The following is a 57,671-nucleotide window of genomic DNA, read 5'->3' as shown; positions in this document are numbered from 1 at the left end:
CAGTTGGCAAGAATGCCAGCTCACTACCAGTTGAACAATTGCTTACACCATTATGAACATATCCTAACGGTTCGCTCGAGTGAGACCCTTGTGCACTTCAAGTGTTAACTGCTGATCATTACACCTAACAGACTATATCTGTATGTGATTCAGGGAGAATCCATATACAAGAGACACCAACTAATGAACAAAGGACCTTTACGGCCAGATGCTTCTACTCTTAAATGGAATAAAAAGAATAATCCAAAAACAAGTATTAACCTAAGTCGTAAACCAAGGCAGTTAACGTAATGATAATCTTTCACTAAGAACATGAAAGCATTATCACCGTAAAGGAGACCGTCTTTTCTAATCACACTCTTGCAAATAGAAATTGCAAGTTTTATCTCCACTCCCTACCGGCAGACAGTGCTGGTCGCCTCCGTCAATCATAAGGAGGAGAATCTTTGATGCAAGCGCTCGCAAACCCGCCTATTTTAAGCTACACCCTTTTAAAGTACAGTTTACAAGCACAATTGACCAAAGTCACCTCTTTATGAAAAAACTATTTACTCCCTTCATGATTATTCTGGCGATTTGTTTACCCATTCACTTCGGCTGGGCCCAAGGGGCAACCACGGCCTCCATGACTGGTGTGATCAATGATGCCAGTGGCGTGGGATTAGCCGGCGCTACCATAGTGGCGGTACACACGCCTTCCAATACACAGTATGCCGCCAGTGCCGACGAAAACGGCCGTTTTAACCTGCTGAACATGCGGGTGGGCGGCCCTTATACCATTACAGCAAGCTATATAGGTTACCAGGACCAGCGTAGAGAGAATGTGTTCCTGTCCCTCGGCCAGACACTTCGGCTAGATGTAACGCTCTCAGCCAGTGCAGTGGGCTTGAGCGAGGTACAGGTAGTATCTGAACGGGGCGCAATCATTAACGCAGACAGAACCGGGGCAGCCACCAACGTGTCGCGGGAGCAGATTGAGCGCCTCCCCACTCTGAGCCGCTCTCTGCAGGATTTCACCCGTCTTACGCCGCAGGCATCCGGCAACTCTCTTGGCGGAGCCAACAACCGATATAATAACATCACCATAGATGGAGCCGTGAACAACGATGTGTTTGGTTTGGCAGGCACAGGTACTCCCGGAGGGCAGGCAGGCACCCAACCCATCTCTCTGGACGCCATTGACCAAATTCAGGTGGTATTGGCCCCGTATGACGTTAAATTCGGGAACTTCACCGGAGGGGGCATCAACGCGGTTACCCGCTCAGGTACCAACAACTGGGAAGGTTCTGTGTACGCCTTCGGCCGTAACCAGAATACGGTAGGCAAAGACCCCATTACTGAACAGGAAACCGCTGAGTTCAAAGATTACCAAACCGGCTTTAGGGTGGGTGGTCCCATCATCAGAGATAAACTATTCTTCTTTTTGAACGGGGAGATCACCCGCCGTACCGAGCCTCTTCTGTTTAACCTGGGTGATCCCAGCTCCATTGTACCGGCACAAGACGTGCGCAACCTGGCCGATACCCTTCGCATCAAATATGGGTATGACCCAGGTACGTTTGGGGCCATCAACCGCCGAACCGAGAGTAACAAAATCTTCGGTAGGTTAGACTGGAACATCACAGACCGGCACCAATTAACCCTTCGCCATAACTTTGTTGATGCCTTTGACGATAATATCACCCGCACCAACACCACGTTCCGGTTTGGGGGCAACGCCTACGAATTCAACAGCACCACCAACAGTACCGTAACTGAGTTACGGAGCCGTTTCTCTGAGAACATATCCAACAACCTGATTGTGGGTTATTCAAGAATCCGCGATCGGCGTGATACACCAGGGGCTTTGTTCCCGCAGATTACCATCCGGTTCTTAGGAAGCGGTAGCAACACCATTTCAGCAGGGACAGAACGGAGCTCCGCCTTTAATGAGTTGGACCAGGATATCTTTGAGTTCACCGATAACCTGACCATTTTCAGGGGGCGCCATACGTTCACCGTTGGTACGCACAATGAGTTCTTCAATTTCCGGAACCTGTTCATCAATAACTACAACGGCTATTACCAGTTCAACAGCATTGAAGACTTCTACGCCGGTAGACCCTTCCAGATTGAACAAACCTATTCCGCAGACCCCAATAACCCTACGCCCGCCGCTGATTTCAACGCGGCCCAATTAGGTTTCTATGTGCAGGACGAAATGGACGTAACGGAAAACCTGCGGTTAACCTTGGGGTTACGGGTAGATGTGCCGCTCATCCCGGATGAACCAGCCCGTAACGCGGCCGTTGAAACCGCTTTCGCCAACACCGAATACGCAGGTTTGAGAACAGACGTAACCCCGGGCGGCCAACTATTATGGGCTCCCAGGTTAGGCTTCAACTGGGATGTGAGAGGAGACAAGACGTTTCAGGTGCGCGGAGGTACCGGTATTTTCACGGGTAGGGTTCCGTTTGTGTGGCTGTCTAACCAGTTTACCAACAATGGGATAACCTTCAGTTCCTTACTCCTGCGCAACCAAACCGCCGCAAACAGATTTGTAACCAATATAAACGATATCAGAAATCTGGGTCCGGCAGCTTCTACCGCAGAAATTAACCTGATCTCTGAAGACTTTAAGATACCCCAGACCTTCCGCACAAACGTGGCAGTAGACTACACGCTTCCTTTCGGGATCATTGCTACTCTGGAAGGGATCTACTCCAAAACCATGAACGACATTGTGTACCGGGACATAAACCTGCTTGGTCCAACCAGTAACCTGACAGGGCCAGACAAACGTCCACTGTATTCTTCTGGCCGCGTTTCTTCTGCCTTCACAAACGTGATTTTGCTGGACAACACCAATAGAGGCTACACCTATACATTAACCGGTCAGTTGCAGAAGAACTTCAACAACGGCCTCAACACCATGGTAGCCTATACCTATGGCAAGTCTGAAGACGTGAACAGCGGCACCAGCAGCACAGCCCGTTCTAACTGGCAGTTCAACCAGATTTACTGGAACCCAAATGATCCGGAGCTTTCCTATTCCCGTTTCGATATCCGCCACCGGGTTATTGCCTCGGGAGGCTACACTTTCAAGTGGTTGAACAACTTCTCTACCTCTATCTCCCTGTTCTATGAAGGTCAGTCTGGCCTGCCGTTTACGTATCTGTACGCCGGCGATGTAAACAACGACGGCAGTAACGCCAACGACCTGATCTATGTGCCTCGCACCATTGAGGAAAGCGGACTGATTGACGCTACCAACAATGCCGGAGTCGTGACCCGCACCGTGGCTCAACAGTGGGCAGACCTGAACGCATTTATTGAGAACGATGATTACCTGAGAAGTCGCCGAGGCCAATTTGCTGAACGCCACGGAGCCCGTACCCCCTGGACCCACCGCGTAGATTTGCGCCTGGCTCAGGACATCTTCGCCAACCTGGGAGGCAAGAATCATACGTTACAGATAACGTTTGACATCTTCAACGTGGGCAACCTGATAAACCGCGACTGGGGCCACAACTACTCAGTAAATAACTCAGCAGTGGAACTAATCCGCTTCCAGAGACGCAATGACGAGAACCGGCCGCAATTTACCTTTACCAACCCCTCTACCAGCGTCTGGACCACCACCTTCTCCTCCAGATGGCAAGGACAGGTGGGTCTGCGTTATATTTTCGAATAAACAGTTTTAGAGCCGATTTCTGGAAAAGGAGACGAAAACAGATTTCGTCTCCTTTTCTGATTTTAACCCGAAAATTCAAACCTGCTTCTTGCTTCACTTAGACAAAAGAGAATCAACTACTTATATTTTATTCTTCGCAAGTTTGTATTTCACCTGTTGTGTTAGGTCAAACAAAAAAGCAGAAATGAGCAGAAAATATTTTGCAGTTATCAAAATGGCTGTTACTTTTGCATCATCAAAACGGGGGATTAGCTCAGCTGGCTAGAGCGCTTGCATGGCATGCAAGAGGTCATCGGTTCGACTCCGATATTCTCCACTACAGGGCTCATAATAGTGAGCCCTTTTTGTTTTATACACCTTTCTAGCGCTCACCAATTCAGAAAACATAGCCTGTTCTGGATCTATTTCCTCCAAAGTAGCCCTAAAACAAAAAGCCTCTGTTGTAAAACAACAGAGGCTTTTTGTTTTTTTTAATCAGTCCGGTTACACGAACAGTCCTTCTACAGACAGGTAACGCTCACCAGTGTCATAGCAGAACGTAAGAATTCTGGCACCTGGCTCTACCTCAGCAAGTTTCTGGGCTACGGCTGCCAGAGAACCTCCGGAGGAAACCCCCACGAAGATACCTTCTTCTTTTGCAGCACGGCGGGCGTACTCAAAAGCATCCTGAGGGGTTACCTGAATAACGCCATCCAGCACAGACATATCCATGATCTTAGGGATAAAGCCTGCGCCTACGCCTTGGATTGGGTGCGGACCTGGGGCACCACCGCTCAATACCGGAGACAAGGTAGGCTCCACGGCAAATACCTTCAGGTTAGGGAATTTCTTTTTCAGGACCTGGCCAACGCCGGTGATGTGACCGCCGGTTCCAACACCGGTGATCAGGTAATCCACGCCATCTGGGAAATCTCTCAAGACTTCTTCGGCGGTGGTTTCTATGTGGATGCGGGTATTGGCCTCGTTATCGAACTGCATGGGAATCCAGGCGTTCTCGTTGCCGTCGGCCAGTTCATGGGCGCGCTCAATGGCACCCTTCATGCCTTTCTCGCGCGGAGTCAGCTCTAGCTTTGCTCCGTAGGCAGCCATGAGTCTTCTACGCTCAATAGACATAGACTCTGGCATTACCAATGTGATCTCGTAGCCTTTAACAGCAGCCACCATGGCCAAACCTACCCCGGTGTTGCCGGAAGTTGGTTCAATGATATGGCTGTGTGGTTTCAGCAAGCCGCGGCGCTCTGCGTCCTCAATCATGGACAAGGCAATGCGGTCTTTGATGCTCCCGCCTGGGTTAGCACGCTCCAGCTTCATCCACACCTGCGCATCGGCGCCATATAATCGGTTAATGCGTACCACGGGGGTATTCCCGATGGTCTGTAAAATGTTGTCTGCTTTCATATCGTAAAGGTTACGTTAGAACAAATACCTGCCGCAGGCAAGGCTTCCTCCCGGCGGCTTGGTACAAATGTATAATTAATTTACCAACCCTATAAAGGCGATAGGTTAAATAGAAAAATCAAGGATGTTCTCCGGGGCCTCAGACCGGCTTACCTTGATTTGGGCCCGGTGGTACAGCCGTGAGTACGGAGGTACGCTCTCGGTGAGCCATACGTTACCGCCAATGATACTGTTTGACCCAATTACGGTGTTCCCGCCCAGAATGGTGGCCCCGGCATAGATAATCACGCGGTCTTCCAAGGTGGGGTGGCGCTTGATGTCCATCATGTGTTTGGAAACACTCAAGGCCCCCAAGGTCACGCCCTGGTACAACTTCACGTATTTTCCGATGTGGGTGGTCTCCCCTATCACAATGCCGGTACCGTGGTCAATGCAGAACGGATAATCAATGCGCGCGCCAGGATGGATATCAATGCCGGTGCGGCTATGGGCGTACTCCGTAAGAATGCGCGGCAGCAACGGCACTCCGGCCTGGTACAGCACGTGCGCAATGCGGTACACGGCAATGCCATAAAACCCCGGATAGGAACGCATTACTTCTTCAATGTGCCGGGCCGCCGGATCTTCCTCCAGAATAAACTCGGCATCGGCAATGAGCTGCTCGTGCAGTTGGGGCAGTTGCCGCATGAACAACGCCACGGTTTCGGCCGCCGAGAAATCACTGATGTGCTGCACGCCTTCCAACAGAGACTCCAGCTCTTGCTCCAGAAAGGTAACCTCCTGGGCCAATTCCTGCGAGTTTTTGAAGGGCTGATCTGTGAGCGGCGGAAAAAGCACCTGCAATAATCTATTTAAAAACTGGCACAAAAGGCCAGTGGGAATCCGGAACTGGTTCTGCTGGTGCAAACTCCAGAGCCTATGTAAAAACGATTCTTCCATAATAATCTCCTACGAAAATATAGCGGTGAGGAACCAAAAACCGTCTCCCTTTCACGCGCTGACAAAGGTAACCTGACTATAACCCAGTTGCTACTGCCTGAGGTTTCCTAAAGTATAGTAAATAGATAGATTTAGGGCAGATTTCCTGAAAACAGGTCTAAAACAGACTACTCCTGCCGCCTTGAGAAACGTTTCTCCCCCAGTAACGGGTTTTTGACTCATTTTCGGTGAACTCCGTTTAAACCAGATATGCGTAAGAAAAACGCTTTCTAGTAACTTCAACGCCTATGGCATTCTGGGATAATCTTTTCGGGCGAAAGCCACCACAACAAGGCAAGCCGCAACTCACGGTGCAGGAGCGGGTGAGCGCGCTCAAGCATTTACCGCCGTTCCTCAAAATGGTATGGCAAACCAATCCGCGCATGGCCTTGGTCAACGTGGTGCTGCGTTTGCTACGGGCAGCAGTACCGCTGGCGGTGCTGTACGTGGGGCAGCTGATCATTGACGAAGTAGTGCGGCTCACCCAGGCCGAGGCCAAACTGCTAAGCCATTTGTTCACGCTCATAGGCATTGAGTTTGGCCTTGCCGTGCTCTCAGATTTCCTGAACCGGGGTATTGCCCTGACGGATGGTCTTTTGGGCGATCTGTTCGCGAACCAGTCTTCTATCAAGCTCATGGAGCACGCCGCCGAGCTGGACCTGGACCAGTTTGAGGACTCCGCCTTCTACGACAAACTGGAACGCGCCCGCCGCCAGACCCTCAGCCGCACGGTGCTCATGAGCCAGGTGCTGGGCCAGATGCAGGACATCCTGACCATGATCTTCCTGGCCGCCGGGCTCATCGCCTTTTACCCGTGGCTATTGCTTTTGCTCCTGATAGCCGTTTTACCGGCTTTTCTGGGAGAATCGCACTTTAACGAACGAAGCTATTCTCTGGTCCACGGCTGGACCCCCGAGCGCCGCGAGCTGGATTACCTGCGCCAAACCGGCGCCAGCGACGAGACCGCCAAGGAAGTCAAGATCTTCGGCTTATCCGGTTTCCTGATCGACCGTTTCCGCACCCTGTCAGACAAGTTCTACCATGACAATAAAAAGCTCTCCACCCGCCGGGCGTTCTGGGGCAGCGTGTTTGCCGCTTTAGGTAGCGCGGGCTATTACGGAGCTTACGTGTACCTCATTTCCCAAACGGTGCAGGGACAGGTTTCTTTGGGTCAATTGACGTTTCTCTCCGGTTCGTTCATGCGCCTGCGCGGCTTGCTGGAAGCGGTATTAAACCGGTTCACCAGCGTGGCCGAGGGTGCCTTGTACCTGCAGGATTTCTTTGATTTTTTTGAACTCCAACCGCTCATCCGACGCATCAAAGGTGCTCCTGTTTTCCCGCGTCCCATCCGGCACGGCTTTACGTTTGAGAACGTGGGTTTTCGGTACCGAAACTCTGAGAAATGGGCTATCCGCAACCTGAGTTTCACGCTCCACGCTGGCGAGAAACTAGCTTTGGTGGGCGAAAACGGAGCCGGGAAAACCACCCTGGTGAAGCTCCTCTCCCGCCTCTACGACCCCACCGAGGGCCGCATTCTGCTGGACGGCATTGACCTGCGCGAATACGACCCCGCCGACCTGCGTCGCGAAATTGGCGTGATTTTCCAGGACTTCGTGCGGTTTCAGATGAGCGCGGGCACCAACATCGCGATCGGCCGGATTGAGGAAAAAGAGAACCATCCCCGCATTGAATCCTCGGCTCAGCAAAGCCTGGCAGACACGGTCATCGCTAAACTCCCTGAGGGTTATGATCAGATCATCGGCCGCCGCTTCAACAAAGGCGTGGATTTATCTGGCGGCGAGTGGCAGAAGATAGCCTTGGGAAGAGCCTACATGCGCGATGCCCAACTCCTGATCCTGGACGAGCCTACCGCCGCCCTGGACGCCCGCGCCGAACACGAGGTGTTCCAACGCTTCTCGGAGCTCACCCACGGAAAAACCGCCGTCCTCATCTCGCACCGCTTCTCCACCGTGCGCATGGCAGACCGGATTTTGGTCATTGAAAACGGCCAGTTTGTGGAAATGGGATCACATGAGGAGTTAATGGCGAAAGGAGGCAGGTATGCAGAATTGTTCCGGCTTCAGGCGAAGGGATATTTGTAGAAGAAATTATGAGTTCTGAGTCTTGAGTCTTGAGTGGTGGAGCAAGACAGACTTTTTCTATTCTTACTTCTGCTGGCGCGAGTGTTTTCTGGCGCGAGTCTCCTGACTCGTGCCTACGGATAATGGATAGTCTCTGACTATCCTCGCTGCCCCGCAGCGAAACAGGCGGTCATGAGTTAACTATGGCGCGGAAGTCACTTCCGTGCCTTGCTGGAAACTAGCTCAGAAGTCACAGTATGTAACTTCCGCACCACATGTGAATGTGGTGCCCGGCGAGTCTGGAGCGTTCGCATCATCCGTAGGCACGAGTCTGGAGACTCGCGCCAGCTCAGTTATACTGTCAGGAATCTTCTATTTTACTCCTCTTTTCTCAAAAAATAGCCTAAAACGCTACGCCTCTACCCGCTTCGGGAATTTGCCTACCACCACGTACAGGAACGCCAGCAGGCACAGCGCGGCGGCTCCCCAGAAAACGAAAGGGATGAAAGGAATACGGTTGCCGTAGATCCAACCGGCAGCGAAGGCACCGATTCCGATACCGGCTTCCAAAGCAATGTACACGGTGGCCATGGCTCTTCCGCGACGTTCGGGGTGGCTCAGGTCAATGGCCCAGGCGTAGAGCGTAGGCGAGTTCATACCGGTGCCGATGCCGTACAGCACGGCAGCTCCAAGGAACATAGCTTTGGTTTGGGCCAGGCCAAGTGCCACCATAGAAACCGCCATGATGAGGGTAGACACCCGCAGAACGGTGACGCGCCCGTAATGGTCTGAGGCACGACCGGCCAGAAACCGCACGCCCACCGAGGCCACGGTATAGAAAGTAAAGAACAGTCCTTTGTTCTGGATGCCCAGGTGCTGGCTGAAATCCGGCGTGACGGTGAGCACAGCACCGTAACAGAACAGCGTGAGCAGCATCACAATAAAGGGTGGAATCACGAGGGGCTCGAAAATCTCATCGCGCCGGATGCGCAGCAGGCCTAACCTGAACCGTTGCTTGTTGGGCAAGGTCTCTTTCAGGTTCACCAGTACCAGAATGGACAGCAAGGCCATGGCCGAGGAACTGTAGAAAAGCGCGTTCAATGAGAAGTGCCGACTGAATTCTCCACCAATGGCGGGACCGGCGGCCAGGCCCAGGCTTCCGGCCAACCCGAAAATTCCGATGGCGGCGCCTCTCCGTTCCAGGGGCACAATGTCTGCAATGTACGCCGATTCGCCGGTGGGCGTGAACCCGGTGGAGAACCCGTGGATGAGGCGCAACAGCAGGAACGCGAAGACGGTGGTCAGCAAAGGGTACAGCAGGCTACACAAAATGCAGACGGCCACCCCAAAGTACATGACGGGCAAGCGTCCGATGGTATCGGTGAGTTTTCCGCTGAACGGGCGCGAGAGTCCGGCGGTGAGGGTGAACAGGCCAATGATGAAACCTTTGTACTCGGCTCCACCCAGGCGCGTGAGGAAACTGGGCAACTCCGGGATGATCATGTTGAAACTGGCCGAGAACAAAAAAGAACTCAAACACAGCATCCAGAACCGGAACGAGTAGGTAGGCGAAGCGGGGGTATTCATAATGGCCGCAAAGGTCCGCATTTCTGTTCTAATCCAGGTACCGTTTCAGAGGCATTTTCTGAAAATCAGGGTAAAAACAGAATTTCCTATCAGGCGACTTTAGGTGAAATGTTTCAGACTGAGGCCTATTTTGTATCTTCCGTGCTCAAGATTCCTTTATGAAGAAACAGCTTAGAACGGCCGCCGTTCTTCTTTTTTTGGCCTCGGCCTGTAGGCAGCCTGCCCAGCAGAGCGGTGCCAATGTTGTGAATAAATTCAGTGATGCCACCCTCCGCAGAATCTACACGCTGCAAGACGAACGCAAAACCCAGGACCTGCTCACTTTCCTGGACCGGCCCGAAACCATGTACCGGCGCGAGGCCGCGCTGGCCTTCGGCTCCGTGCAGGACAGTACGGCCATTCCGGCACTTAGTGCGTTGTTGCAAGACCCTGAGGCAGAAGTGAGAAAAGCCACGGCGTATGCCCTGGGCCAGATAGGCAATGCCAAAGCGGAACCTGCCCTCATGGAGGCCTATAACCGGGAGCAGAACGTACCCGTACGCGCCGAGATTCTGGAAGCCTGGGGCAAATGCGCCACCCAGAACGGACTGGACATGATGGCCCGCTACACGGCGCAAACCAACATGGAACCTGCCCAAGCCTGGGCTTTGTACCGGGCGGGCCAACGCAAACTGAACTATGCCGGGGCCATTACCAAAGCGGCCGCTCTGCTCAACTCTGGCCAAGAGGAGGCCCGGCTAGGCGCCTCCCACTTCCTGGGCCGCACCGCCAAACTGGATCCCAGTCCGGCCAAAGTAGCTTTGTTCAAAGTGGTGCAGCAAGACCCCAGCGCCAATGTGCGCATGGCAGCAGCGCTGGCCTTAGGTAAAATGACCGATACAACGGGCCCCGTTCCGATAGTGACCAAGGTGTTGACGAGCGATCCAGATTACCGGGTTCGGCTGAATGCCGTCCGTCCGCTGTACCAGTTGCCGTATGCGGCGGTGCAAGCCTCGGCTTGGAAAGCCCTAACGGATGCGCATCCGCACGTGGCCCTGAGCGCCGCGGAATACCTGGCCGGCAAAGCTCCTGCCGCTGATGCAGGTAAACTTCTGGAAGCAGCCCAGAAACAGAAGGATTGGCGGGTACGGGCCACGTTGTTTGGCGCGGCACTAGCCTCGGCACCGGCTAATCAGAAGAACGAAATAGGACAACAGATTCAGCAGCGGTTTGCGAAGGCCTCCAACCCGTATGAGAAAGCGGCCTTGCTTACCGCCCTCGGCAAAGACCAGAGCCAATATCCGTTCATTGAGCAGCAAGTCTTCCAGGCGAAACACCCGGCCATCAGCACCACGGGCATGGATGCCTTGATCTCCATCAGAAGCCAGAAGAACTTTGATGCTACGGCGGCATCGGATTTCAACCAGCTTTTCAAAAAGGCTATAGAAACTGGTGATGTGGCCTTGGTGGGCATGGCCGCGGGTGCCATTCGTAACCCAGACCTGAACCTGAAAAACGCCTACTCAGATTTTGCCTTCTTGGACCAAGCCAAAGCGAAACTCACGCTTCCCCGGGACATTGAGACATACCTGGAAGTGCAGAAAACGCTGGATTACCTCCAAAGCCAGACCTCGGCTCCTACGCCTGCCACTCCGTTCAGCCACCCCATCAACTGGACCGTGGTGAACCGGTTGCAGAAAACCCAGAAGGCCCGGCTGAAGACCTCCAAAGGCGAGATTACCTTTGAATTAATGGTGGAAGATGCGCCCGGGTCCGTGGCCAACTTCGTGGAATTGCTGGAGCAGGGCTTTTTCAACGGCAAGAACTTCCACCGCGTAGTGCCCAACTTCGTGGCGCAAGGCGGCTGTCCGCGCGGCGATGGCTGGGGCTCCACCGACTACGCCATCCGCTCTGAGTTCGCGGATCTGAATTACCTGGAAGGCTACGTGGGCATGGCCTCGGCGGGCAAAGACACCGAGAGCTGCCAATGGTTCATCACCCACTCCCCCACCCCGCACCTGGACGGCAAATACACCATCTTCGCCCGCGTGGTGAAAGGCATGGACGTAGTGCATCAGCTGAATATTGGGGATAGGATTGAGAAGGTGGAGTTGGTGAAGTAGTAACAAGACACACGTATCAAGTAGCAAGATTTTCTCACTTCTCTTTCATCCTGAAAGGAGCCAATAAACGAATTGAATAAGTTACTGTACACCTCAAGTTGAAGTAAATCCAAAAATATTAACTCAATTGAAAATGCCCCACTTGATTGATGCCCTCGACGATTATAATGACTTCGCCCGAGCTCGATATTTTATTATCTGTTTTGAAAAACTACCTTCTACGCTACGATTTGAGACATCCTTAAAAGAAAGCAAAGAAAATATGGAGTCGGTGATCGCTTCGCTTGACTTCCAAAAACTAAGGCTTACTGAGGTGTTCAAAAACTGGAATACCGAAGATGACAAAGATTCTGATTCTTCTCAGGATTACCCCTATCAATACTTGCTGAAAAGTACGGCCACAGATCTACTTATTTGGATTTCCCTGATAAATAATGAACTGTTTGTTGAATTTCTATATGACGCGAGCGATTTGAATTTAGAACAGGAAGTAATTTCCATGAACAAATCTTTTCGGGAGAAATTTGGCACTGTTAAAGCACCCACCTTCAAGGTATTAACCTTTGACTCAAAACATTTTGACACAGAAGATGTCAAAAGTGAGTTCCTGCAGATGAACATAGAGGATCATTATAATGATGACTTTCGGGAAATAAATTCCATCATAGAAAATTCACTGGGGCAGGACAGGTCAGGATTGATTTTGCTGCACGGAGCCCCTGGCACTGGAAAGACCTCTTATATAAAACACCTTCTCTCCCGGTTCCATGAGCACAGCTTCATTTTTATCCAGAATGAGTTTGTAAAGGATTTGTTGAACCCAGATTTTATTTCCTTCTTAATAAAGAACAGGAATTCTATTCTGGTGATTGAAGATGCCGAAAAAGTAATTACCACCAGGGAAAGCTTAGGTGAAAATTCAGTTGCCTCTACGATCCTGCAATTAACCGATGGGCTTTTCAGCGATTACCTGAACATCAAAATCATATGTACTTTCAATACCGCTATTGACAGAGTTGATAAAGCCCTACTCCGTAAAGGCAGGCTGATTGCCAACTACGAGTTTAAGCCTCTGTCAGCTGAAAAATCAAATAAACTGTTGAATGCCTTGGGACATACCTCAAGCAATACTGACATGTCACTTGCTGACATTTTCAATTTTGAAGACAGAGCATTTGAAACAGCTGGTCCCAGAAAGAAGATCGGTTTTTAATAATATTCTAACGGTCTACTCCTTTAGACAAAAGCAAAAAGCAGAAGCCGCTTCAAACGAAGCGGCTTCTGCTTTTTGCTTATCCATTTCAGAGCTATTTTTCAGAAAGAAGGCGCAAAATCTTTACGCCGTGGGGTGCTGCGGCACATACACCACTTTCTTCGTGTCAAAGAACTCTTCCTGGAAATAGCTGCTTAAATCAAATACCTGGTGCACCAAACCAGACTCCGCTAATTCTTCAGACAGATCACCGCCTTTGAGGTAATACAGCCCTTGGTTAGGCACTGAGTCTTTTTTGAAGCTGAACTGAATCCACTGGTAGAAGGTGGCCAATCTTGCTACGGCGCGGCTCACAATGAAATCATACTTCTCGTGGACCTGCTCGGCGCGGGTGTGAGTGGCTTTCACGTTGTGCAGGTGGAGTTCGTTGGCAATCTCCTGCACCACATGGATTTTCTTGCCGATGGAATCCACCAGGTGAAACTTCACCTCGGGGAACAGAATGGCTAGGGGCAAACCCGGTAACCCGCCGCCCGTGCCCACGTCCATCACCGAGGTTCCCGCCGGGAATTGCACCACCTTGGCAATGCCCAGGGAATGCAGCAGATGGTGTACCACAATATTGTCCATGTCTTTGCGGGAGATGACGTTGATTTTGGCGTTCCACTCTACATACAGCTCCGCGAGGCGCGCAAACTGCTGCTGTTGCTCTGGGGTAAGATCCGGAAAGTAATGGGTAAGGATATCCACGGGTTGTGCGTTCATAGGCTCAAAGATACGTAAACGAGTCCTGAGTTCTGAGTTCTGTGTCCTAAGTTAGAAATTGAGCTGTTCCGTTTGGGGGCTGTTTTCAGGAAAAAAGGCTAGAAACCGCACCTTCCGCAGACCTGCCGCAAGTTTAGCGTACGCGTAACTTGTGGCTTTTCCTGGCAACCAGTTTGTAACTGGCGAAACACGATACCTGATGATGGTCAAAGCCAGTTGCAAACTGGCGGCATGTTTCCCGCAAGTTACCGCTGCGCTCAAACTTGCGGGAGGTTGTGTTTTCAACCGCTTTTACAGAAAAAGGACCAAAACGCAGAAAGCAGCCACTAGGGCTGCTTTCTGCAAACGCTAAAATCTAATATCTAACAGCTGGTGTCTTGCTACTTGATACCAAAAGCTAGATCAGGTGTTTCTTGTTTTTCACCATGTCATAGAGCAACTCGCGGGCGCGGTGCAGTTGGGCCTTTACAGTTCCTAGCGGGGCGCTGAGTTCGGTAGCGATCTCCTCGTAAGACAGCTCGTCAAAGTAGCGGAGCGTTACCAGGCGCTGGTACTTGTCTGGCAGCTTGCTCACAATGTACTGCATGATCTCTATCTTCTGGTTCTTGATGGCAGACTCCTGCGGGTTCAGGTTGTTGTCTTTGAAATCAATGGTAATCTCATCGCCGTTGTCGATCTTGATGGCCGAGTCAATGCTCATGGTCTTGATCTTGTTCTTCCGGATGAAGTCAATACAGTTGTTGGTGGCAATTCTGAACAGCCACGTACTGAACGCATACTCCGGGTTGAACTTGTGCAGGTTACGGAAAGCTTTCGCGAAGGCTTCAATGGTGAGGTCCTCAGCATCGTCGGCGTTGCGCACCATCTTGAGAACCACGTGGTAAACCGGCTTTTTGTATATCTGCATCAGCTCGGCGTAGGCTTTCTCGTCGCCATCCTCCACCGCAGACTGGATCAGTTTAAAATCATGTTTCGCTTTCGCGGAAAATTGCTTGTTTACTTCCATCTTACCTTTTTAGTCGTTAAAACAGAGATCCCGATCCCTATATAATTGAGGTAATATCCTACTTCCAAGATTGGCAGGAGCCACCATTTGAGCGGATCTTGCAGGCGGCGGGCCACCGGCAAATAGGATCCGTAGAGGGCGGCATATCTCACCCCAATAATGAGGCCAACCCACAATAATTGGTACTGCAAGCTTAAAAGAACGGGTGATATTACATAAAATAACACGTTTGACAGGACAAAAAGTCCGAGTCTGAACTGGTCCTTCTTCTGATACTGCCGCCCTGCCGCCAAATGTCTCCGTTTCTGGCGCCACCAGTCGCGCCATCGGTGTTCCGGGGCGCTGCTTGTCTGGGCGCTGTGGTCAATGACAATCTGGACGGCAGAGTGTTTGGCAGCTTCCTGCACAAATAAATCGTCATCGCCTCCCAAGGACCTGATATGGGAGGAAAAACCCTTGTTCCGGAAAAAAGCGGATTTTGTATAAGCAAGATTTCTCCCCACTCCCATATACGCTTGCCCTCGCTTAGCAAACGACAAATACTGTATAGCTGTTAAGAAGGTTTCAAATCGAATTAAATGATTTAATAATCCATATATCTGCATATACGGTGAAAAGCCTAAAACGATGTCATTTCCTTTCAGAAATCCGCTTGCCATACCCTGCGCCCAGGAATCTGAGGTGGGCCGGCAGTCGGCATCGGTGAGCAGTAGGTGCTCATACTGAGCAGCTTTTATGCCCAGGAAGAGCGCATATTTTTTGGGGCTCATCAGGGCCGGGGTTTCCTTTACCTGCACCAGCCTTACGTGGGCATGCTCCATCTCATACTCTTTCACCAGCACATGGCTGCCATCCCAGGAGCGATCATCTATCACTATAATCTCTAACGCCTGCGGATACTCCTGCTGTATCAGCAAGGGCAACAATTCTTTCAGGTTCTCTACCTCATTGTGGGCACAGACCAGGATAGAAAGGGGCGGCAGCGCGGCCGGGTTCTCTGGCACCGGGTCTTTATGGTAAGCGAGCGGCAGAAAATAGTAGAACTCATAAAACAACTGCACCAGCACACAGGCGGCCAGTAAACCGAGCAAAGAAACGTGGAGAAGAAACAGATGGTCCAAGGCGAAAAGAAAACTGGGTCCAAAAATAGCACAAATATCCTTGCGCTACCCATTGCCGGGCGGTGGAACAAAAGGTTGTTTGTATCTTTGTCAATTGGAGAAACCCAGGCTGGCAAATAGCTGACCAATTGTAACATGCTGCAAGGTTTCTCCGGCACTTTACCCGTAGTCCATGACCTTTGATTTAGTAGCGAAAGATCCCGCTTCCAAAGCCCGTGCCGGTGTGCTGACCACCGCCCACGGCACCATACAAACCCCCATTTTCATGCCGGTGGGCACCGCCGGTACCGTAAAGGCCGTGCATCAGCGCGAGCTCAAAGAAGACGTGAAAGCGCAGATCATTCTGGGCAATACGTACCACCTGTACCTTCGGCCGGGTTTGAACGTACTGGAGCAGGCAGGCGGCCTACATAAATTCAATGGCTGGGACCGGCCCATCCTCACTGACAGCGGCGGATACCAGGTGTTCTCCCTATCGGGCACCCGCAAGATTGTGGAGGAAGGCGTGAAATTCCGCTCGCACATTGACGGTTCAAGGCACCTGTTTACCCCAGAGAACGTGATGGACACGCAGCGAACCATTGGCGCCGATATCATCATGGCCTTTGACGAGTGTACGCCCTACCCTTGCGACTACCACTACGCCAAGAACTCCATGGAGCGCACGCACCGCTGGCTGCAGCGCTGCATTGACCGCTTTGACGCTACAGATCCAAAGTACGGGTATGAGCAGACGCTCTTTCCTATTGTGCAGGGCAGCACCTACAAAGACTTGCGCATCCAGAGTGCGGAGACCATCGCGTCCAAGAACCGCCCGGGCAACGCCATCGGGGGCTTGTCGGTGGGCGAGCCGGCCGAGATGATGTACGAGATGACGGATCTGGTCTGCGACATACTGCCCGCTGACAAACCGCGTTACCTCATGGGCGTGGGTACGCCAGCCAACATTCTGGAGAACATTGCCTTGGGTGTAGACATGTTTGACTGCGTGCTGCCTACCCGCAACGCTAGAAACGGCATGTTGTTCACCACGCAGGGAATCATCAACATCCGGAACGAGCGCTGGAAAGAGGACTTCTCTCCCATTGATGCGGAACTGGGTGGCTACGTGAGTACGTTCTACAGTAAGGCTTATTTGCGCCACCTCATGCATGCCACTGAGATGCTGGGGGCTCAGATTGCCAGCGTGCACAACCTCACGTTTTACCTATGGTTGGTGGGCCAGGCACGTGAGCAGATTTTAGCCGGAACTTTCCGCGCTTGGAAAGACCAGATGGTGAAGAAATTAATGACACGTTTATAATTAGGAATTAACAATTAGGAATTAAGAATTAGAAATGGTGCACCACCTAAAGATCATGAACGAGCGCTATTCCTAATTCCTAATTCTTAATTCATAATTGAATAAGTGTGAAACTGAAGCTATTAGACAATTACATCCTTAAGAAGTTCCTGACCACGTTCGTGTTCGTGGTGATCATCCTTATTGCGGTGATTTGCGTGATTGACTTCGTGGAGAAGAACGATGACTTTATCCAGCACAACCTCTCGGTGAAGGTTATTTTGCTGGACTACTACGTCAATATGATTCCCCACTACATCAACATGCTCAGCCCCATCACGGTGTTTATTGCCACGGTGTTTGTGACGGCTAAACTGGCCTCGCATACCGAGATCGTGGCCATTCTGAGCAGCGGGGTTTCCTTTAAGCGCATGCTGGTGCCGTACATCATCGGGTCGGTGATCATCGGGATATTTATCTTCTTTTTCTCTTCCTACGTGATTCCTAACGCGAACAAAACCCGCGTGGCGTTTGAGATCAAGTACGTGAAGAACCCTTACACTTTTGAGGGACGCAACGTGCATTTCCGCATCGGGCCAGATACTTACGCGTACCTAGAGAGCTATAACAACCACGCCAACGTGGGCTATAAATTCACCCTGGAGACCATCAGAAAGCAGGAACTTATCCGGAAACTTTCCTCTGAGTCTATCCGGTGGGACAGCACCAAGCAGAAGTGGCACATGGATGCGTATACCCTGCGCGTTTTCAACGGCGACCAGGAAACCGTTACTCAGGGCGGCGCCATTGATACCACGTTGAACCTGCTGCCCAAAGACTTCGCCAGTACGTACCGGCTAAAGGAAACGCTCACCACCGCCGAACTGAACAAGCTCATTGATGAGAAGATCCTGCGGGGCGCTACCGATGTGGAGATGTACATGACCGAGAAGTACGAGCGCATGAGTTACCCGTTTGCCATCACTGTATTAACGGTCATTGGCGTGATCCTGAGTTCAAGGAAGGTGCGCGGAGGCGTGGGTCTGCAGATAGCCTTAGGCTTTGTGCTGGCGTTTGTGTTCATCATCTTCGTGATGATGAGCCGAAGCATGGCCTCGGTGGGTGGTATTCCGCCGCAAGTCGCCGCCTGGATTCCGCTGGTGGTTTTCACCGGCATCGGCATTGTGCTGTACCGGACTGTGCCTAGATAATTGTTGATTGTTGATTGTTGATTGTTGATGGCACAGACGCTCGCAGGACCTCCGGACACTGCGAGGTCTTTTGAGTAAGCGCTTACCGTGTGCACTTGCCAATTGATTTTTCATAAGTCACGGAAGTAACTTCCGCGCCATAAAAGTAAAACCTAATTCACTGCGCGAGACTCTGGTCTCGTGACGCGGGATGAAGCGAGTCTCCAGACTCGCCGGGAGCCATGGGCAGATTTGAATTCCCGTGCTATCGAGAACATCAAAGATCAACAATCCCGGTTTCGCTGCTAACGCAGCGAGGGTAGTCTGGAGACCACCTAACATCCATAGGCACGAGTTTGGAAACTCGCGCCAGCGGTAGTAGCGCCAGAGCAGTAGTTCTTGTTTTAGGGCCATTCTGCAGAAACCAGCTTCAAAACAGAAGGCCCTACTCCACCGCCCAATTCTTAATTCCTAATTCTCAATTCATAATTCTTCCCAGTGCAAACCCCTCGCTTAAAAGATTACCTGGAACTACACTTCATTATTGTGCTGTGGGGCTTTACGGCCATTTTAGGGAAGTTCATCTCAGTACCGGCGGTAGAGTTAGTCTTTTTCCGGACGTTTTTGGCGGCGGTGGCGCTGGCGGTAGTGATCAAACTACGGAAGCAGTCTTTCAGGATTGGTCGGGGTCCTATTCTCAAAATTATCAGTGTGGGCTTCCTGATTGCGGCGCACTGGATTCTGTTTTTTGCCTCGGCGAGGGTTGCGTCAGTATCCATTTGCTTGGCGGGCATGGCCACGGCTAGCCTCTGGACCTCAATTTTGGAACCTATTTTCACCAACAAGAAAATAAAACCACACGAGGTGGCCCTGGCCTTGCTCATTATGGTGGGCTTGTACATCATCTTCCGGTTTGAGTTTGACCATGCCTTGGGGATTGCCATGGCGGTAGGCTCGGCGTTTCTGGCGTCCTGCTTCACCATTATCAACAGCAAACTCACCAAACAGCACGCGGCTACTACCATCACGTGCTACGAAATGGCTGGTGCCTGGCTGGCCACGGGGTTGTTTCTGCCCTTTTACCGCCAATGGATGACCGAAACCGGCGAGCTGCAATTTGGCCTTAGCTGGGTAGACGTGTTCTGTATTGCCGTGCTGGGCCTGGTTTGCACCGTGTACGCTTATACCGCAGCCGTGCGCCTGATGCAGAAATTCAGCGCCTACACCATGAACCTTACCGTAAACCTGGAGCCGGTGTACGGCATCTTGCTGGCGTGGTTTATCTTCAAAGAAGGCGAAATGATGTCGGCGGGTTTTTACTACGGGGCGGCAATTATCCTGTTCAGCGTGTTCCTGCACCCTATTCTGGAGGCAGTTATTAATCGTAGGCAGCAGCGCCTAAAGAACGCCCTGCCAAACTGAGTATTCCTGTGGGAAAAGTAACGGAGCTGCGGGCGCAGTTTTGAACAAGCCATACATGGTAGACCCGGAGCCCGACATAGATGCATACACCGCGCCCAGATCATACAACTGCTGCTTCAATTGGGCCAGTACCGGGTACTTGGGGAATAAACTTTCTTCAAAGTCATTCACCACTTCGTTTTTCCAGCTAGAGATGTCCTGGGCCAAAAGCGTTTTGAGGCTCTTTTCGGGAAAACGCGGCGAAACTCCGGCATAAGCCACGGCGGTGCTGATGGCCAGATTGGGGTATACCAGCACAATATGCCAGCCGGTTAAATCCAGCGCCAGCGGTTCAAAGACATCGCCTTTCTCTACGGCCAGCACTGGTTTGTTTCGCACGAAGAACGCGCAATCTGAGCCCAGTTGGCGGGCGTAGTTCTCCAGATCATCCGCAGAAAGTTTCAGGTCAAAAACCGTATTCAGAATCTTGAGGGTGAACGCGGCATCGGCAGAGCCGCCGCCCAAGCCAGCACCCATGGGAATGACCTTGTGCAGGTGCATCTGGATGGCGGGCAATTCAAAATCCTTCCGCAGCAACTCATAGGCTTTCCAGCAGAGGTTAGACGTGGGTTCGTCGGGCACTGCTAACCCCGAGAGCGTGAATGAGGCCTCCTCTTGGTTGGGCAGAATCTCCAGCGCATCGGTCCAGTTCACGGGGTAAAAGCAGGACACCAGGTTATGGAACCCATCGGGCCGTTTCTCTACCAACTGCAACCCAAGGTTAATCTTCGCGTTCGGGAATTGAATCATGGGCGCAAATTAACAGAATCTGGAGAGAGAATCGTACTTTCGTTTTGGAGCTGTTTTAGGGAAAGTAGACTAAAAACCAGAAACAGCCCTGCTCCCCCGCTTAGAAGTATTATCTTAGGTATTACATGTATCGAGCCTTCGGAAAACGCTTCCTGGATTTGCTGTTGGCTGGCAGCGCTTTGCTGCTGTTATGGCCGGTAATGGTATTGGTGGCGGTGGTGCTGTGGTTTGGCTTTGGCGGGAAGGTTTTGTTCCGGCAGCAGCGGCCAGGCCTGCACGGGAAACCGTTCGGGTTCTATAAATTCGTGACCATGACCCAGGCGCGCGATGTACACGGCCAGTTGCTTCCTGATGCCCAGCGGCTCACGCCTTTGGGAAAGTTTATCCGGAAAACGTCTCTGGACGAGCTGCCGCAACTGATCAATGTGCTGAAAGGCGACATGAGCCTGATTGGCCCCAGGCCCTTGCTGATGGACTATTTGCCGCTGTATACCCCTGAGCAGGCGCGGCGGCACCAGGTACGGCCCGGCATTACGGGATGGGCCCAGGTGAACGGACGGAATCTCCTGCGTTGGGAGGAAAAGTTTGCGTATGACGTTTGGTACGTAGAGCACCTGTCTCTGCGGGTAGATTTGCTGATTTTAGGCCGCACCATGAAGCACCTGTTCAAGCCAGAAGGTATCTCGGCCCCGGGCACCGCTACCATGGAGCGTTTCACTGGTTCTTCCAACACTTCCTCCTTATGAACACCGAAAAAAAGAAAATAGCCATTGTTGGCGCTGGCGGCCTGGGCCGGGAAGTACTGATGCTTCTCCACCAAATCAACGCCGCAACCCCCAAGTGGGACATAGTAGGTTTTTACGACGATGCCGCTCCCGCCCACCCGCAGATCTGCGGTTATCCTTACCTGGGCCAGGTAGATGAGCTGAACAACATTGACCATCAGCTGTACGTGGCCATTGCCATCGGGAACTGCCAGGCCAAAACCGATGTAGCTGACCGCTTGCTGAACCCTTTGCTGTGTTTTCCGGTGCTGGTACATCCCTCGGTGATCTGCAAGCCGGAGCAAGGCAACAAATTTGGCGAGGGTACCATCATCTGCCAGAACTGCGTGCTTACCACCAACGTCACTTTGGGCCGGCACGTGCTGCTGAACCTGGCCTGCACCGTGGGGCATGACGCCATCATAGGCGATTTCTGCTCCCTGATGCCCCAGGTAGCGGTAAGCGGCTGCGTACGCATTGGCACGGGTGTATACGGAGGCACCAACAGCACCATTCTGCAGAACTGCAAGGTGGGCGCTTTCACCATCATTGGCGCCGGCGCCGTGGTGAACAAAGACTTACCCGATTACTGCACCGCCGTAGGCGTACCGGCGCGCATCATCAAACAAACTGCATGAGTAACAGTCAGGATTTCATTTACCTCTCGCCTCCGCACATGGGCGGGAAGGAACAGTGCTATGTGCAACAAGCTTTTGACTTAAACTGGATTACCACTGCCGGCGCTAACGTAGACGGGTTTGAGCGGGAACTGGCTTCGTACCTGCAATTACCTGCCGTAGCGGCCCTGGCTTCTGGCACCGCTGCCTTGCACCTGGCCTTACTGGCTTTGGGCGTGGGTCCCGGCGATGAGGTTTTCTGTTCTACCTTCACCTTCGTGGCCAGCACCAACCCTATCCGGTACGTGGGAGCCACACCGGTATTCATAGAAAGCGAGCCCACTACCTGGAACCTTTGCCCTACTGCTTTGGAGCAGGCTTTGGAAAATCGGCACAGAAACGGCAAACTTCCCAAGGCTTTGATGCTGGTGCATCTCTACGGCATGCCGGCCCAATTGCAGGAAATTCAGGAGATCGCCCAACAGTACAAAGTCCCCATTATTGAAGACGCCGCCGAGGCGCTGGGCTCCCGTTACAAAGAGCAATTGCTGGGTACTTTTGGCAAAGTGGGTGCTTTTTCCTTCAACGGGAATAAAATCATAACCACCTCCGGCGGCGGCGCTTTGGTGTCTTCTGAGGAAGAAATTATTCAGCAAACAAGGTGGCTAGCCATGCATGCCAAAGATTCCCTGCCTTATTATCATCATACCATTATGGGCTATAATTACCGCCTGAGCAACCTTTGCGCGGGAGTTGGCCGTGGACAGTTGGAAGTACTGGAAGAACGGGTACAGCAGCGGAGAAAGGTGTTTGAGAATTACCGGCAGTTGCTGCAAGATGTGGAGGAATTGGAGTGGCAGACAGAACCAGACGGATTTTTCTCTAACCGTTGGCTCAGTTGTTTCACCATCAGGCAAGGCAGCAGAATCACGCCAGAGGAACTTCGGCTACAACTTTTGGCCGCCAACATGGAGAGCCGGCCGCTCTGGCAACCCATGCACCTGCAGCCGCTTTATCAGGGGTGTGATTATTTTGGAGAGCACACCAGCGATGATCTGTTCAACCGGGGCTTGTGCCTGCCCTCCGGTTCCAGCCTTTCCGTATCGGATCAGGAACGGGTGGCCGAAGTGATCAGGAAGGCGTTTTCGGCTTGATTTCAGCAAAACAGCCAGGAAATGGGATTGGAGCAGATGGTTGATTTAGAAGACAAAAAACACTCAACCGCATCACTAGCGAAAAGCTTTTCTATTTTCCACAGAATCTCGTGATCAAACCTCCCGATTAATCCTCAAACCTAATCCTGCTAAATCTGATTAATCCCGTAAATCCTGCTTAAAAAAAGAAAATCCTGTTCCGCAGATAGCAGAACAGGATTTTTGGAAAGCTTGTAAAAGCAGTGATTACTTCTTGCCTTTTCTCTCCTCTGTCTGAGCGCTCTTCAGGGCTCTTGGGATAGTTACGGTAGCCACTGGTGAAAGTGGGTTTGTCAAGATAGCGTAGTTTTCTGGAGTGATTTTGTTCACTTTGATAGACTTACCTAACTCAAGGTCAGAGATGTCTACCGCAATTGAATCTGGCAAGTTAGCCGGAAGCGCTTTCACGCGCAGTTTACGCAGCTTAGTTACCAATTTACCACCGGCCATTACACCTGGTGAAGTACCTACGAAACGTACAGGCACATCAATTTTCACTTCTTTATCATCTTGCAGCAACAGGAAGTCCACGTGCAGCAACATTTCGTTTACTGGGTGGAATTGCAGGTCTTGCAGGATTGCTTTGTAGTGTGTTCCTTCAATGTTCAGGTCAACCTGGTGCACTTCTGGAGTGTAAACCAGGTCACGGAACAAGATAGCTGGGGCAGAGAAGTGAACTTGCTCAGCGCCACCGTACAACACACATGGAACTTGAGCTTCCTCACGAAGCGCCTTAGCTTCGGATTTACCGAGATTTGCTCTTTTAAACCCTATAATCTCTAAGCTTTTCATAAAAATTGGTTATGGATAAAAAATAAAAAAACTATTCTAAGATTCAGTCTCTTTTAGATGAACAGAGAAGAGATAGAATCGTGGGTTACTACGTTGCTGATGGCTCTGGCGAACAGGTCTGAGAACGTCAGCACTTTGATTTTAGAACTTTCGCGCTTCAATGGAATGGTGTCTGAAATCACCAGTTCCTCCAGCACGGAGTTCTCAATGCGCTCGTACGCCGGACCAGACAACACCCCGTGGGTGGCAATAGCCCGTACGCTCTTGGCGCCTTTGTCACGCAACAACTCGGCGGCTTTGGTAATAGTTCCGGCAGTGTCTACCAAGTCATCCACCAGAACCACATCCATGCCTTCCACGTCACCAATCACTTGCATGGAGGCAATCTCGTTGGCCCGCTTGCGGTGCTTATCGCAGACTACCATTTCCACGCCAAATACTTTGGCGAAGCTTCTGGTTCTTACCACCCCTCCTACGTCTGGAGAAGCGAAGATCAGGTCTTGCCCCAGGTTCAGGCTGCGCAGGTAAGGAACAAAAATAGCCGAACCATCTAGATGGTCTACCGGGATATCAAAGAACCCCTGGATCTGACCGGCGTGCAAGTCACAGGTCATTAAGCGGTCAGCGCCTACGCACTGGATGGCGTTGGCCATTACTTTCGCGCCTATAGAAACCCGAGGCTTGTCTTTCCGGTCCTGGCGGGCGTAACCGTAGTACGGCATCACCACAATCACTTTGTGCGCTGAGGCACGCTTAGCGGCATCTACCAGCAGCATCAGTTCCATCAGGTTATCTGCCGGCGGGAACGTGGACTGAATCAGGAACACTTCACATCCTCTAACAGATTCATTGAAGTGAACAGAAACCTCGCCATCTGAGAAATGCTGCACCGTGAGGTCCCCAAGGGGTAAACCATAAGCATCAGCTACTTTTTCAGCAAAATACCGAGAGTTTGTACCAGAGAAAATCTTAACCGTAGGGCTCATTGATAAGGGAAGGTTGCCGATTGAAGTCGCAAAAGTACTCTATATTTTGCTAGGCTCAAACGAAGTAGCAAAAAAATAAGTAGTACTATTTCAGGAATTTACGGGGTAGAAATACGGACAACCCTTCTTTCGCTTCCTTAGCTAAATATTTGATTCTTAAATATTTCACCCCTCCAACCAAACACACCGGCTTTCCCGGTCTTTTCAATTCTCCTTGCCAGGCTTGCTGCAGATAGGAATATCCAAAGCAGAAGTGCGCCTGCCGCCCAGAATCACCTCTAATTGGGAGAAACACCTCCAAAACGGAATGAACGCTACAGCCCTGGATTGTTACAGCACTCCTACAAACGCAACCGGTAATAAAAGAAAAAACCTCTGTCTCTTGGAGAGACAGAGGTTTCAAGGTTGTCCGACCAGGTTTCGAACCTGGACTCTTCTGAACCAAAATCAGACGTGTTGCCAGTTACACCATCGGACATTTTCATCTGACAACCTGTTGTTGTCGTTTGATGATGCAAAGGTATACAAGATTTTTTTCAGTGCAAACTCTGGAGTGAAAATTTTTAAAAAAATTTATTCCATAATCCGCTCTAGCGCGGTGTCATAGCTGTTTTTGATCACCTGAATGGCATGGAAAACCTCGCCGTCTACCTCGCAATAACGGGCAGTTACGTCTCCAATTTTCTTGAATGTCAAGCCATTACCAGACACCAATTGCTCAAAAGCAGCTTGCTGTTCTGGCTTTACGCTCACCACTACGCGGCCCTGGCTCTCACCAAATAAATAAGCGTCTTTGCGGAAGTTTTCGTCAGTAGTAACTGAGAAACCTAACTCATTAGGCATGGCAGACTCCAGCAGGGTGATGTACAGACCACCATCGGCGCAGTCGTGGGCCGACTGAATCAGTTTCTCCTCAATGAGGTTTTTCACGGTTTTCTGCAGCACCAACTCTTTCTCCATGTCAAAGACCGGGGCCGGAGACAGTTTCACGTTGTGGTAAGAATACAGGTACTCGCTGGAGGCAATATCGTTCTGCGGATCGCCCAGCAGGTAAATGGCATCTCCCTCGTTCTGGAACGCCAGCGTCATGGTGTTCGCCTTGTCTTCCACAATGCCCAGCATGCCTATGGTTGGCGTTGGGAACACCGGACCTTCGTCTGAAGACTGGTTGTAGAAGCTCACGTTACCACCGGTCACTGGTGTACCAAACGCGGTGCAGGCTTTGCCCATTCCTTTGATCGCGCCCACAAACTGCCAGTATACTTCCGGCACGTACGGGTTCCCGAAGTTGAGGCAGTTAGTGATTGCAACGGGCTCACCACCGGCACACACAATGTTACGGGCGGCTTCGGCCACGGCAATAGCGGTTCCTTCTTCCGGATCGGCGTTTACGTAGCGGCTGTTACAGTCAACGGTAATGGCGATGGCCTTGTCTGAACCTTTTACCTTCACAATGCCGGCATCGGCCGGACGGTTGGTGGTGAGGGTCGCCGTCCCGATCATGGAGTCGTATTGCTTGTACACCCAGCGCTTAGAGGCAATGTTAGGGTGCGTGGCCAGGAACTCGGCTACCGCTTTATAGTCGGTTGGCTCTTGTACGGAGTCAATGGTGAATTTCTTGGACTCAGCGAAATACGCGGGCTCGCGGTACTCTCTGTGGTACACCGGCGCACCACCGCCCAATACTAAGTCTTCGGCAGGTACATCGGCTACCAGTTCACCTTTCACGTAGTAGCGCAGGCGCTTGGTATCGGTTACTTCGCCTATCTGGGCGCAGGACATATCCCACTTTTCGCAGATCTGGTAAATAAGGTCTTCGGCACCTTTCTCCATCACTACCAGCATGCGCTCCTGGCTTTCAGAAAGCAGAATCTCAAACGGCTGCATGTTGGCCTGACGCATAGGAACTTTGTCTAGCCAGATCTCCATGCCGCTCTCGCCTTTGGCGCTCATCTCTGAGGTAGAGCAGGTGATACCGGCGGCACCCATATCCTGCATACCCACTACCCGGCCTGTCTCAATGATCTCCAGGGTAGCTTCCAGCAACAGTTTCTCCTGGAACGGATCACCCACCTGTACCGATGGCAAATCGTTCACGGAGTCTTCGGTGATGTCTTTAGACGCGAAGGCCGCGCCGTGGATACCGTCTTTGCCGGTGGCAGAACCGATGATGAACACCGGGTTACCCACACCGTGCGACGTAGCGCTGGCGGTTTTGCCTACCTCCACAATACCGGCGGAGAAGGCGTTCACCAGCGGGTTCACGTTGTAGCAATCGTCAAAGAACAGCTCGCCACCCACAGTTGGGATACCGAACGCGTTGCCGTAATCGCCGATTCCTTTCACTACGCCGCGCAGCAGACGCTTGGTTTTGTCTGAGTTCAGGTTCCCGAAACGCAGGGAGTTCAGCTGCGCGATGGGCCGGGCTCCCATGGTAAAGATATCGCGGTTGATGCCGCCTACCCCGGTGGCAGCGCCCTGGTAAGGCTCCAGCGCCGATGGGTGGTTGTGCGATTCGATTTTGAAAGAACAAGCTAAACCGTCCCCGATGTCTACCAGACCGGCGTTCTCTTCACCGGCTTTGGCCAGCATGCGAGGCGAGTCTTTGGGCAGGGTTTTAAGCCAGACAATAGAGTTTTTGTAGGAGCAGTGCTCAGACCACATCACAGAGAAAATACTCAATTCAGTGAAATTAGGCGTGCGGCCCAGGATTTCTTTGATGCGGTCAAATTCTTCAGGTAAAAGGCCCAGCTTCTGAGCGGTATCAACGGTAGGAAGGGTCTGAGTTTCCAAAATGGGTGCTGATTTAGACTGGTTTTAGTAAGATGAGGCAAAAATAAAGATTTCTTTTACAAGCCACTGCCATCTTTTCAGATCGTTTTAAGCTTGTTTCCCCGGAACGGAGGCAAAAACGGGAAATTAGCCTGCAAATCCCTCCCGTGCCTCAGGAAATTATCTTATAAAAACGGACCAACCTCGCCTAAATTGTCTTTTTTGAACTCTTCCTGCTCCTGGCAGCCTTACAAGTTGCTCCAAAGCACAGCCCCTGCCGAAGTTGAAAATACAGGAACACCCTACAATATAAAGAAATTGTAACCGGCACATTACCTCTGCGTGACTTGCTTATTATGTTTTGGTTAAGCTTAAAAGCCCTACTGGATTGCCAGGAAAGTTGTGCGTAGACTTACGCAAGACAATTCTTCAATGCCGTTGGTTTATGGGAAACGAGAAAGAGAACCAGATCAGACTGGAGGTTTACTACACCTCAGCAGCGCCAATTTCAACTTTTTGGCTGGAGCAGGACGATGAGCATTTTGCCTGGTTGGCAGACAGCCTGCCGGTTGTGCCCAGAGGAGATCACTATTGCCTATACCTGAACAGCCCCCGGGAATTCAGACAAGCCCGGCGCATGTTTCCCGTTATTGGCCATACCAACCGCCACCTGCGTTTCAGAGGTTTTCTGCGGAAAAAAGCCACAAAACGCCAACCTACCCCCTCACCCGAAATTTCCTGGCAACCTTCAGTTCAGGAGGCCGCGCCGGCAATAAGCCTCACCGGCACCTCGGGTTTTAGCTGGCGCCAGATTGTTTCCCTCTTCAAACTTTCCCTAAGCCGTTTTTGAGTATGGACAGTGCAATTACCCTCTGGTTTTATTTCAGGTCATCCTCCCCTATCTACACCTATTCCCTCGCCCAGAATGACGCTCGCTTAGCGCAGGTATTGGAAGACGTGCGGAAGGTGCAGCACGGCAGCCACGTATTCATCCACCTGCGCAGCGAGTTTGAATGGTGCCGCGCCATGGACTGCCTGAGCCTGACACCAGACGAAGCCAAACACGCGGTGTTCCCTGCGGCCTAAACCGTCCTTCCCCCCGCCTCAGAGACTACTTTCCCCAGTTGTCAATAGAATTTAACAGTCATCAGCTTTCTACTGGAAGCGCCTGTACAACCCAGCAACAGGCTCAGCCAGGAAGCATGCCTATCCTTTATATCAGAATTCTCCTCTAACCCATCCTTCCCTTTAAAGTATAACCAGACAGAAACAGACGCACAAACGGATTGTAAACCTTACTGCTTTCTTTCAGTACTTCTCTTTGAGGGCCTGGCCAGCATACTCCTGTTTTCAAGCTGTTTTTGGCAAAGGTGCTGTAAACCAAGGCAGCAGCGGTTTAGCCTTGCGTAGCGCAAAACACCCCAAAAACAGTATCTCACAGTCCTAAGTCTAGGCTCAGGCATTCTATAAACAATTTTTGCCTACTTCTATGGAAATCAGGAGAGAATGCAGTAATTTTGCGACCTGAAACTAGTCTGTATCTATCTAAATTCTTATAAACCAACCAAATGGCGAATATTGGCAGAATTACCCAGGTGATCGGTCCGGTGGTGGACGTAAGCTTCTCGGGTGAGAATTCTAAGTTGCCCAACATCATGGATGCCCTGGTAGTGGTGAAGGATAACGGTGCCCGCGTGGTACTGGAAACCCAGCAGCACTTAGGCGAAGACCGGGTACGTACCATTGCAATGGATGCAACCGAGGGCTTGACCCGCGGTATGGAAGTAACTGACTTGGCGGCTCCTATCTCTATGCCTACCGGCGATAACGTGTTAGGCCGTCTGTTCAACGTAATTGGTGATGCCATTGATGGTATCCAGCAGCCTGCCAGCCAGGTGAACCTTCCTATCCACCGCAATGCGCCACGCTTTGAGGACCTTTCTACTTCTACCGAGGTATTGTACACCGGTATCAAAGTAATTGACCTTATTGAGCCTTACTCCAAAGGGGGTAAAATTGGTTTGTTTGGAGGTGCCGGGGTAGGTAAAACCGTTTTGATCCAGGAGTTGATCAACAACATCGCCAAAGGCCACGGTGGTCTTTCTGTGTTTGCCGGGGTGGGTGAGCGTACCCGCGAAGGAAACGACTTGCTGCGCGAGATGATTGAGTCTGGCATCGTAAAATACGGTGACGAGTTCATGGAGTCTATGGAACACGGCGGATGGGATCTTTCCAAAGTAGACGCCAATGCGTTGAAAGAGTCTAAGGCTACCTTCGTGTTCGGTCAGATGAACGAGCCGCCAGGGGCCCGCGCCCGTGTAGCCTTGTCTGGTCTGACCATTGCTGAGTCTTTCCGCGATGGTGATGGTACTGGTACTGGCCGTGACATCCTTTTCTTCATTGACAACATCTTCCGTTTCACCCAGGCAGGTTCTGAGGTATCGGCTCTTTTAGGTCGTATGCCATCTGCGGTAGGTTACCAGCCAACTTTGGCGACTGAGATGGGTGCCATGCAAGAGCGTATCACGTCTACTAAGCGTGGTTCTATCACGTCTGTACAGGCCGTTTACGTACCTGCCGATGACTTGACTGACCCAGCTCCAGCGACAACCTTCGCTCACTTGGATGCTACAACCGTACTTTCCCGTAAAATCTCTGAGCTTGGTATCTACCCTGCGGTAGACCCTCTTGATTCTACTTCCCGTATCTTGACGGCAGACATCGTTGGCGAGGAGCACTACAACACCGCTCAGCGCGTAAAAGAGATCCTGCAGCGTTACAAAGAATTGCAAGACATCATCGCCATCCTGGGTATGGACGAATTGTCTGAAGAAGATAAACTGGTAGTACACCGTGCACGCCGTGTGCAGCGTTTCTTGTCTCAGCCATTCCACGTGGCCGAGCAGTTCACCGGCTTGAAAGGGGTACTGGTTGATATCAAAGACACCATCCGCGGTTTCAACGAGATCATGGACGGTCTGCATGACAACCTGCCTGAGGCAGCCTTCAACCTAGTAGGTACCATTGAAGACGCCGTTGCCAAAGGACAGAGAATGTTGGCCGAAGCGAAATAATTTTTAATTAGTTCTGAGTCTTGAGTTCTGAGTCCTGAGTCTGTGAAAAGATTCTGACTCAGAACTCAAGACTCAAGACTCAGAACTTATAGAAATGTATTTAGAGATCATCACCCCAGACAAAAGAGTATTTGAAGGAGACGTGACATCGGCTCAGTTCCCGGGCATTAACGGTAGGTTTGAGGTTTTGAACAACCACGCCGCCCTGATCAGTGCCCTGGCTAACGGACCGGTAAGGGTAACTCCTACCACCGGTACTCAACTGGTGTTCAATATTGACGGCGGAGTAGTAGAGGTTTTGGACAACAAAATCACTGTCTTAGCCGAGGCCGTAACAGCCTAAAGACTCCTGTTTTCATAAATGAAAGCCCGCTCTTCTGCAAAGGAGACGGGCTTTCGCTTTTTGAGGCAGTTTCTCTGAAAACAGGCTCAAAACGGATTTAACAGGTTAGCGCCTTTCTTCTTACCTTTAGAATTGTTGATTGCCTATTGTTGATTGTTTTCAGAGCCCCTTCAATTCCTAATTCTTAATTACCAATTCCTAATTCAACCCGCTGTGTCTATCTCACCTAAAATAACCCCCATCTATCAAACCTCCGTCTTCACCTTTGAGGACCTGAATGCGCTAGAAGCCTATTTTGAGCAGCCGAACCAGAGCTATATGTACAGCCGCAACGGCAACCCCAATACCGATGAACTGGCCGATGAGATCAACAAACTGGAAGGCGGTCAGGGAGCGGTGGCTACGTCTTCGGGGATGTCGGCAATTCTTACGGCCATTCTGGTGTACTCCCAGTCCGGCGACCATGTGCTCTGTGCTGAGGAAATCTACGGCGGCTCTGCGGCGCTGCTCTCACAGGAACTCACCCGCATGGGCGTGCAGATCAGCTTTGTGCCCATGGACCAGATGTACAGTTTTGACAGCTACGTGCAACCCAATACCAAACTGCTGCTGGTGGAAACCATCAGCAACCCCATGATGACGGTGCTGGATCTGGCCCAGGTAGCAAAGGCGTGTCAGGCGAAGGGCATCAGACTAGTGGTAGACAACACGTTTGCCTCCCCGGTCATCACCAAACCACTGGAACTAGGTGCCGACATCGTGATTCACAGCGTAACCAAATACCTCTCGGGCCACAGTGACGTGACGGCCGGCGTTACCATCTGCAAAGAACCCGCCGATGCCCAGCGTGCCAAGCAGATTGTAGTGGCATGGGGCTTGACCTTGAGCCCCTTTGAAAGTTGGTTGGCCGCCCGAGGCTTGAAAACCCTGAAGCTGCGCATGAAACAACACTCTGAGAACGGACTTGCTCTGGCCCAGTATCTGCAGCAGCACCCCAAAGTAAGCGCCGTTTTCTACCCAGGCTTGCCAGACCATCCGCAGCACGCCATGGCCGCAGCCCAGGGGAACGGAAAGTTCGGCGGGATGCTCTCGTTTAGAATCGCCGATGACGTGGAAACCGTGAACCGCTTCATGCGGGGCCTCACCCACATTCCTTTCGCCCCATCGCTGGCCGGGGTAACTTCTTCGGTTTCCTATCCGCTGGGCACCTCGCACCGGGCCTTAACCCCGGAACAACGTGAGAAAATGGGCATTACGGTCGGGCTTATCAGACTCTCTGTGGGCATTGAGGAACCCGAGGAACTGATTGCTGATCTGGAGAAAGCGCTGGCAGCTATTTAGGCATACTTCTGCTTTGGGGCTGATTTTGATTTGGAGCTATTTTCAGCAAACCAGCCCCAAGTCAGGAGTATTCCCCCTCTTTTCGCTGGCGCGAGTCTCCAGACTCGTGACCAGGGATGAAGCGAGTCTCCAGACTCGCCGGAACGGTTTGACTGGTTCCTACAAGCAGAGGCTAAGGCGCGGATAATCTGAAGGCACGGAAGTAACTTCCGTGCCATAGAAGGTCATAGAGGTCTTCCACATTCAGTTTCGCAGCGTTGCAGCGAGGGTAGTCAGGAGACTACCCGTCCTCTTGAGGCACGAGTCTGGAGACTCGCGCCAGCGTGGGCCAGCGTAGGGAACGTACACCAGCATGATTCAGCGATAAAGAAGTAACTTGTCCACAACATTGTAATTACCTGTCCAACGCTACTTCTATTTCCAGCTGATTTTCTAAAAATTAGCCCCAAAACGTGGAAGACCTTACCTTTGCAGGATGTTTACACGTTTAGTCAACTGGCTTGGCGGAAAAGAGACTTCTAAGCCCGCAGACGACACTCCAACTGATATGAAATACTTACTGGTGGGCCTTGGCAACATTGGCCCCGAATACGCCAACACGCGCCATAACATCGGGTTTATGGTGCTGGATCACCTGGCCAAAAAACACGAGGTATCGTTTGACACCGGCCGCCATTCCTTCGTGACCGAGTTCAAAACTAAAGGCAAGCACTTCACGCTGGTAAAGCCTACCACTTACATGAACCTGAGCGGGAAAGCGGTGGCGCATTGGCTGAGCAGCTTGAAGATTCCGGCTTCGCAGATGCTGGTGATCACCGATGACCTGGCCCTGCCCTTCGGGAAACTGCGGATGCGCGCCAAAGGCAGCGCCGGCGGCCACAATGGTTTAAAACACATTGAAGAAACGCTGGGCAACAATGAGTACCCGCGCCTAAGGTTTGGCGTGGACGCGCAGTTCTCCAAAGGCCGTCAGGTAGATTACGTGCTGAGCCCTTTCTCCCCGGATGAGCAGATTGACTTGCCTACCCACATTGAAAAGGCCGCCGAGATGTGCATTTCCTTCGGGGCCATTGGGTTGGAGCGCACCATGAACTTTTTCAACAAGTAATTTTTCTGCAAAAGGTATGCACTCCGTTTCCGGGCTGTTTTCAGGGAAACGGCCCGGAAACGGAGTGGCTCCTACGCTTCCTGACTCTTAGGGTTAGGCTTCCTGCTTCTGAATTTCTCAGGGGCGGTCTTTGGGCTTAGCGGTATTTCTCTACTTTTGTGCCGCTAACGCTTCCCATGAAACGCATTCTCTCCCTCTATAGCAACGCTTTTGGTGGCCTCTCAAAGGAAGCATGGCTGCTGGCGGTAGTAATGTTCATTAACCGCAGCGGGGCCATGGTGGTGCCGTTCCTGAGCGTGTACCTTACAGAGGCCATGGGATTCAGCCTTAAACAGGTGGGTATTCTGCTCAGCCTATTCGGGGCGGGCTCTATGTGCGGTACGTTTCTGGGCGGCTGGCTCACCGATAAGATTGGGCATTTCAGGGTGCAGTTCTTCAGCCTGGTACTGGGCGGAAGCTGGTTCTTTGTGATGCTGTTCCTGAAACGGTTTGAGCTGTTTGCCGGCGGTATCTTCCTGCTCAGCCTCTTGACCGAATGCCTGCGCCCGGCCAATGCTTCCTCGGTGAGTTCTTACGCCCGGCCCGAGAACGTAACCCGCGCCTTTTCCCTCAACCGGATGGCCATTAACCTGGGCTTTTCCATTGGTCCGGCCTTGGGCGGAGTGCTGGCTACCGTTTCGTACGAGTTCCTGTTCATGGCCGATGGCCTGACCTGCCTCACCGCCGGAGCCGTCTTTTTCTTTTACTTCCGGCACAAACAAGGACATACCCCAGCTCCAGCCGCTGCCGCAGAAGCAACCGCTTCCTTACCAGCTGCGCGCTCACCTTACCGCGATGGACTTTTTGTGCTGTTCTCCATCCTGTGCTGCTGTTTTGCCGTGGCCTTTTTCCAGTTCTTCTCCACCATGCCCCTGTACTACCGGCGGGTCTACCACTTGTCTGAGTTACAGATAGGGGCGCTGCTGGCGTCTAACGGACTCATGGTGTTTCTGCTGGAAATGATCATTGTGTACCTCATTGGAGACAAGCACGCGCTCTGGAAGATGATTGTGGCGGGATTGCTGCTGCTGGCTGCGGCCTTTGTGCTTCTGAACCTGGCCCACGGGTTTGTGGTGCTGGTTTTCTCCGTGCTGCTCATGAGCTTGTCAGAGATCCTGGCCATGCCCTTCATGAGCACGCTTACGGTGCAGCGGTCGGGGCCGCACAACCGGGGCTCTTACATGGCCCTGTACAGCCTCTCCTATTCCGCGGCGCACATCATTGGGCCGTACGTAGGCACCACCGTGATTGACAACTTCGGGTTTGACACGTTGTGGTGGGGCGGCAGTGCCCTCTCGGTGGTAGCGGCGGTGGGCTTTTACGTGGTAGTGAGGCGCCTGAGTGCCGCTCAACTGACCTAGCGGCAACCAGACCGAAGGGGCGCACCATAACTTTTCACGCTAATCATTCGAATTACAGTCCAGAATCAGTAGCTTTCCTATCGTAATCAAACCAACTGCTCCATGCTGCACTCTTTCCGCACTCTTCTGACCGCTATTGGGCTTACCGCAACCCTGGCCGCCTGTACTTCCGTTAAGCAGAACTCAACTTCACAAGAGATGATGGTCTACGTAGGTACCTATGCCAAACCAGATGCCGAGAGCATCTTTGCGTACAAGCTAAACGAAGAGACGGGAGAACTAACCCGCATACAAGGCGTGAAAGCCGGGGAAAACCCGTCCTTTCTTACCCTGGATGCCGACCGCAAACACCTGTACGCGGTAAACGAAACCACGGAGTACGAGGGTCAGAAAAGCGGAGCCGTGAGTGCCTTCGCCATAGACCAGCAAACCGGCAACCTTACGTTCCTGAACAAGCAGCCTTCGCTGGGCGGTGCTCCCTGCTACATCAGCCTGGACCATAAAAACAAAGTAGCCCTGGTGGCCAACTACGTGGGCGGCAACGTTTCTGCCTATCCTATCCAAGCCGATGGCTCCCTGAGTGCTTCCTCAGACATGGACCAGCACCAGGGCAAAGGCCCCAGGAAACAACAAGACGCGGCGCACGCCCACTGCATCATCCCAGACCCGGCCAATGAGTACGCGCTGGCAGTGGATTTAGGCATTGACCAGATTGTAAGCTATAAGCTGGACCAAAAGGCGGGCAAGTTGGAGCGGCAGGCGCAACCAGCGTTCGCGGCGAAAGCCGGGGCCGGACCACGGCACCTCACGTTCCACCCCAACAAGCGGTTTGCGTACGTCATCAATGAGCTGAACGCCACCATGACATCGCTCATGTACAACGCGGCCAACGGTACGTTCACCGAGGTGGAAACCGTCCCTACCATCCCCTCCGATTACACCGGAGAGAACGCCTGCGCCGATGTGCATGTTTCCGCCGATGGCAGGTTTCTGTACGGCTCTAACCGCGGGCACAACAGCATTGTGGTGTTCGCCATAGACCAAGATACCAACAAGCTCACCCTGGTGCAGCACGTGAGCGTTCAGGGCAACTGGCCGCGCAATTTTACGCTGAGTCCTTCGGGCAAAACCATGCTGGTGGCCAACCAACGCTCCAACAACATCACCACCTTCAAAGTGGACACCCAAACCGGAAAACTGACCTACACCGGCCACTCTACTGAACTGCCTTCGCCGGTATATGTGCAGGTGATTCCCGCGTTTCTTGGGGTGAAATAGGCCATATCTCTCAACTTTCAACCGCTCCATTTCCGGGCCGATTTCTCTAAAGAAGCCCGGAAATGGAGTGGTTTGTTTTAGTGCCCTTTTCCCTGGAATTGTAAGTAACCAAATCCTGAAAAGGAAGGTATTGCCTCAGACCACCCATCAGCCATTTGCATGAAAGCAGTAGTGATTACCACGCCCGGTGCCCCAGACGTTTTGCAGGTACAGGAGAAAGACATGCCTTCGTCAACGGCGCAGCAGGTTCTCATCAAGGTAAAAGCCGCGGGTATCAACCGCCCCGATGTGGCACAACGCAAGGGGAACTACCCTCCTCCTGCCGGTGCTCCCGTGGATATTCCGGGTCTGGAAGTGGCGGGTATAATAGAGGCCTGTGGAGACGAGGTACAGCGATGGCAATTAGGTGACGCTGTCTGTGCTCTGCTGCCCGGCGGCGGCTACGCCGAGTACGCGGTGGTAGATGCCCGGCACTGTCTTCCGGTTCCTTCTGGCTGGAGTTTTGAGGAAGCGGCCTCGCTGCCTGAGACTGTTTTCACGGTTTGGCACAATGTCTTTCAGCGGGGCAAGTTACAGCCCGGAGAGTCCCTACTGGTACACGGCGGAAGCAGCGGCATCGGGATTACGGCCATTCAGTTGGCGAAAGCGTGGGGAGCCCGCGTGTTCGCCACCGCCGGTAGCCCGGAGAAATGCGCCGCCTGCGAAGCCTTAGGCGCTGAACGCTGTATCAACTACAAAACCGAGGACTTTGAAGAAATCCTGAAAACCGAAGGCGTAGACGTAGTTCTGGACATGGTGGGCGGCAACTACATCCCTAAGAACCTGAACCTGCTCAAACCCGATGGTCAGTTAGTATTCATCAACGCGATGCAGGGTGCCAAAGGCGAGTTCAACGTAATGCAGGTCATGCAGAAACGGCTTTCTATTAGCGGTAGTACCCTGCGCCCCAGAGACGCTGAGTTCAAAGCGCTCCTTACCGCTGACATAGAAAAACACGTGTGGCCTTTGCTGGAGGCGGGTAAATTCAGACCGGTAATCTACCAAACCTTCTCTCTGCAAGAGGCAGCCCAGGCCCACGCCCTTATGGAAAGCAGTGAGCACATCGGCAAGATAGTCCTCTCCATAGCCTGAAATCGTTTTGGCGCTGTTTTTCAAAGAATCGTCTCAAAACAGAAAACCGCAAACGTCTGGTTTAGCCAAATAACTCCTTCCGCCGTATCTCTAAATAGCCTTTTCTTTTAATCAGGCGCCCTTGCATGAATCTTCTGTTCCTTACATTCGGTCCTAACATCAAGAACCACTTCCAGGCAAACTTCGCGATCTTGTCTTTTTTGCCGTACCTGAAGGAGCAGCATCGTATCTACGTCTACACAGACTACCCAAACCTGTACCAGCATCTGCAAGACCATGTACAGGTAGTGACCGCCACCCCAGAGCAGCTCACCCAATGGAAAGGGCCGCACAACTTCTTCTGGCGCGTCAAGATCAAAGCCATTGAGCAACTGGTGCAGCAACACCCAGACCAGTCGGTAATGTACTTAGATTCTGATGTGTTCCTGTACCGCAATCCCGAGGAGTTGTGTTCCGAGTTAGCCGCCGGAAAAGCGTTCATGCACCTGTGCGAAGGCAAGCTCTCTGAGCTGAAAAGCAAAACCGATAAACGGATGTGGAGCCAGGTAAAAGGCCTGAACATTGGCAACCTGCAGATCACTGAAAACCACCACATGTGGAACGCAGGGGTGGTTACTCTGCCAGCCCAGAAGAACCTGGAGGCGATTCAACTGGCCCTCCAGATCTGTGACACGCTGTGCGCCCAAAAGGTAACTCCCCGGCTCATTGAGCAATTTGCCCTTTCGGTTGCGCTGGAAGAAACCTACGAACTCTGCGAAGCCAAGCCCTGGATTGCGCATTACTGGGGCAACAAAGACGAATGGAATGAGTGCATCAATCAGTTCTTCATGGAGTCTCATCTGCAGGGCTTATCTCTTGACCAGGACATTGCCCGCTTACAGCAGTTCAACTTTAAATCGCTTGCTTTGCTGAAACGCCCTAAAAACACCAGAACCCGCCTTATAAACGTGGTAGACAGCTTGTTTCCGGTGAAAGGCGAATCGTTTATTGAAGAATAAGCGGCGGGCCTTCAAGCGCAAAGACCTGCTTATATTTGGTGAGTAACTGGTGCAGGCACGGGTGTAAAGCAGAAACCATATAGAAGCCTTTCCTGCAGCCATCGGCCCCTATGACTAGCCTGTATTTGGGTAAAAAGCATATCTTTCGTATTCATTGTAGTTTATGAAGAAGCTTCTCCAGAAATACACAGGCTTTCTGCGGACGTTAAAGGCCGTTTACATTGTCAATAACCTGCTGCACCTCCCAGAGTTAAAGCACAACCGGGCTATCTATAAAAAATTTGGGGTAAAGAAGCCTATCTATGCTCCCGTTTCCAGTGTTGATTTTGCAAAACTGCCGCCTCAGCCCGGCCCTTGGCTAGACCGCCCTGCGGCATCGCAGCAACTGGCTTCTCACCCACAGTTAAGCTCTTTCCCGGCACCCGTACGGGAGCAGTTGCAACAATGGCCTGACAAGGGTTATCTTATCCTGGACAAGTTTTTACCTGAGAGCTCCGTAGACAGCATCAATCAGGAAATTGACAAGATGCTGCAGCGCAAAGAGGTAGACTTCAACTACACCAAACGCAAAATCATGTTCGCCTTTCGGCAGTCAAAAGTGATAGGCGATGTAGTGCATAAACCCGAGCTCCTGCACGTACTGGAGTTTCTGCTAGGGAAAAAAGTAATTCCGTTTCAAAGCATCAATTTTCTCAAAGGCAGCGAACAAAAAGCCCATTCAGACTCCATTCACATGACCACTTATCCGTTGGGATATCTGGTAGCCGCCTGGATTGCCCTGGAAGACATTACCCCAGAGAATGGCCCCTTGTTCTACTACCCGGGCAGCCATAAATTACCCTATGTCCTGAACCCCGATTTTAACAGCGGCAGCTCTGCTCTCAGAATCGGGGATCATGCGTATCCTAACTATGAGAAACGCATCAGCGAAATCATCCAGGAGAAACAGCTGGAGCAAGAGATATTCTATGCCAGGAAAGGCGATGTGTTTGTCTGGCATGCAAACCTGCTGCACGGCGGCTGCCCTATCCTTAACCCGGCGGCTACCCGTAAAAGCATGGTGATCCACTACTACGCCCAGGATGCCATCTGTTACCACGAGATTACGCAACGGCCGGCCCTTATTCCGAAAGAATTTCAACACCACTTCAGCCTACGGGATGATGACTAAACAAAAAGCCTCGCTGACGTAATCAGCGAGGCTTTTTGTTTAGCTTCTGTTTTAAGCGTGTTTCTGGCAAAGAAAGCCTGAAACGCTTAATATATTTCCTATTTACTAAGAGACTCCACCGCCGTTCACAATTGGCTTGGATGGCTGCATAAAAGCCAGAGATCCGTCGGCGTTTTCGGCCATCAGGAGCATGCCCTGGCTCACAATGCCTTTGATCTCGCGCGGCGCCAGATTCACTAGCACGCTCACCTGCTGCCCGATGATTTCCTCGGGGTTGAAGTGCTCGGCAATGCCGCTCACAATGGTACGCTGGTCAATGCCGGTGTCTACTTTCAGCTTCAGTAGCTTCTTGGTTTTGGCCACTTTCTCAGCTTCCAGGATGGTCCCAATGCGGATATCGATCTTGGAGAAATCATCGAAGTTGATGTTCTCCTTTGATGGCGCCGCCACGGCATTCGCCAGCTCGTTCTCCTTTTTGGTATTAAGCAGTTTCTGCACCTGCGCCTCAATCACGGCATCCTCAATCTTCTCAAACAGCAACGCGGCTTCGCCGATGGTGTGCCCCGAAGGAATGAGATCAGGTGAACCCGCCTCGTCCCACTTGCCCGGCGTGTAGTTCAGCATGGCTGCCAGTTTACCGGCCGTTTCCGGCAAGAACGGCTCAGACAAGATGGTCAGGCTAGCTGAGATCTGCAACGCGATGTTCATGATGGTTTCTACGCGGGCGGCATCGGTCTTGATCAGTTTCCAAGGCTCGGTGTCTGCGAGGTATTTGTTACCCAGGCGCGCCAGGTTCATCAACTCACCCAAGGCTTCCTTGAAACGGTACTTCTCAAGGGAGGCAGCAATTGATTCTGGATATCCTTCAAGCTCAGTTATTATAGCTACATCAATTGGGTCTAATACGGCTTGGCGACTAGGAACTTTTCCTTTGTAGTATTTATTGGTGAGCACCACCACCCGGTTGATGAAGTTCCCGAAGATGGCCAGCAGTTCGTTGTTGTTGCGGGCCTGGAAATCTTTCCAGGTGAAGTCGTTGTCTTTGGTCTCGGGAGCATTGGCGCAAAGCACGTAACGCAATACATCGGCTTTGCCGGGCAGTTCTTCCAGGTACTCGTGCAGCCACACCGCCCAGTTGCGGGAGGTGGAGATTTTGTTGCCTTCCAGGTTCAGGAACTCGTTGGCGGGCACGTTGTCGGGGAGCACGTAATCTCCGTGGGCCTTGAGCATGGCCGGGAAGATGATGCAGTGGAAAACAATGTTGTCCTTCCCTATGAAGTGCACCAACTTGGTGCCCTGGTCTTTCCAGTAGGTTTCCCAGTCCGGCGTGAGGTCTTTGGTAGCGGAGATATAGCCAATAGGCGCATCAAACCACACGTAGAGCACTTTTCCCTCGGCACCTTCTACCGGCACGGGCACGCCCCAGTCCAGGTCACGGGTTACGGCGCGGGGCTGCAATCCTTGATCGATCCAGCTTTTGCACTGGCCGTACACGTTCGTTTTCCAGTCATTCTTGTGGCCATCCACAATCCACTCGCGCAGCCAGGCCTCGTATTGGTCCAGCGGCAGGTACCAGTGCTTGGTATCGCGCAGCACGGGCGGCTCGCCGCTCAGGGTGCTTTTCGGGTTGATCAGGTCAGTGGCGTTCAAAGAGGTTCCGCAGCTTTCGCACTGGTCGCCGTAGGCGTTCTCGTTGCCGCACTTGGGGCAGGTACCCACAATGTAGCGGTCGGCGAGGAACTGCTGGGCTTTCTCGTCATAGTACTGCTGGGTGGTCTGCTCAATAAACTTGCCCTCGTTGTAGAGTTTCAGGAAGAAACCGGAAGACACCTCGCGGTGTGTCTGCGACGAGGTGCGGGAATAGATATCAAAGGAGATGTTGAAATCGGCGAAGGATTTCTTGATCAGCTCGTGGTACTTGTCCACGGCCTGCTGTGGCGTGATGCCTTCTTTTTTGGCCCGAATGGTGATAGGAACGCCGTGCTCATCTGAGCCGCAGACAAACTTCACATCACGGCCGCGCGAGCGCAGGTAACGGGCGTAGATATCGGCGGGAATGTACACGCCGGCCAGGTGCCCAATGTGCACGGGACCGTTGGCGTAGGGCAGCGCCGCGGTAAGGGTATATCTTTGTGGATAGGTGGTTTCAGCCATGTTGTATAGGTTATGCTGCAAATATAGTAAATAGGTACTCATTGGTGGGCGTGTTGCCAGGGCAAGGGCTTACTGGCACGTTTCGGGCCTGCTTTGCCAAAAACAGCCTGAAATCAGAATCTCCACCTTAGCAGGAGTTTACGGTTAGCCTCAACTAAGCCCGAGCTTAAAGTAGTGTACTAGCTTTCAGGAAGTTGGTTATCTAAGTTGAACTTCAGAGGCTTTTTAACCTGATCTTAACAGAACTGCTAAGTGTGTAACCAAAGCATCAATGGCCTTGCCGAATTCTATTTAACCTACCAGCAGCCTAAAGCAAAAACGCCGCTTCTTCCGTGCACATGCACGAGAGAAGCGGCGTTTTCTGGGTGTTTTTCAGAATATGCCGTGAAAACAGGTTCTATTGTTCTCCGCCGGTGGTGTTTACCCTGGGGGGCATGGCTGGGCGCCGGATGGTGTCTGGCGCTACCGGTTGCCGCCCCGGCAGAATTTTCTGGCTGCGCATGGCAGGTGTGTGGTTTCCCGGCGAGTTAGGATTCCGGTCCTCTATGTTCAGTTTCCGGTTCACGTGACTGGCCTGCTGGTTCATTTCCTGCACGGTGGGCGTGGCCCGGTACGTACGCTGCGGCTCTGCTACTTCCAAGGCCGGATTGTCGCGGGCCGAGGTGCAGGCTGCCACCCACAAACTGCACGCCAATGGGCAAAGAAACATGACAGCCGTTTTCCGCCCTCTTTCCCAAAATCTCCTCCAAAACGTCTGCATGGCTTTTCTGGTTAACGGGCGTTGCTTTGGCTTAAGTCCTCATCTTCCAGTTCCTGCACGGCTTTGTAGCCTACCGGAGTCAGCCGCAGACCGGCGGGGTCTGGGGTGGCATAGCCTTGGTTGCGCAAGTGTTCCTCGGCGCGTTTCTGCACATCGCGGTAGTGGAGTTTATCGTCTTCCTGGTGCAGGAAAGGATAAATCTCGTCCCAACCCAGTACTTCCTCGGCCTGCGTGCCTTTCACTTTGAAGGCCTTTAATATAAGGTAACCGGTGTTCTCTATATTCTCGCTGTTGGAGCTCAGGTTCTCTAAATCCATAGTTGTATGTGTTAAGGTCTGTGCTTACCAGTACGTCAACACACGGGCAAAGGATTTAAAGCCTAGTGGCGTTTGATCTTAGCCAAAATACCATCCCACAGGTGCAGGCGCATGCGCTGGCAGGCCACGGCTTCCTCGCGGCATTCTTCCCACTTGTGCTCGTCATCGCCGCACAGTTCAGACACCATTTTCATGGCCAGCGGCGAGTGAATCTCGTCATCCAGCTGAATGTGGCGGTCCATATAGTACTGGAAGGTGTCCAGGGTACCGGGGTAGCGGCGGTTCAGGTCACCGATGAGGCAACGGAACATATCCGGGATCACATCCTCGCGGCCAAAGGTGAATGCGGCGGCAATGCGGTGCGGTTGCCCGCTCTGGATGATTTGGAAGGTGTGCTTCACGAAATCACGGGTGTTGCCCGGCACCGGCAGGTTCTCTAATTGGGTGAACACAGATTTGCCCTGGTGCAAACCGGCCATGAACTCATGGATCAGGCGGGTATCGGCGCCGCACTCTTCCATAGCCCGTACATACAGTTCAAAGTGGCTGATGGGGTTGCCTTCAGGGTCTACATCGGTTTCTTCCTCCAGCACAATCTCATTGATGAGCCTGCGGTTAGAGGGGCTGCCGTGCGGGGTCCAGGGTACATCCACACAGGTTAAGTGGCGCTGCAGGCTTTTCAGCAGGCTCATGAAATCCCAGACGGCAAAGATGTGGCTCTCCATGAAAACCCGCAGGTCTGCCAGATCATAAATAGACTCATACAGTGGGTGCTGCATGAGCGCTTCGCGGTGCGGGCGTAGTTCCTGCTGCAGCCAGTTTATCCTTTCCTGGTAAATTGGCGAAAGAGAGGGGGAATAACCGGTTTTCTCCGAGGTTAGGGGCATACAATATGGGTATAAAAAGATGTAGATAGATACAGTAGGTCGTGGATTCTTCCACGCCTTTTTTCAAACGCCTCTCCCCTCCGCAGACTGAAATATTGTAAGGTAAAGGTACGTTCAGATGCGCTCATTACGCAAAGGAAATCCAAACGTTTTAATACAATATTGACTTTTCTGATAGTCAGTAATTCACCTGGTGTAAAGAAAAAATTACACGCTCAGCATTGGGGCAACAACAGTTCACTGGATATAGGACTATTGGTAAGAACGCCTAAGTACTTCATCTTAGGCAAATTAGAATATTGCGGTAATCAGTCCTACCCTCTTGTATACGAGAAAACAGCTTATAAAAGCCATAGAAAAACTAATGATTGTTGGGGAGAATAGCAAGCCGTTCCTTGAAAATATCTTCTCCAAGAGAATAGAACCTCCCCGGAACTTAGCCTACCCTTACAGGTGTTTTATACCTTAAGCAATTACCCGTAAGTGGTTGGGCAAAAGGGGTTTTTCAGAATAAGTATAGAAAAGCCTAAGAAAAACCTTACCTTTGCGGCCTGAAAATAACCTCTAATGCAAAATATCCGCAACATCGCGATTATTGCCCACGTGGACCACGGTAAAACCACGTTGGTAGACAAAATCATCCATGCTTCAAAGATTTTTGACGCACACCAACAGTTTGACGACCTGATCCTGGACAACAACGACCTGGAGCGGGAACGCGGCATTACCATCGTTTCCAAAAACGTGTCCGTTCGGTACAAAGATGTTAAAATCAACATCATCGATACTCCTGGTCACGCCGACTTTGGAGGGGAAGTAGAGCGTGTATTGAAGATGGCCGATGGGGTTCTGTTGCTGGTGGACGCCTTTGAAGGTCCTATGCCCCAGACCCGTTTCGTGCTAGGAAAAGCTATCCAGTTGGGCCTTAAGCCAATTGTGGTAGTAAATAAAGTAGACAAAGAGAACTGCCGCCCAGACGAGGTGCATGAGTCTGTATTTGACCTCATGTTCAACCTGGATGCCACTGAAGACCAGCTGGACTTCGTGACCCTGTACGGCTCCAGCAAGCAAGGCTGGATGAGCCGCGACTGGATGCAGCCAACCGAAGACATCACTCCTTTATTGGATGCTATTATTGAGGTGATCCCTCCTGCCCCGTTCCGTGAAGGTACGCCGCAGATGCAGGTAACCTCTCTGGATTACTCTTCTTTCGTGGGCCGTATCGCCATTGGGCGCGTGCACCGCGGTGTCCTGAAAGAGGGAGCCAACATGAGCCTTTGCAAGCGCGATGGTTCTATCAAGAAAGTGAAGATCAAAGAACTTCAGGTATTTGAAGGTCTTGGCAAAGTGAAGGTGGCCGAAGTAGCCGCCGGTGAGATCTGCGCCGTGACCGGTATTGAAGGCTTTGACATTGGCGATACCCTGGCTGATTTCGAGAACCCAGAGCCGATGGACCGCATCGCCATTGATGAGCCAACCATGAACATGCTCTTCACCATCAACAACTCTCCGTTCTTCGGGAAAGAAGGTAAGTTTGTGACTTCCCGTCACCTGCGCGACCGTCTGTTCAAAGAAACCGAGAAAAACCTGGCCCTGCGCGTAGACGAGACCGACCGTGAAGACCAGTTCCTGGTGTACGGCCGTGGTATTCTGCACTTGTCTGTGTTGATTGAGACCATGCGTCGTGAAGGCTACGAGTTACAGGTAGGTCAGCCACAGGTTATCTTCAAAGAAATTGACGGCCAAAAACACGAGCCGGTAGAGCACCTGGTAGTGGACGTGCCAGAAGAAACCGCTGGTAAAGTAATTGAACTGGTAACCATGCGCAAAGGCGAACTGACCATCATGGAGCCGAAAGGCGACCTGCAGCACCTGGAGTTCAACATCCCGGCCCGCGGCTTGATTGGTCTGCGTAACAACGTCTTGACCGCCACTGCCGGTGAGGCCATCATGAACCACCGCTTCCTGCAGTATGAGCCGTTCAAAGGTACTATCCCAGGCCGTATTGCCGGTTCTTTGATTGCCATGGAAACGGGCCCAGGAACGGCCTACTCCATTGACAAACTGCAAGACCGCGGTATCTTCTTCGTGGAGCCGGGTGAAGATGTGTACATGGGTCAGGTAATTGGCGAGCACAGCCGGGGCAATGACCTGGTGGTGAACATCCAGAAAGGAAAGAAACTGACCAACATGCGTGCCTCCGGTTCTGATGACAACGTGAAGATTGCGCCTAAGAAAGTGTTCTCCCTGGAAGAAGCCATGGAATACATCCAGAAGGATGAGTACCTGGAAGTAACTCCTAAGAGCATCAGAATGCGTAAGATTTACTTAGACGAGAACGAGCGCAAGCGCTACGGCAACTCAGAGAACTAAGCATAACTTATCTATAGAAAAGCCCTCTTGCATCTGCAAGAGGGCTTTTTTGTTTTACGCCTGTTTTGCGGAAAACTGCCTCAGAACAGATGGTAGGAACAGAAAGAGCGCCTACCCACCCGTTGTAAGTACCAACTTCCGGCAGTAACTTCAAGCAACCGTTATCCCCTGAACGGTTCGGAAGGCCCTTGACCAAAATCAGCAAATTGTGAATCCTACTATAACCCTCATGGAGAACCAGGGAGACTTGAGAAGTTTACTGGAGCAGAAATCTGCTTTGTACTGGCAGGATTACATACCGCATATCTCCATAGACTGCGTAGTTTTTGGGTTTCATGATGCCACCCTTAAGGTTCTGCTGTTGAAGGTGAAAGACCAGGACCGATGGGGATTGCCTGGCGGCTACATGGGCAAGCACGAGGACATGAACCAAGCCGCCGCCCGCATTCTGCAGGAACGAACCGGGGCCGAAGACATTTTCCTTCAGCAGTTCAGTGTCTTTTCTGAGCTGAACCGCTCTGAGGACTTCTTCCAGGAGTATCCAGACACGCTGTGGCACAAACAGCGCTTTATCTCTGTTGGGTTCTATGCGCTGGTAGACTACACAGAGGTAATTCCTGTGCCAGATGAACTCTCCAGCGCCTGCGAATGGAAGGATATTGAAAATCTGCCAGCCCTGATGATGGACCACCAGAAGATCCTTCTGGAAGCGCTGGAAACCTTAAGAAGGCAACTGAACTACAAACCCATCGGGTACAATCTGCTGCCCGCTGAGTTCACCATGCCAGAGCTGCAAAAACTGTATGAAATCATTCTGGGCAAAAAGCTGAACCGCGGAAACTTCTACCGGAAGATGCTGGCCTATGACATACTGGACAAACTGGAGGAACCCAGAAAAGGAGGCGCGCACAAAGCCCCCAACCTGTACAAGTTTAATATGGAGAAGTACGAAAATGCCCTCAGACACGGGTTCAAAGAAGGCTGGTGAGTTCTGTCCTCTCCTTAATGGCAGCTTCACGCACAACCAAATTCTCTCTTTTTAAGCTAAAATTCAGAAAACACGCCTGAAACGCGAGAACCTGCTTTCTTTAAAGGGGAACTCTGCCTTAAAGGCCCTCTCATTTCACAACCCATCCCTGGAGCCGTAGGGGTACCGCCTGTGTTAGCTGTCTAGGGGTATAGCAATAGTCAAATGCGCTATTGGTTTCGTCTAATACCTGCGCAACTACATCACTCACCTATACCCCTTACATCTATGACTTCTAAACTTTCTTTCCTTGGAGGAGCATTGGTTCTTTCTCTGCTCACACTTCCGGCCCAGGCCCAGTTCAACATCGCGGACAAGCTCAAAAACAAAGTCAACGAGAAAATCGATGCCAAAATCAACAAGACGGCAGATCAGGTAGCTACTGGCAAAAAGGCCAAACCCGAGGCCAAGGAAAGCGAGGAAGCCTCTGCAGAGGAATCACCGGCAGAAGATGCAGGAACCGAAACCAAGGCCAAGGTCTGGAGCAAATATGATTTTGTACCCGGTGACAAGGTGCTGTTCTCTGATAACCTGAAAGGCGAGGAAAACGGTGAGTTCCCCTCGCGTTGGGACCTGAAAAACGGCAATGCTGAGGTTGCTTCTTTTGGCGGGACAGACGTCATCAACCTTGTAAGCAACGGCAGCGCCATCAGTCCGCTCATGAAGACCGAAAACTGGTTACCCGAAACCTTCACCGTGGAGATGGACCTGTACTTTGACTCAGACAACCCCAACATAAACTACGAGATCTATTTCGTGGAAGAACTCAACAAGTACAACGAGGCTACCCACGGCATGTTCTGGGACCCCATCATTGTTTCCGCGGAAGGCGTTCATTTCAGCAAATTCGGGTCAAAATCTGCTGAGTTGGAGGCAGCCGGCACCAAAAACCAATGGCGCCACGTTTCCATCGCCTTCAACAAACGAAGCATGAAAGTGTACCTGGACCAGCATAGGCTGATCAACATCCCCAATGTGGTGGGCAAACCAGTCAATATGAAAGTGAAGGTAGACAGACGCGTAGAGGGAAATACCATGATCAAGAACGTGTTCATTGCCGAGGGCGGCAAAAAGCTCTATGACCAGGTGCTGGCTACCGGCAAGATTGTGACTTACGGCGTGAAGTTTGACACCAACAAAGCCGATATCCGCCCAGAATCAGCGGGAACGTTGAACAGCATCGCTAAGCTCATGCAGGAGCAGCCTACCCTTAAATTCAGCGTGGATGGCCACACCGACAGCGACGGCGACGATGCCTCTAACCTGAAACTCAGCCAGCAAAGAGCCGAGTCTGTGAAAGCTTACCTCATCAGCCAGGGCATCTCCGCCGATCGTCTGAAAGCAAAAGGACTGGGAGAATCGATGCCTATCACCAAGGCCGCCACCGCCGAAGCCAAAGCCAATAACCGCCGGGTAGAGTTCGTGAAGATTTAATTTCTTCCGAAGTCCTGAGCCCCACCGCTTTCGATTTATAAGCAATAAACAAGGAGCCCGCTGCTTAACTGGCAGCGGGCTCCTCCTTTATCCCTGTTTTCAGGCCGATTTCAGAAAAACGGCCAGGAAATGGCTCCAATCAGTTTAGGCAAATGGCAGGGTTCTCTTTTCCTGGCTGCTTTGCATGATGAGTTCCACCACTTTTATCACATCGCGGGCCTGCTCTGGTTTTACGGCCAACTCGGTCTGGCCGGTGATAGCACCGTACACGTTGTCATAGAAACTGCGGTAGTGCCCGGCTTCGCTTTCTAGTTTGCCAATGAAGTGCAAGCCTTGGTGCTCGGTGTTCAGATGGCCCCAGATGGATTCTGGTTCCACGCCCCAATTAGGGGTGGTGTGCGGCAGCAAGCCATCGTTCAGCGCTTTTTCCTGCACGTCTAGGCCGTATTTCAGGAAAGAGCCTTTGTCGCCGTGCAAGGTATAGCGCGGGCTAGGTTCCCGTACCAATACCCCTGCCGATAAAGTGACTTTCAGAGAATCATAAAACAGCGTAGCCTCAAACTTATCAATCACCGGACTGCTGGGCCGCTGAATGCGCACATCGGCGGAGATTTCCTGCGGCGTCCCAAACAGCACCAACGCCTGGTCAATCAGGTGAGAACCTAAGTCAAAGACAATCCCAGAGCCCGGCGCTGCTTCCTCTTTCCAGGTGTTGCCTTTCAGGTTGGGCCGGAAGCGGTCAAAATGGGCTTTATACTCCACCAGGTTGCCTAACAAGCCCTGCTGCACCACTTTCTGCACTGTTTTAAAGTCGCTGTCCCAACGCCGGTTGTGGTAAACGGTGAGTACTTTCTGCTGCTCTTTGGCTAGCTGAATCAGTTCCTCGGCTTCCGCCGATGTAGCTGTAAACGGCTTCTCCACCACTACGTGTTTGCCCGCTAGCAGCGCTTTTTTCGCTAGATCATAATGCGAACTGTTGGGCGTGGCTACCACCACCAGATCAATGGCTTCATCCTGGATGATGTCATCGGCCTGGCTGGTGATCTGCGCCTGCGGGTACCGGCTCTGGGCCAGTTGAATATTTGGCTCCCGGGTTTCCCTGATTTTAACCAAGTCAAATCCTTCTACCACGTGCAGGAAGGGCGCATGGAAAATCTGCCCCGCCATCCCGAAGCCAATTAGTCCTACTCTTATCTTTTCTTGTGTTTCTGGTGCCATGTATGTGTTCATTTGTGAGCCAGCCTCCTGAAGCGGCCTTGCCTAAGGGCCGCCGGCTAGTTAAAGGTTCTGAGCCAAACCATCTGCCGGCAAGGTACTAAGCAGCGCTGAATTCTAAACCTACAGGCATGCTCTTTCAATACTTTAGGGTATTCTGCTATCCTGTTATGGCCCGCTTTTCTGCCATTAGCTTTCTAACATAAAGGGGCTCCCTGGTTTAAGAATTTGTAAATAAATTCGGCAAAAGGAGAGACTATGGATTTTAATACTTACCTTTAGTTTTTCTTTTATTATCACTTTTAATGAAAAACGGTAAAGTAAAATTCTTTAATGACACCAAAGGTTTTGGTTTCATTAAAGACGCTGACTCCAATGAGGAGTATTTCGTGCACGTGTCTAACCTGGTGGACGAAATCAGAGAAAACGATGAAGTAACCTTTGACCTGAAAGAAGGACGCAAAGGCCTAAACGCTGTGAATGTGAAACTTGCTTAAGTTTACTATACATCAGTCCTCCAAAAGGGCTCCACGCACGTGGAGCCCTTTTTTGTTGGTGCATGCGCTAGTATTAGTTTTAGAAAGGGATTCTTCCTGTTTTTAGCTTATTTTCTGGCAAACAAGCCTGAAACCAGTGCTGCTGATCTCAGAAATCAGTAGATTACAAGGTGAAGTTGGTGGAAGGTGCCCAAAGAAGCTGTCTCTCCACAACTAACTTCTTTTACCCTGTTAGCATTGAATTCCTGATCTACTATATGCCTTTTCTCAACATTGGTGGCAGATACTTTTTGGCTGCCGCTTTTAGCCTCGCACTTTTCTCCTGTTCCTCACCGGAGCAAAAAGCAGAACAAGTTAACGCCTCTTCCACCCCAGCAGTAGCCGCCGCAGCTAAGGTCCAAAGCAACGCTGAGCCGGTTTCCGTCAAGACAGAATCAAACCCCATCGCTGAAACCGAGACAGCCACGGCCGCCACCATCCTCAGCCGCAAGCAGGTGCCCATTCTGTGCTACCACCAGATAAGGGAATGGACCTCCCGCGATGGGAAAGTGGGAAAAGACTACATTGTGAAACCTGCCGATTTCAGAGCCCAGATGAAAATGCTGGCCGATAGCGGTTACCACACCATCCTGCCCGATCAACTGCAGGACTACCTCACCAAAGGCACCCCGCTCCCTTCCAAGCCCATCATGCTCACCTTTGATGACACCAAGCTGGACCAATACACCGTGGCCAAGCCCGAGCTGGACAAGTACGGTTTCAAAGCGGTCTTCTTCATCATGACCGTTTCCATTGGCCGGCCCAATTACATGACCAAAGAGCAGATCAAAGAGCTGTCAGACGCTGGGCACGTGATAGGCTCCCACACCTATGACCACCACAACGTGAAGAAGTACCAGGAGAAAGATTGGATCACCCAGATTGAAAAACCCACCAAACAGCTGGAAGCCATCACCGGCAAACCGGTGGAATACTTCGCGTATCCTTTCGGACTGTGGAGATCGGAGGCCATTCCAGAACTGAAGAAACGCGGCTTCAAAGCTGCCTACATCCTGGCCACCAAACGAGATGAGCAAGACCCACTCTACACCATCCGCCGCATCATTGCCAGCGGTTACTGGAGTACCAACGGCCTGCACAACAGCATTGTGAGAAGTTTTTAGTCCCTTCTGATTTCAGGCTTTTATAGGAAAAGTAGCTCCAAAACAGGGATGCGTTTGCTTTCCGCTGGCGCGAGTCTAAAGACTCGTGCCTTCCGGATGATGGATAGTCTCTGACTATCCTCGCTGCAGAGCAGCGAAACAGGCGGTGATGAGAAACTTATGGCTAACTATGGCGCGGATTTACTTCCGTGCCTTTTATAAGATGCGCACTTGTTTTGTTAGGCCCGGAAGTAAATCCGCGCCATAGAAAGGTCCTTTTAGCTTGTGGTTCCCGGCGAGTCTGGAGACTCGCATCATCCCACGTCACGAGTCTTTAGACTCGCGCCAGAAATCTAAAAAAACAAAAAAAGCGAATCGGGGCTGTTTTCTGAAAAACAGCCCCGATTCGCTTTTGTCAACACCTAATTCCTAATCTCTAATCTCAGCACTGTTCCAGCGCTTGCAGAATATCGTTCAGGATATCATCGGCATACTCCAGGCCCACGGAGATTCTGATGAGGCCTGGTGTGATGCTCACGGCCTGGCGTTCTTCCTCGGTGAGTTTGGCGTGGGTGGTGCTGGCGGGGTGCGAGGCGATGCTGCGGGTATCGCCCAAGTTGGCGGTGAGCGACATCAACTGGAGGCTGTCCAGGAATTTGCGCCCGCTTTCCAGGCCGCCTTTCAGCTCGAAACAGAACAAGCCGCCGCCGTTTTGCATCTGTTTTTTCGCAATCTCAGACTTGGGGTGCGAGGGAAGGAACGGATACTTCACCCAAGAGAGTTTCGGATGGTCCTGCAGCTTGGTGGCAATGGAGAGCGCGTTGGCCGCGTGACGCTCCATGCGTACGTCCAGCGTCTCCAGGCTCTTGCTCAGAACCCACGCGTTGAACGGCGACAAAGCCGGACCCGAGCTGCGGCAGAACAGGTACACCTCTTTGATGAGCTCTTTCTTGCCCACTACTACGCCACCCAACACGCGACCTTGCCCATCAATCCACTTGGTGGCGGAATGCACCACCAGATCGGCGCCGAACTCAATGGGGCGCTGGTTCACTGGCGTAGCAAAACAGTTGTCTACGTTATAGATGAGGTTGTGCTTTTTGCAAAGCTGGCCCGCCGCCTCCAGGTCAATGATGTCAAGCCCGGGGTTGGTGGGCGTCTCAATGTACAGCATCTTGGTGTTGGGCCTGATGGCGGCTTCCCACTCTTCGGGCTTGTCAGCAGACACGTAGGTGTACTCAATGCCGTATTTGGGCAGGTATTTGGTGATGATGGTGTGCGTGCTCCCGAAGATGGAGTTACAGGCCAGCAAGTGGTCTCCGGCTTTCAGGAAGGCCATAAAAGAGGCGAACACGGCACTCATACCCGAGGCAGTGGCGTAGCCCGCCTCCGCGCCTTCCAGGGCCACCATCTTATCGGTGAACTCCTGTACGGTGGGGTTACTGAACCGGCTGTAGATATTATCATCGGTTTCATCGGCGAAGGCCGCCCGCATGTCCTCGGCGTTCTCAAACTGAAAACTGCTGGTCAGGAACATGGGCGTGGAGTGCTCCATCTCGTTGGTGCGCTCGGTCTGGATGCGGATGGCCTTGGTAAGTGGATGATATTCCATGGATTAATGTGCTAATTTTTTTAATGTGCTGAGGTGCTAATGGTTGGCCTATCCCTGTAGCGGCGTTACACCGTAACGCCGTGGTGCTATGAAAAAGTAACGCCTCCCGGAGAACAGGCCCTGCAACACCGCAGTAAAGAATTTCTGGCAGATTTGAGACTGAGTTGGTGCATAGAGCCACGGCGTTACTGTGCAACGCCACTACATTTCTGCGTTTGGCGCTTATTTTACTACAAACAGCCCCAAAACACTCCTGCACTCAGCAACTGTTACTCAGTGATGCGCACCTCCCAGGTAATCTCGGCACCGGCCCGGCGCAGAGTCTCGGCTACGGAACAGTATTTCTCCATAGACAACTGGCAGGCACGTTCGGCTTTGGTCAGGTCCATGGGTCCCTGGAACTCAAACCCCACGTGGATTTTCTTCCAGAGTGAGGGTTCTGTGCCTACCTCCCGCTCGCCGGAGATATCCAGTTTAAAGCCCTGCACCTCCTGCCGTTTCTTCTTCAGGATCATGACTACGTCAATGCCGCTGCAGCCGCCCAGGGCCATCAGAAGCATCTGCATGGGGCGTACGCCAAAGTTGGTGCCGCCGCCTTCAATACTGGTATCGGTGGTGATGACGTGGCCGTTCGCGTCTCTGGCTTCAAAGCCGTAATCTCCACTCACGCGGTTCATCTCAATTCTTATCATAATTATTACGGTTTTACGCCTGTAGGCCTTTACTTTGTAAGATTAAAGTAGACTACATGCATTATTTTCAATATAACCAGCCTTTTGCGTTAGAAGGAGGGCAATCACTTCCAGAAATCACCATCGCTTACCACACGTTCGGTCAACTGAACGCAAATAAAAGCAATGTGGTCTGGATTTGCCATGCCTTGACTGCTAATTCAGACGTGCTGGACTGGTGGAACGGATTGGTGGGTGAGAACAAAGCGTTTGACCCCAGCCGATATTTTATTATCTGCGCTAATATTTTAGGTTCTTGCTACGGCACTACTGGTCCGCTGAGCATTAACCCAGAAACGCAGAAACCTTACTATTCGTCTTTTCCGCAGGTCACCATCCGTGACATGGTGAAGGCACACATCCTCTTGCGTGAACACCTGGGCCTGGAGAAGATACGGATTCTGGCCGGGGGCAGCTGTGGCGGCTTTCAAGTGTTAGAGTGGGCCTTTGCCGAGCCGGAAGTAGTGGAGAACCTGTTCCTGCTGGCTACGTCTGCCGCCGAAAGCACCTGGGGCATTGGCATTCACACCACCCAGCGCCTTATGCTGGAAGCCGACGGTACCTGGGGCGAACCCAGCCCAACCGCCGGTGACAAAGGCCTGAAAGCGGCTCGCGCCTTAGGCATGCTCACCTACCGCAACTACCAGATACTGGCCCAGAACCAAACCGATCCTGACCCAGAAAAACTAGACAATTACCGCGTTTCTTCTTACCTCAACTACCAGGGCGATAAGCTGGTGGCTCGTTTCAACGCCTACAGCTACTGGACCTTGACCAAAGCCTTAGACAGCCACCATTTAGGCCGTGGCCGAGGCGGGCGTTTAGAGGCTGTTTTAGAGAAAACAGCCCAGAAAACGCTCATCATTGGCATCAGCAGCGATATTCTATGCCCTACGCAGGAGCAAAAGTTCCTGGCCCAACACCTGCCCCACGCCGATTACGTGGAAATTGACTCTAACTACGGCCACGATGGGTTTATCATTGAAGGCGAGAAGATCTCCCCTCACCTGAACAATTGGTTAGCCAGCATACAAAACGAGACACAGGTCTCAAAAGCGATCCTGTAGCGACAAGGCACTGGCTTGTCTCCTGACAGATAGCTTTCCTTATTCAGACCAACTCCCATCCCGGAAAATAGAAAGGATCAGAAATGCGTAGAGACAAGGCAGTGCCTTGTCTCTACAGTTTTTATAAGGCCTTTCCAGCCCGGTTTCTTTTGAATCCTACTAAAACAGCCCTACCGCTTTCAACAGAATCCGGAGGCTCCAGATAATCACCAGCGAGCCTACGGCGATGAACATGGTTTTCATAGGCAACCGTCCGGCCAGCCTGGCCGCAAGGGGAGCCGCCAGCAGCCCGCCCAGCACCAAACCAATGATTACCTGCAGGTGACTCAAGCCCAGCATTGAGAAGAAGGTAAGCGCACTGGCAAAGGTCACGAAGAACTCCGTGATACTCACCGTCCCGATCACGAAACGCGGGGTACGGCCTTTGGCAATGAGCGTGCTGGTTACCAACGGTCCCCATCCGCCCCCACCAAAGGAATCAAGGAAGCCACCGGCTCCGGCCAGAATCCCGGCCTTTTTGATCTTTTTCCGTTCTTTATTCTTCTTAAAGGCGGTGTAGATGATGCGGATCCCTAAAATTAAGGTATAGGCCGCCAGGATAGGCCGCACGTAGTTGGCGTGCTCCTCCCCTACTTTAGCCAAAAGCCAGGCCCCCACAATCGCTCCAATCACCCCGGGTACCAACAGCACCTTGAACAGCTTTTTGTTCACGTTCCCGAACTTGTAGTGGCTGAAGCCCGACATCCCGCTGGAGAAGATCTCGGCGGTATGGATGCTCCCGCTGATGGCAGGCAAATTCACGCCCAACGATAGCAACACGGTGGTACTGGTTACGCCGTAGCCCATGCCCAAGGCGCCGTCTACCATTTGGGCTAAAAAGCCCGCAAACACCATCCAGTAGAAGATGGGTTCAATGTTATTGACAAAGGAGGTAACCTGGTCAAACGTGATGGCGGAAAACGCCAGACGGCCGAGAATCATAAAAAAGAAGGCCAGCAAAACGCCGTAGGCAATCTTCTTCCAGGGTTTCTCCGGTCGGGTGGGTTTGTTTTCTGGTTTATCTTTAACAGCTAGCACTTTGGTGATGTCATTAAGTTGATTGACCTTGGCGGTAAAGTCGCCGGCCAGTTGGTTTCTGATCTGCTGCATTTGATCCAACACCTCGTCTAGCTCTTCGGGCAGCGTTTCATTAAAGGTTTCTTTCAGGCGCTTGGCCATGGTGGGAGATTTCCCGTTCGTAGAGATGGCAATCTTGAGGTTACCCTTGCGCACCACAGAACTGAGGTAGAAATCACAGAGATCAGGAGTATCGGCTACGTTGACTAGTTTGCCCTGGCGCTTGGCCTCCAGGCTGATGGCCCGACTGGCCTCGCGGTCGTTCACGGCCACAATCACAATATCGGCTCCGGCCACATCCTCCGGGGTGAAGGGTTTGGCCTCCAGCGTGATGTTGTCGTGCTCCTGCGCCAGTTGCAGTACCGCCTCGTTGAATTGGATGGCCACCACTTTGATAGTGGTAGCCGGGGAGTTCTGCAGCAGTGCCGTCAGTTTCTCCAACCCAACGTTACCACCACCCACCAGTAAAATGCGCATTTGCTCCAGTTTCAGGAAAACCGGGAACAAGTTGTTTTGCTCCTTAGTAGTGATGGAGGTCATCGTCTTATTCTCTTCAACAGGAAGTAAACTTTTCCCTTTACTCAAATATAAGCTTAATCTCTAGTAAACCTATCAGGTATCAGATTATTAAATCATGTTTTAGGGCTACTTTTCTCATAGTAGCCCTAAAACATAAATCTCTGACAGGCAGAACCTTTTTCTGGTATTTCTGCTAAAAATCAGCAGAAAGAGGCAGATGGGTTTAATTTACCAGTGTACGGTAGGCAAAGTCTCCGAAGCGCTCGCCGGCCAGGCGGTTTTGCTTGAAAAGCCCGAACACGGTATCCAGTTCTTGCAGAATGGCGGCTTCGTCCAGGTTCTCTTTGTAGAGTTTGTTCAGGCGCTGGCCTTGTTCATCGCCGCCCAGGTTCAGATTGTAATGGCCCGGAGCGGTGCCCACAAACCCGATCTCAGACAGCACCGAGCGGCCGCAACCGTTGGGGCAACCGGTCATTCTGATGATGATTTCTTCGTCCTGCAGACCGTGGTTGGCCAGTACGCCGTCAATCTTGGTGATCAGTTCCGGCAAGTACCGCTGTGCTTCGGCCAAGGCCAACGGACACGTAGGCAGCGCTACGCAAGCCATGGAGTTTTTGCGCACCAATGAGGCCGCCGCGGTATGCGGCAGCACGTTGTGCTTGGCCAAAATCTGCTCTATCTCTGCTTTATTTTCCTCAGTGATGTCGCTGAGGATCACGTTCTGGTTACAGGTGAAGCGGTAGTTGGCTTTGCCGGTTTGGGCTACCTCCAGCATCGCGGTTTTCAGGGCTACGCCGTTTTCCAGATCGGTCACGCGGCCGTTCTCCACAAACACCGTGTAGTGCCACAGACCGTTGTAGCTCTGCGCCCAGCCGTAGTGGTCAACGCGGGTCTTCAGTTCATACGGACGAGAAGGCTCCAGCGGGAATCCGGTGCGTTTTTCCAATTCTGTCCGGAAACCTTCCAGGGTCATGTTGTCTACGGTGTACTTCAAGCGGGCCAGTTTACGGTCAGCACGGTTCCCGAAGTCACGCTGTACCGTCAAGACTTCGTACACAGCTTTGAACAGCTTATCGTCAGATTCCTCGGTGCTCACAAAACCAATCTCTGTAGCCAGACGCGGATACGTTTCTGGGTTTCCGTGCGTGAACGACAAACCACCGCCCACAGCCAGGTTGAAGCCTTTCAGTTCATCGTTCTCAATGATGGCGATGAGGCCCAGATCCTGCGCAAACACGTCTGAAT

46 protein-coding genes and 2 tRNA genes (1 of these 48 cut by a window edge) are annotated in these 57,671 nt (G+C 51.9%); 28 read left to right on the top strand and 20 right to left on the bottom strand.

Annotated elements, in window-relative coordinates; genetic code table 11:
• Positions 1-535: 535 nt before the first annotated feature.
• Positions 536-3,673 (top strand): TonB-dependent receptor, encoded by a 3,138-nt coding sequence (locus tag JT719_RS19070; protein WP_207435331.1) that lies wholly within the window; start codon positions 536-538, stop codon positions 3,671-3,673.
• Between the two features lie 242 nt (positions 3,674-3,915).
• Positions 3,916-3,989: transfer RNA gene (locus tag JT719_RS19065), tRNA-Ala, on the top strand.
• 167 nt (positions 3,990-4,156) lie between these two features.
• On the opposite strand, the gene cysK is transcribed toward JT719_RS19065, so the two are convergent.
• Positions 4,157-5,071, bottom strand: a complete 915-nt coding sequence (cysK, locus tag JT719_RS19060) for a cysteine synthase A (RefSeq protein WP_207435330.1) — start codon at positions 5,069-5,071, stop codon at positions 4,157-4,159.
• 105 nt (positions 5,072-5,176) lie between these two features.
• Positions 5,177-6,010, bottom strand: a complete 834-nt coding sequence (locus JT719_RS19055) for a serine O-acetyltransferase (protein WP_207435329.1) — start codon at positions 6,008-6,010, stop codon at positions 5,177-5,179.
• Between the two features lie 287 nt (positions 6,011-6,297).
• Between JT719_RS19055 and JT719_RS19050 the strand changes: the two genes are divergently transcribed.
• Entirely contained in the window at positions 6,298-8,151 is a 1,854-nt protein-coding gene (locus JT719_RS19050; RefSeq protein WP_207435328.1) for an ABC transporter ATP-binding protein, read from the top strand.
• 390 nt (positions 8,152-8,541) lie between these two features.
• On the opposite strand, the gene JT719_RS19045 is transcribed toward JT719_RS19050, so the two are convergent.
• A complete protein-coding gene (locus JT719_RS19045) occupies positions 8,542-9,717 on the bottom strand; it encodes an MFS transporter (RefSeq protein ID WP_207435327.1) in 1,176 nt (391 codons plus the stop codon).
• Positions 9,718-9,875: 158 nt separating this feature from the next.
• On the opposite strand from JT719_RS19045, the gene JT719_RS19040 reads away from it, so the two are divergent.
• Complete coding sequence (locus JT719_RS19040; RefSeq protein WP_207435326.1) at positions 9,876-11,819, top strand: peptidylprolyl isomerase; 1,944 nt, start codon at positions 9,876-9,878, stop codon at positions 11,817-11,819.
• A 133-nt stretch (positions 11,820-11,952) separates the two neighbouring features.
• Positions 11,953-13,032: an AAA family ATPase gene (locus tag JT719_RS19035; RefSeq protein WP_207435325.1), complete on the top strand. Its 1,080-nt coding sequence runs from the start codon at positions 11,953-11,955 to the stop codon at positions 13,030-13,032.
• Between the two features lie 123 nt (positions 13,033-13,155).
• Here the strand turns inward: JT719_RS19035 and rsmG are convergent, their stop codons facing one another.
• From rsmG to JT719_RS19020, 3 genes are all read right to left on the bottom strand, one after another.
• Complete coding sequence (rsmG, locus tag JT719_RS19030) at positions 13,156-13,797, bottom strand: 16S rRNA (guanine(527)-N(7))-methyltransferase RsmG (RefSeq protein ID WP_207435324.1); 642 nt, start codon at positions 13,795-13,797, stop codon at positions 13,156-13,158.
• A 397-nt stretch (positions 13,798-14,194) separates the two neighbouring features.
• The gene (locus JT719_RS19025) at positions 14,195-14,803 is read right to left on the bottom strand and encodes an RNA polymerase sigma factor (RefSeq protein ID WP_062542709.1); all 609 of its coding nucleotides are present in this window, start codon (positions 14,801-14,803) and stop codon (positions 14,195-14,197) included.
• Complete coding sequence (locus JT719_RS19020; protein ID WP_207435323.1) at positions 14,794-15,924, bottom strand: glycosyltransferase; 1,131 nt, start codon at positions 15,922-15,924, stop codon at positions 14,794-14,796. The genes JT719_RS19025 and JT719_RS19020 overlap by 10 nt, the downstream gene beginning before the upstream one ends.
• A gap of 172 nt (positions 15,925-16,096) precedes the next feature.
• Here JT719_RS19020 and tgt point away from each other — a divergent pair, with 172 nt between their 5' ends.
• The 3 genes from tgt to JT719_RS19005 all read left to right on the top strand — a co-directional run bounded on the left by tgt (position 16,097) and on the right by JT719_RS19005 (position 19,818).
• Complete coding sequence (tgt, locus tag JT719_RS19015) at positions 16,097-17,227, top strand: tRNA guanosine(34) transglycosylase Tgt (protein ID WP_207435322.1); 1,131 nt, start codon at positions 16,097-16,099, stop codon at positions 17,225-17,227.
• A gap of 113 nt (positions 17,228-17,340) precedes the next feature.
• Positions 17,341-18,417: an LptF/LptG family permease gene (locus JT719_RS19010; protein ID WP_207435519.1), complete on the top strand. Its 1,077-nt coding sequence runs from the start codon at positions 17,341-17,343 to the stop codon at positions 18,415-18,417.
• Positions 18,418-18,894: 477 nt separating this feature from the next.
• Positions 18,895-19,818: an EamA family transporter gene (locus JT719_RS19005; protein WP_207435321.1), complete on the top strand. Its 924-nt coding sequence runs from the start codon at positions 18,895-18,897 to the stop codon at positions 19,816-19,818.
• Here the strand turns inward: JT719_RS19005 and ispE are convergent.
• Entirely contained in the window at positions 19,795-20,607 is an 813-nt protein-coding gene (ispE, locus tag JT719_RS19000; protein WP_207435320.1) for a 4-(cytidine 5'-diphospho)-2-C-methyl-D-erythritol kinase, read from the bottom strand. The two genes, JT719_RS19005 and ispE, sit on opposite strands and share 24 nt — an antisense overlap.
• 125 nt (positions 20,608-20,732) lie before the next feature.
• Between ispE and JT719_RS18995 the strand changes: the two genes are divergently transcribed.
• The 3 genes from JT719_RS18995 to JT719_RS18985 are packed head-to-tail and all read left to right on the top strand — an operon-like array spanning position 20,733 to position 23,142.
• A complete protein-coding gene (locus JT719_RS18995) occupies positions 20,733-21,353 on the top strand; it encodes a sugar transferase (RefSeq protein ID WP_207435319.1) in 621 nt (206 codons plus the stop codon).
• On the top strand, positions 21,350-22,009 hold the full coding sequence (locus JT719_RS18990; protein ID WP_207435318.1) for an acetyltransferase: 660 nt from the start codon (positions 21,350-21,352) through the stop codon (positions 22,007-22,009). Before JT719_RS18995 ends, JT719_RS18990 begins: the two co-directional genes overlap by 4 nt.
• Positions 22,006-23,142, top strand: a complete 1,137-nt coding sequence (locus JT719_RS18985) for a DegT/DnrJ/EryC1/StrS family aminotransferase (protein ID WP_207435317.1) — start codon at positions 22,006-22,008, stop codon at positions 23,140-23,142. Before JT719_RS18990 ends, JT719_RS18985 begins: the two co-directional genes overlap by 4 nt.
• A gap of 246 nt (positions 23,143-23,388) precedes the next feature.
• Here JT719_RS18985 and JT719_RS18980 read toward each other — a convergent pair whose 3' ends face one another.
• The 4 genes from JT719_RS18980 to purL form a co-directional block, all read right to left on the bottom strand.
• Positions 23,389-23,973, bottom strand: a complete 585-nt coding sequence (locus tag JT719_RS18980) for a 50S ribosomal protein L25/general stress protein Ctc (protein ID WP_207435316.1) — start codon at positions 23,971-23,973, stop codon at positions 23,389-23,391.
• Positions 23,974-24,026: 53 nt separating this feature from the next.
• Positions 24,027-24,959 carry a ribose-phosphate pyrophosphokinase gene (locus JT719_RS18975; RefSeq protein WP_207435315.1) on the bottom strand — a complete coding sequence of 311 codons (933 nt, stop codon included), beginning with the start codon at positions 24,957-24,959 and terminating at the stop codon, positions 24,027-24,029.
• A gap of 405 nt (positions 24,960-25,364) precedes the next feature.
• Positions 25,365-25,437 (bottom strand) — tRNA-Gln (locus JT719_RS18970).
• A 95-nt stretch (positions 25,438-25,532) separates the two neighbouring features.
• Positions 25,533-27,752 (bottom strand): phosphoribosylformylglycinamidine synthase subunit PurL, encoded by a 2,220-nt coding sequence (purL, locus tag JT719_RS18965; protein ID WP_207435314.1) that lies wholly within the window; start codon positions 27,750-27,752, stop codon positions 25,533-25,535.
• A gap of 424 nt (positions 27,753-28,176) precedes the next feature.
• On the opposite strand from purL, the gene JT719_RS18960 reads away from it, so the two are divergent.
• The 11 genes from JT719_RS18960 to JT719_RS18910 all read left to right on the top strand — a co-directional run bounded on the left by JT719_RS18960 (position 28,177) and on the right by JT719_RS18910 (position 39,575).
• Positions 28,177-28,581, top strand: coding sequence for a hypothetical protein (locus JT719_RS18960; RefSeq protein WP_207435313.1), 405 nt, complete (start codon positions 28,177-28,179; stop codon positions 28,579-28,581).
• 2 nt (positions 28,582-28,583) lie between these two features.
• Positions 28,584-28,817, top strand: coding sequence for a hypothetical protein (locus JT719_RS18955; RefSeq protein ID WP_207435312.1), 234 nt, complete (start codon positions 28,584-28,586; stop codon positions 28,815-28,817).
• Between the two features lie 482 nt (positions 28,818-29,299).
• Positions 29,300-30,805 (top strand): F0F1 ATP synthase subunit beta, encoded by a 1,506-nt coding sequence (gene atpD / locus JT719_RS18950; RefSeq protein ID WP_207435311.1) that lies wholly within the window; start codon positions 29,300-29,302, stop codon positions 30,803-30,805.
• Positions 30,806-30,899: 94 nt separating this feature from the next.
• A complete protein-coding gene (gene atpC / locus JT719_RS18945) occupies positions 30,900-31,148 on the top strand; it encodes an ATP synthase F1 subunit epsilon (RefSeq protein WP_207435310.1) in 249 nt (82 codons plus the stop codon).
• A gap of 213 nt (positions 31,149-31,361) precedes the next feature.
• Positions 31,362-32,489, top strand: coding sequence for an aminotransferase class V-fold PLP-dependent enzyme (locus JT719_RS18940; protein WP_207435309.1), 1,128 nt, complete (start codon positions 31,362-31,364; stop codon positions 32,487-32,489).
• Positions 32,490-33,036: 547 nt separating this feature from the next.
• Positions 33,037-33,597: an aminoacyl-tRNA hydrolase gene (pth, locus tag JT719_RS18935; RefSeq protein WP_207435518.1), complete on the top strand. Its 561-nt coding sequence runs from the start codon at positions 33,037-33,039 to the stop codon at positions 33,595-33,597.
• A gap of 176 nt (positions 33,598-33,773) precedes the next feature.
• Positions 33,774-34,997, top strand: a complete 1,224-nt coding sequence (locus JT719_RS18930) for an MFS transporter (protein ID WP_207435308.1) — start codon at positions 33,774-33,776, stop codon at positions 34,995-34,997.
• A 102-nt stretch (positions 34,998-35,099) separates the two neighbouring features.
• Positions 35,100-36,275 (top strand): lactonase family protein, encoded by a 1,176-nt coding sequence (locus tag JT719_RS18925; RefSeq protein ID WP_207435307.1) that lies wholly within the window; start codon positions 35,100-35,102, stop codon positions 36,273-36,275.
• A 159-nt stretch (positions 36,276-36,434) separates the two neighbouring features.
• Entirely contained in the window at positions 36,435-37,406 is a 972-nt protein-coding gene (locus tag JT719_RS18920; protein ID WP_207435306.1) for an NAD(P)H-quinone oxidoreductase, read from the top strand.
• Between the two features lie 125 nt (positions 37,407-37,531).
• Positions 37,532-38,404 carry a hypothetical protein gene (locus tag JT719_RS18915; RefSeq protein ID WP_207435305.1) on the top strand — a complete coding sequence of 291 codons (873 nt, stop codon included), beginning with the start codon at positions 37,532-37,534 and terminating at the stop codon, positions 38,402-38,404.
• A gap of 163 nt (positions 38,405-38,567) precedes the next feature.
• On the top strand, positions 38,568-39,575 hold the full coding sequence (locus tag JT719_RS18910; protein WP_207435304.1) for a phytanoyl-CoA dioxygenase family protein: 1,008 nt from the start codon (positions 38,568-38,570) through the stop codon (positions 39,573-39,575).
• Positions 39,576-39,680: 105 nt separating this feature from the next.
• Here JT719_RS18910 and metG read toward each other — a convergent pair whose 3' ends face one another.
• The 4 genes from metG to JT719_RS18890 all read right to left on the bottom strand — a co-directional run bounded on the left by metG (position 39,681) and on the right by JT719_RS18890 (position 43,693).
• Positions 39,681-41,729, bottom strand: coding sequence for a methionine--tRNA ligase (metG, locus tag JT719_RS18905; RefSeq protein ID WP_242693356.1), 2,049 nt, complete (start codon positions 41,727-41,729; stop codon positions 39,681-39,683).
• A 397-nt stretch (positions 41,730-42,126) separates the two neighbouring features.
• Positions 42,127-42,438, bottom strand: coding sequence for a hypothetical protein (locus JT719_RS18900; protein WP_207435302.1), 312 nt, complete (start codon positions 42,436-42,438; stop codon positions 42,127-42,129).
• Between the two features lie 62 nt (positions 42,439-42,500).
• The gene (locus JT719_RS18895; protein WP_207435301.1) at positions 42,501-42,806 is read right to left on the bottom strand and encodes a hypothetical protein; all 306 of its coding nucleotides are present in this window, start codon (positions 42,804-42,806) and stop codon (positions 42,501-42,503) included.
• A gap of 62 nt (positions 42,807-42,868) precedes the next feature.
• Entirely contained in the window at positions 42,869-43,693 is an 825-nt protein-coding gene (locus JT719_RS18890; protein WP_207435300.1) for a DUF3050 domain-containing protein, read from the bottom strand.
• Positions 43,694-44,260: 567 nt separating this feature from the next.
• Between JT719_RS18890 and typA the strand changes: the two genes are divergently transcribed.
• The 3 genes from typA (at position 44,261) to JT719_RS18875 (ending at position 48,527) form a co-directional block, all read left to right on the top strand.
• Positions 44,261-46,066, top strand: a complete 1,806-nt coding sequence (typA, locus tag JT719_RS18885) for a translational GTPase TypA (RefSeq protein ID WP_207435299.1) — start codon at positions 44,261-44,263, stop codon at positions 46,064-46,066.
• Between the two features lie 208 nt (positions 46,067-46,274).
• Entirely contained in the window at positions 46,275-47,054 is a 780-nt protein-coding gene (locus JT719_RS18880; RefSeq protein WP_341350781.1) for an NUDIX hydrolase, read from the top strand.
• 267 nt (positions 47,055-47,321) lie between these two features.
• Positions 47,322-48,527, top strand: coding sequence for an OmpA family protein (locus JT719_RS18875; RefSeq protein ID WP_207435298.1), 1,206 nt, complete (start codon positions 47,322-47,324; stop codon positions 48,525-48,527).
• 144 nt (positions 48,528-48,671) lie between these two features.
• On the opposite strand, the gene JT719_RS18870 is transcribed toward JT719_RS18875, so the two are convergent.
• Positions 48,672-49,745, bottom strand: a complete 1,074-nt coding sequence (locus tag JT719_RS18870; RefSeq protein WP_207435297.1) for an oxidoreductase — start codon at positions 49,743-49,745, stop codon at positions 48,672-48,674.
• 302 nt (positions 49,746-50,047) lie between these two features.
• Here JT719_RS18870 and JT719_RS18865 point away from each other — a divergent pair, with 302 nt between their 5' ends.
• Together JT719_RS18865 and JT719_RS18860 are read left to right on the top strand one after the other, a co-directional pair.
• Positions 50,048-50,239, top strand: coding sequence for a cold-shock protein (locus JT719_RS18865; RefSeq protein ID WP_207435296.1), 192 nt, complete (start codon positions 50,048-50,050; stop codon positions 50,237-50,239).
• 257 nt (positions 50,240-50,496) lie between these two features.
• Positions 50,497-51,402 carry a polysaccharide deacetylase family protein gene (locus JT719_RS18860; protein WP_207435295.1) on the top strand — a complete coding sequence of 302 codons (906 nt, stop codon included), beginning with the start codon at positions 50,497-50,499 and terminating at the stop codon, positions 51,400-51,402.
• A gap of 421 nt (positions 51,403-51,823) precedes the next feature.
• Here the strand turns inward: JT719_RS18860 and JT719_RS18855 are convergent, their stop codons facing one another.
• Both JT719_RS18855 and JT719_RS18850 read right to left on the bottom strand, forming a co-directional pair.
• Positions 51,824-52,993 carry a trans-sulfuration enzyme family protein gene (locus tag JT719_RS18855; protein ID WP_207435294.1) on the bottom strand — a complete coding sequence of 390 codons (1,170 nt, stop codon included), beginning with the start codon at positions 52,991-52,993 and terminating at the stop codon, positions 51,824-51,826.
• Positions 52,994-53,262: 269 nt separating this feature from the next.
• Complete coding sequence (locus tag JT719_RS18850; RefSeq protein ID WP_242693355.1) at positions 53,263-53,685, bottom strand: OsmC family protein; 423 nt, start codon at positions 53,683-53,685, stop codon at positions 53,263-53,265.
• A 56-nt stretch (positions 53,686-53,741) separates the two neighbouring features.
• Between JT719_RS18850 and metX the strand changes: the two genes are divergently transcribed.
• A complete protein-coding gene (metX, locus tag JT719_RS18845; protein WP_207435293.1) occupies positions 53,742-54,791 on the top strand; it encodes a homoserine O-acetyltransferase MetX in 1,050 nt (349 codons plus the stop codon).
• A gap of 159 nt (positions 54,792-54,950) precedes the next feature.
• On the opposite strand, the gene JT719_RS25575 is transcribed toward metX, so the two are convergent.
• Complete coding sequence (locus JT719_RS25575) at positions 54,951-56,447, bottom strand: TSUP family transporter (RefSeq protein ID WP_207435292.1); 1,497 nt, start codon at positions 56,445-56,447, stop codon at positions 54,951-54,953.
• A 202-nt stretch (positions 56,448-56,649) separates the two neighbouring features.
• A protein-coding gene (locus JT719_RS18835) for an NADPH-dependent assimilatory sulfite reductase hemoprotein subunit (RefSeq protein WP_207435291.1) crosses the window boundary here: on the bottom strand, positions 56,650-57,671 show its 3' portion. The gene runs 661 nt beyond the window's last position; only the last 1,022 of its 1,683 coding nucleotides appear in the window; its start codon lies beyond the right edge, outside the window — the gene reads right to left on this strand; its stop codon occupies positions 56,650-56,652.

Source organism: Sabulibacter ruber (genome assembly GCF_017355955.1).
GTDB lineage: Bacteria > Bacteroidota > Bacteroidia > Cytophagales > Hymenobacteraceae > Nibribacter > Nibribacter ruber_A.
The sequence above is the reverse complement of the archived record's forward strand: the minus strand, read 5'-3'. Positions and strand labels throughout refer to the sequence as shown.

Excerpts from the sequence above, each read along its gene's own strand:
- JT719_RS19070 (WP_207435331.1), top strand. The coding sequence starts at position 536 with ATGAAAAAACTATTTACTCCCTTCATGATTATTCTGGCGATTTGTTTA.
- cysK (WP_207435330.1), bottom strand. The coding sequence starts at position 5,071 with ATGAAAGCAGACAACATTTTACAGACCATCGGGAATACCCCCGTGGTA.
- JT719_RS19055 (WP_207435329.1), bottom strand. The coding sequence starts at position 6,010 with ATGGAAGAATCGTTTTTACATAGGCTCTGGAGTTTGCACCAGCAGAAC.
- JT719_RS19050 (WP_207435328.1), top strand. The coding sequence starts at position 6,298 with ATGGCATTCTGGGATAATCTTTTCGGGCGAAAGCCACCACAACAAGGC.
- JT719_RS19045 (WP_207435327.1), bottom strand. The coding sequence starts at position 9,717 with ATGAATACCCCCGCTTCGCCTACCTACTCGTTCCGGTTCTGGATGCTG.
- JT719_RS19040 (WP_207435326.1), top strand. The coding sequence starts at position 9,876 with ATGAAGAAACAGCTTAGAACGGCCGCCGTTCTTCTTTTTTTGGCCTCG.
- JT719_RS19035 (WP_207435325.1), top strand. The coding sequence starts at position 11,953 with ATGCCCCACTTGATTGATGCCCTCGACGATTATAATGACTTCGCCCGA.
- rsmG (WP_207435324.1), bottom strand. The coding sequence starts at position 13,797 with ATGAACGCACAACCCGTGGATATCCTTACCCATTACTTTCCGGATCTT.
- JT719_RS19025 (WP_062542709.1), bottom strand. The coding sequence starts at position 14,803 with ATGGAAGTAAACAAGCAATTTTCCGCGAAAGCGAAACATGATTTTAAA.
- tgt (WP_207435322.1), top strand. The coding sequence starts at position 16,097 with ATGACCTTTGATTTAGTAGCGAAAGATCCCGCTTCCAAAGCCCGTGCC.
- ispE (WP_207435320.1), bottom strand. The coding sequence starts at position 20,607 with ATGATTCAATTCCCGAACGCGAAGATTAACCTTGGGTTGCAGTTGGTA.
- JT719_RS18995 (WP_207435319.1), top strand. The coding sequence starts at position 20,733 with ATGTATCGAGCCTTCGGAAAACGCTTCCTGGATTTGCTGTTGGCTGGC.
- JT719_RS18990 (WP_207435318.1), top strand. The coding sequence starts at position 21,350 with ATGAACACCGAAAAAAAGAAAATAGCCATTGTTGGCGCTGGCGGCCTG.
- JT719_RS18985 (WP_207435317.1), top strand. The coding sequence starts at position 22,006 with ATGAGTAACAGTCAGGATTTCATTTACCTCTCGCCTCCGCACATGGGC.
- JT719_RS18980 (WP_207435316.1), bottom strand. The coding sequence starts at position 23,973 with ATGAAAAGCTTAGAGATTATAGGGTTTAAAAGAGCAAATCTCGGTAAA.
- JT719_RS18975 (WP_207435315.1), bottom strand. The coding sequence starts at position 24,959 with ATGAGCCCTACGGTTAAGATTTTCTCTGGTACAAACTCTCGGTATTTT.
- JT719_RS18960 (WP_207435313.1), top strand. The coding sequence starts at position 28,177 with ATGGGAAACGAGAAAGAGAACCAGATCAGACTGGAGGTTTACTACACC.
- JT719_RS18955 (WP_207435312.1), top strand. The coding sequence starts at position 28,584 with ATGGACAGTGCAATTACCCTCTGGTTTTATTTCAGGTCATCCTCCCCT.
- atpD (WP_207435311.1), top strand. The coding sequence starts at position 29,300 with ATGGCGAATATTGGCAGAATTACCCAGGTGATCGGTCCGGTGGTGGAC.
- atpC (WP_207435310.1), top strand. The coding sequence starts at position 30,900 with ATGTATTTAGAGATCATCACCCCAGACAAAAGAGTATTTGAAGGAGAC.
- pth (WP_207435518.1), top strand. The coding sequence starts at position 33,037 with ATGAAATACTTACTGGTGGGCCTTGGCAACATTGGCCCCGAATACGCC.
- JT719_RS18930 (WP_207435308.1), top strand. The coding sequence starts at position 33,774 with ATGAAACGCATTCTCTCCCTCTATAGCAACGCTTTTGGTGGCCTCTCA.
- JT719_RS18925 (WP_207435307.1), top strand. The coding sequence starts at position 35,100 with ATGCTGCACTCTTTCCGCACTCTTCTGACCGCTATTGGGCTTACCGCA.
- JT719_RS18920 (WP_207435306.1), top strand. The coding sequence starts at position 36,435 with ATGAAAGCAGTAGTGATTACCACGCCCGGTGCCCCAGACGTTTTGCAG.
- JT719_RS18915 (WP_207435305.1), top strand. The coding sequence starts at position 37,532 with ATGAATCTTCTGTTCCTTACATTCGGTCCTAACATCAAGAACCACTTC.
- JT719_RS18910 (WP_207435304.1), top strand. The coding sequence starts at position 38,568 with ATGAAGAAGCTTCTCCAGAAATACACAGGCTTTCTGCGGACGTTAAAG.
- metG (WP_242693356.1), bottom strand. The coding sequence starts at position 41,729 with ATGGCTGAAACCACCTATCCACAAAGATATACCCTTACCGCGGCGCTG.
- JT719_RS18900 (WP_207435302.1), bottom strand. The coding sequence starts at position 42,438 with ATGTTTCTTTGCCCATTGGCGTGCAGTTTGTGGGTGGCAGCCTGCACC.
- JT719_RS18895 (WP_207435301.1), bottom strand. The coding sequence starts at position 42,806 with ATGGATTTAGAGAACCTGAGCTCCAACAGCGAGAATATAGAGAACACC.
- JT719_RS18890 (WP_207435300.1), bottom strand. The coding sequence starts at position 43,693 with ATGCCCCTAACCTCGGAGAAAACCGGTTATTCCCCCTCTCTTTCGCCA.
- typA (WP_207435299.1), top strand. The coding sequence starts at position 44,261 with ATGCAAAATATCCGCAACATCGCGATTATTGCCCACGTGGACCACGGT.
- JT719_RS18875 (WP_207435298.1), top strand. The coding sequence starts at position 47,322 with ATGACTTCTAAACTTTCTTTCCTTGGAGGAGCATTGGTTCTTTCTCTG.
- JT719_RS18870 (WP_207435297.1), bottom strand. The coding sequence starts at position 49,745 with ATGGCACCAGAAACACAAGAAAAGATAAGAGTAGGACTAATTGGCTTC.
- JT719_RS18865 (WP_207435296.1), top strand. The coding sequence starts at position 50,048 with ATGAAAAACGGTAAAGTAAAATTCTTTAATGACACCAAAGGTTTTGGT.
- JT719_RS18860 (WP_207435295.1), top strand. The coding sequence starts at position 50,497 with ATGCCTTTTCTCAACATTGGTGGCAGATACTTTTTGGCTGCCGCTTTT.
- JT719_RS18855 (WP_207435294.1), bottom strand. The coding sequence starts at position 52,993 with ATGGAATATCATCCACTTACCAAGGCCATCCGCATCCAGACCGAGCGC.
- JT719_RS18850 (WP_242693355.1), bottom strand. The coding sequence starts at position 53,685 with ATGATAAGAATTGAGATGAACCGCGTGAGTGGAGATTACGGCTTTGAA.
- metX (WP_207435293.1), top strand. The coding sequence starts at position 53,742 with ATGCATTATTTTCAATATAACCAGCCTTTTGCGTTAGAAGGAGGGCAA.
- JT719_RS25575 (WP_207435292.1), bottom strand. The coding sequence starts at position 56,447 with ATGACCTCCATCACTACTAAGGAGCAAAACAACTTGTTCCCGGTTTTC.